The sequence below is a fragment of the Streptomyces sp. NPDC059861 genome (assembly GCF_042731435.1).
GTDB lineage: Bacteria > Actinomycetota > Actinomycetes > Streptomycetales > Streptomycetaceae > Streptomyces.
The window spans coordinates 54,834-110,758 of the sequence record NZ_JBHWJQ010000007.1 but is presented as its reverse complement, the minus strand read 5'-3'; the positions used below and the strand labels follow the sequence as shown (position 1 = coordinate 110,758).

Sequence of the window (55,925 nt, the reverse complement as noted above, 5' to 3'; positions counted from 1 at the left end):
GACCGCCGCCTTCACGGCACTGTTGCGGGCCACCGCGTCCTGCACCCGGTCGTCCGGCGCCTCACCCGACCGTTCCATCTGCACCAGCACGGCGTGCGCGATCCGCTGCGGCAGGGCCTCGCGGGCGGCGCCGTACCGGATGCCCCGGTCCAGCAACTCCCGCACCATCTCCTCGACCTCGGACGCCGACACCCGCCACCGCCGTGACCCGCGCACCACGACGACCGGTTCGGAGGGCATCGTCACGTGCGCGTACAGCGCCCGGCGGACCACCTCCGCCATCCTCGCGTCCCCCTTGACCAGCGCCGCCGCCGCGTCGTCCGTGCCGCGCACCTCCACGTGCGCCACCAGGTCGTCGACCGTCGCCTGCCGGACCGACAACTCACCCAGCGCCGGGAGCACTTGCTCGATGTAGTGGAGGAACGAGCGGTTCGGTCCGATCACGAGGGTGCCGGTGCGGGCCAGCCGGTCGCGGTGGGCGTAGAGGAGGTAGGCCACGCGGTGCAGGCCGACCGCGGTCTTCCCGGTGCCGGGGCCGCCCTGCACGCACACCGTGCCGCCCAGCCCGCTGCGCACGATCTCGTCCTGCTCCGGCTGGATGGTGGCGACGATGTCGCGCATCGGGCCGACACGCGGGCGCTCGATCTCCCGCTGGAGCAGCTTGCTGGCCTGCGCCGCCTCGGCCGGGTCGGACAGGTGCTCGTCCTCGTAGGCCGTCAACTCGCCGCCGGTGTAACCGAATCGGCGGCGCAGTCCGACGTCCATCGGGTCCTTCTTGGAGGCCCGGTAGAACGGCTGCGAGACCGGCGCACGCCAGTCGATCACCATCGGGTCGCCGTCCGCGTCGTGCACGTGACGGCGCCCGATGTGCAGTGTCCGGTAAGCGTCCTCCGGCCGTAGGCGCTCGCCACCCGCGCCCTCGGCCCGCTCCGCGCCCGGAGCGTGCAGATAGTCCAGACGGCCGAAGAACAGCGGGGTGTGGCTGAGGTCGGCGAGGGCCTTGATGCGCTCGCCGATCTGGCGTTCCAGGATCTGGGCGTTGACCCAGTTCGCGGTGACGTCACCGATGTCGAGGGACTCGACGTCCTCCCGCATGGCCCGCAGCGCGGCACGGGACGCGGACAGGTGGGAGCGCTCACGGCTGAGCGGATCGGCGGCGGGCGTGGACACGGCGGTGCCTCCGGAGAGCTAGGGGTGCGATGCGGGATGCCCCCGGTTTCCGGCCGGGTGGCGGCGCTCCCCGAGGGAGGCGGGCAAGAGCGGAGATTCTAGGTGAGCGGGCGAGGGCGGGCCAACGAATTTTCTGCCGCCGGCCGCGCCACCCCGCCCGCGGCCGGCGCATCCCCACGGCCCCTAGGGGACGGGTCCTCCCGAGTCCTCCCCCTCGGGGCCACCGCTCCCTCTCAGGGGCTACCCCGGGGCCGTCCAGGTTCGGTCCCCAGACCGATGCCGCTTTCACGGTGCGAAACCCACCATGGACACATGAGTGCAGCGACTTTCACCCCGGCCCCCGCTCCGCACCGCCCCTCCGGTGCCACGGCCCTCACCGGCAGCCACCGGCATCGCCTCGGCGAAGCCCTGCGGGCCGTGCGGGTGTTCGCGGGCGCCGCGTTCGATGTGGTCATCCTCGGTGAGTACGGCGAGGAGGCGGGCGTCCGCCGCAAGTGAGCGTCTAGTGTCACGACGTGACGAGACGACCACGCTCGGCAGCGCCCGTGACACTCCTGGCCGTCTCCGTGGCGGCCCTCGCCGTCCTGTGCGTCGGGCGCCACCCGGCCATGGCCGACGCCCTGGTGTACCGGGCCGAGGGCGCGGCCGTCCTGCACGGCCATGACCTCTACGGCTTCACCGTCACCCGGTGGCACCTCCCCGCCACCTATCCACCCTTCGCCGCACTCCTGTTCACCCCTGCCGCCTGGATCCCCGTCGCGGCCCTGAAGGCCGGTTTCCTCGCGGCCAATATGCTGCTCACCGCCTGTCTGGTCCACCTCTCCGCACGCCTGGCCGGCCGCCCGCTGCGCCTTCCGGCCCTCTGCGCGGTCACCGCGCTCGCCCTCTGGCTGGAGCCGGTCTTCCAGACCCTGCTCTACGGGCAGATCAACCTCGCCCTCGCCTGCCTGGTCCTGTGGGACCTGACCCGCCCGCCCGCCGCCGCCGGCAAGGGGGTGGCCGTGGGCATCGCGGCCGGCATCAAGCTGACACCGGCCGTCTTCATCGCGTATCTGCTGCTGCGCGGCCGCCACCGCGAGGCCGCCGCCGCGACCGCCGCCCTCGCGGCGACCGTGGCCCTCGGCGCGCTGGTCCTCCCCGGCGCCAGCGCGGACTTCTGGCTGCGCCGTCTCTACCAGACCGACCGGGTGGGCAAGCCCTGGATCATCGACAACCAGTCGCTCCAGGGCCTGCTCGCCCGCGCACTGGGCGACCCGGCGCCGGGCTCCGCCTGGCTGGCGCCCGCGCTGGTCGTCGCGGCCGCCGCCCTGTGGCTGGTCCACCGCACACCGGACGACCGCCACGCCCTGCTCCTGACGGCCGTCACCGCGCTGCTGGTCTCACCCATCAGCTGGTCCCACCACTGGGTCTGGTGCGTCCCCGTCATCGCCGTACTGCTGGCGGACGGCCGCATCCGGCTGGCGCTCGCCGTGGCGTTCCTCTTCACGGCGCGCAGCATGTGGCTCGTGCCGCACCAGGGCGACCTGGACCTCCAGCTCCCCTGGTGGCAGCAGCCGCTGGCCTCGCCCTACCCGCTCCTGGGCCTGGCGGCGCTGACCGCCGCGGCCCTGCGCACGCTGCTCGGGCGTCAGCTCCCGGCAAGCAACTCGTCCGCGTCCATGATCCGGTACGCGTACCCCTGCTCGGCCAGGAACCGCTGGCGATGGGCCGCGAAGTCCTGGTCGATCGTGTCCCGGGCGACGACCGAGTAGAAATGCGCCTGGTGGCCGTCGGCCTTCGGGCGCAGCACACGACCCAGCCGCTGGGCCTCCTCCTGCCGCGAGCCGAAGGTCCCGGACACCTGGACGGCGACGGTCGCCTCGGGCAGGTCGATGGAGAAGTTGGCGACCTTGGAGACGACCAGGACGCTGATCTCGCCCTGCCGGAAGGCGTCGAAAAGCTTCTCGCGCTGGGCGTTGGACGTCTCGCCCTTGATCACCGGCGCGCCGAGATGTTCCCCCAACTCGTCGAGCTGGTCGATGTACTGCCCGATCACGAGGATCTGCTGACCGGCGAACCGGCGCACGATCGCCTCCGTCACCTTGCGCTTGGTCTCGGTCGTCGAGCAGAAGCGGTACTTCTCCTCGGGCTCGGCCGTCGCGTACGCCAGCCGCTCGGAGTCCGTGAGGTTGACCCGGACCTCGACACAGTCGGCGGGCGCGATGTACCCCTGCGCCTCGATCTCCTTCCACGGCGCGTCGAACCGCTTCGGCCCGATCAGGGAGAACACGTCCGACTCCCGGCCGTCCTCCCGCACCAGCGTCGCGGTCAGCCCCAGCCGCCGCCGCGCCTGGAGGTCCGCCGTGAACTTGAAGACCGGGGCGGGCAGCAGATGCACCTCGTCGTAGACGACGAGTCCCCAGTCACGGGAGTCGAACAGTTCCAGGTGCGGATAGACACCCTTCCGCCGGGTCGTCAGCACCTGGTACGTGGCGATGGTGACGGGCCGGATCTCCTTCCTCGTCCCGCTGTACTCGCCGATCTCCTCCTCGGTCAGCGAGGTCCGCTTCACCAGCTCGTGCTTCCACTGCCGAGCCGAGACGGTGTTGGTCACGAGGATGAGCGTCGTCGACTTCGCCTGCGCCATGGCCCCGGCGCCGACCAGCGTCTTGCCGGCACCGCAGGGCAGGACGACGACCCCGGACCCACCGTGCCAGAAGTTCTCCACGGCCTGCTTCTGGTACGGCCGCAGCGCCCAGCCGTCCTCGTCCAGCTCGATCGGGTGAGCCTCGCCGTCGACGTAGCCGGCGAGGTCCTCGGCCGGCCAGCCCAGCTTCAGCAGCACCTGCTTGACCTGCCCGCGCTCGGAGGGGTGCACGGCCACGGTGTCCGGGTCGATACGGCTGCCGACCAGCGGTGCGATCCGCTTCGAGCGCAGCACCTCCTCCAGCACCGGCCGGTCGGTGGTGGTGAGCACCAGCCCGTGCGCGGGGTGCTTGCTCAGCGTCAGCCGCCCGTAGCGGTCCATCGTCTCGGCGATGTCCACGAGCAGCGCGTGCGGCACCGGGTAGCGGCTGTACTCCACCAGCGCGTCCACCACCTGCTCGGCGTCGTGGCCCGCGGCACGCGCGTTCCACAGCCCGAGCGGGGTCACGCGGTAGGTGTGGATGTGCTCCGGCGCGCGCTCCAGCTCCGCGAACGGCGCGATCACGCGACGGCAGTCGTCGGCGCGCTCGTGGTCGACCTCCAGCAGGAGAGTCTTGTCGGACTGGACGATGAGTGGACCGTTCACGTACTTACATTCCTTCCGCGCGGGCCAAACGTCCAGTGTGCCTGATCGTTGTGCACGGCGTGCAGGACATCACCAGTGCCCCGTCCCCGCCGACCACCACGCTCGGCTACGCGCTGTTCGCCACACGCTGGCTGCAGGCTCCGCTGTACTTCGGCCTCGTGGCCGCCCAGGGGGTGTACGTCTACAAATTCTTCAACGAACTCTGGGCCTTAGTGCTCCGGTGCGTGACCGGGCAGGCGACAGAGACCTACGTCATGCTCGCCGTGCTCAAGCTCGTCGACGTCGTCATGATCGCCAATCTGCTGATCATGGTGATCGTCGGCGGCTACGAGACGTTCGTGTCCCGCATCGGTCTCCAGGGCCACCGTGACCAGCCGGAATGGCTCTCACACGTGAACTCCAACGTGCTGAAGGTCAAGCTTGCCACGGCGATCGTGGGCATCTCGTCGGTGCATCTGCTCCAGATGTTCGTGGATGTGCACCACACCTCCCGGCACTCCCTGCTGTGGGGCACGGTGATTCACATGGCGTTCATCGCGTCGGCGGCGATCCTGGCGTACATGTCGGGGCCGATGGCGGCGCAGGCCGAGCGGGCCCATCACTCCTCCCACCAGCCACACCAGCAACGCGCCGCCGAGGCCGGACCGCCCGAGAAGGCCGTCATCCCGGCCCAGCGTGACCAGGCGCCGAGTGCCGAGGACCGGCTGCGTGCCGCCGGGTTCCCCGCCCGCAAGCTGCTGGAGGACTTCGACGCCGAGCATCTGCGGTCCTTCGACCGCGAGGCCGTGGCCCGGCTCGGCAAGCTGGACTTCGTCACCGCCCGCCGCAACGTCGTCTTCACCGGGCCGCCCGGCACCGGCAAGACGCATCTCGCGGTCGGCCTCGGGGTGCGTGCCTGCCAGGCCGGGCACCGGGTGCTGTTCGCGACCGCGGGCGAGTGGGCGGCGCGGCTGGCGGGGGCGCAGGCCGACGGCCGGCTCACCGACGAACTGCGCCGCCTCGACGCCTACGCCCTGCTGATCGTCGACGAGGTCGGCTATCTGCCGTTCGACGCCGACACCTCGCAGCTCTTCTTCCGGCTCGTGGCGCACCGCTACGAGCGGGGTTCGCTGGTCGTGACCGGTGACCGCCCGCCGGCGCGGTGGGACGAGGTGTTCGGCGGTCCCGCCGCCCCGGCGATGGTGGACCGGATTGCCCACCACGCCGAGATCGTCCGCCTCGAAGGGGACAGCTACCGGATGCGCCGGGCTACCTCGGAGTGGGCAGGGTGAGGTTGTTGATCAGCGGCTGGGCGAAGACGTGCCCGTCGACGTTGACGAGGGGCTCGCCGGCCTGCGCGATCGGCAGCGGCAGTGGCGCCGCGGAGGCCTCGGGCACGAGCACGGCGACGAGGGCGGCCGCGGTCACCACGGCGGCGGCAGTGACGGCGAGGGCACTGTGGGCGCGGGCGGGGAGCTTGGAACGCATGGGGACGTCAGGACCTTTCAGGGGGGTCTGTCGGGGCGGGCCGGGCCCGGGACGCAGGGACCGGCCCGATGGACGCGCGGCGCGTCAGATCTGCGGCGTCTCCAGGACCAGTCCGGCGACGTCGATGGCGATGGCAGCGGCCTGGGTGGTGAGGGCGCCGAGCATCACGGCGGTGGTGGTCAGCACGGCGGCGACACGACGGGCAGCTCGCATGGGGGTTTCCTTTCGGGTGTGCTCGCCCGAGTCCCTTGCGCGGGTCGGCTCGGGCATGATCAGGACTCCCGGTGGCTGCCCGGCCCACGGCACGGCGATGCGGGACGTTCCCCAAGCTCCCTCATGGGTGGGAAGTGTCCGGCGTGGCGTGCATGAATCGCGGTGTACGCCCGAAGGGGTGAGGCCGGCTACTCGTCCGCCAGCTCCGCCACGCCCGTGATCCGGTGCAGCGGATAGGTGCGGACCTCGTCCGCAGTGTGGTCGTACGCCGTCACGAAGCCGCCCTCCACCCGCACCGGCGCGATCACCCGCTGACTGGCGGCGCCCTCGGCGTTGACGTACCCGATCCACAGGGCCTGGCCGGTCAGGACGGCGGCCTGCACGGTGGCGAGGGTCTCGGCGGAGCTGGTGCGCGGCAGGGCGCCGCCGGCGGTGGGCTCCGGGGACTTCCGTGGGGTCGTCGAGGCCAGGTCGCCCGCCCTGATCGCGCGGATCGCGGCAGCGAGCAGCGTCGGGTCGGGCGCGGGCGGGCCCTCGGGCACCGGCTCGGGCGGGGTGCGCGGCGGGGTGCGGTGGGCGTGTGCGCGTGTGATCAGCACGTCGCCCTCGGCGGACTCGGCGGCGGGCGCGAAGCCCATCGCCCGCAGCCCCTCCAGCAGGGCCGCCGGGTCGGCCTGCGCGGCCAGCACGGTCGGCGCGAGGCGGCGCAGCCGCAGTCCGGCGGACCGCTTGTCGGCGAGGATCTCGTTGAGCATCGCGTCGTCGTCGCAGCGCACGTACGCGGAGGCGGCGCCCACGCGCAGATGCCCGTGTCTGCGGGCCACGTCGTCGATGAGGTAGGCCAGCGGCTGCGGCACCGGCGTACGGGAGTGCTCGGTGAGGAAGGCGTGCAGGTCGGAGGCGGCGCGGCCGGCGTCCAGGGCGCGGCGTACGGAGGCGGGTGTGAAGCGGTAGACGGTCGCGCCGCCCTTGGACTCCACGTCGGCGAGCACGTCCAGCATGTCGGCGAGGTGCCGCTGCAGCGGGCCGGGCGCCACCGCCGTCAGATCGGCCTGGAGCAGGACGTGGTCCAGCGGCTCGGGCAGCAGCGGGGCGAGCAGCCGGGCGGCCGTCGCGGAGGCGACGGACTGCTCGGCCGGGGTGAGGGGTTCGAGACGCGGGACGGGGCGGTGGTGCACGGGCAGCTTGTCGCCGGGGCCCTCGGGCTCCTCGTCGGGCGCGTGTGCCGGGGCGTGGGCCCCCAGCAGCGCCCGCCCGTGCGCCGACAGCGCCCCTCGCCCGGTCACGCCGAGCAACTCGGCCTCGGAGAGCGCCCACCGGGCGAGCCGCACCCGCAGATCGGCGTCGGGGCCGGTGTCCCGCTGTGGATCACGCTGCGGGTCCCGCCGCAGCGGCCGCTCCCATCGCAGCCGCGCCAGCACCGACTCGCGCGCCGGGGCCGCGCCCTCCGGCAGCTCCGCCAGCAGGCCCAGCACCCGGTGCCGCACCTCCGGGGCGGCCGACCGGTCGAGGCCCGGGCCCAAAGCGGCCAGCGCACGGTCCTTGGCGTCCCGGCCGCCCACGAGCCCGGCCGTCCGGGTCCCCGTCAGCCAGGTCTCCGCCAGCCGGGCCCAGCGCCGGGCGGCGGGCTGCTCGAGCCACTCGTCGTAGGCCGGGGTCGCGGCGTACCGCTCGTCGGCCTCGCCGTCGGAGGCGATCAGGCCCGCCGCGTAGGCCAGCTCGACCCAGAACGCCGCGACCGGTTCGGACACGTCGAGCGCGACGGCGGTCCGCTTCAGGTCACGGACGCTGAGCCCGCCCGCCCGGAGCACCGCCGGGCCGCCCTCGTCCCAGTCCTTCAGCAGTTCCTCGACGGTCGCCAGAGTGGTGTACGCCTGCCCGGCCGCCGTGGCGTCCACAACCTGTGGACGGTGCGTGACCGCCGTCTCCACGGGCGGCGCCACCGGCTCCGGCGCGCGGTGCGCCCGGCCGGCCCGCAGATGCAGGGCGACCTCACGGGGGAGCACGACCGTGCCGGGCGCCGTCGGCAGCAGCAGTCCGCGGTCCAGGAGCCAGCGCAGCCGGGGCGCCGGGTCGGCGGTGACCTGGCCGTACGGCGGGCCCCACACGAGCCGCTCCAGGACCTCCACCGAGGCGGCCGGGGCCTCGTCGAGCAGCGCGGACATGCGGGTGCGGTCGGTGAAAAGACCGGTGAGCGCGGCCGTCGCGGAGACGGAGTCGTGCGTGGAGGGCAGCCCGGCGGCCGTGACGAGATCCTGGATCCGGCCCGGCGACATCCCCGACGTCGCCTCCTGGACGGTCGGGCCCAGCCCGGTCGGGGACGGATGCTGCGGCGTCGGGGCGAGCAGCTCACGTGCCGTGCGCACCAGGCGCAGCCGGTCGTCGGGACCCCAGACCAGCGCCAGCTCGCGCAGGGTGCCGAGGCCGCGCGGCAGGGCGGCGGTCACGAGCGGGTCGCCGTCGTCGCCGGCCATGAGTCCGAGCAGTTCCGCGTAGGTCGCCGGGTCGGCCGCCACGGCCAGGGCCTCGGCGGTCTGGAGGGCGAAGCGGTCCAGCCGCTCCAGGGCGCGGACCACCGAGGCGCGGGTGCCGGCGCGGGTGGCGAGCTGGGTGAGGTCGGTGGGGACGGGCGTGATGAGATCGGGCCGGCCGCGCAGGAGCGCGGACAGCGAGTCGTCGTCCCGCGCGCGAAGCGCCTCCGCGAGGGAACGCGGGGCCGCCGGCTTCTCCTCGGTGCTCATCCGGTCCACGGTAGCGGGTCGGCGGTCCGCCGGGGCCGACTGCCGGTGCCCCGGCCGGTGCGGTCACCATGCCGTTCGCCGGTACGGCCGTGGCGCCCGGGGGCACGAACCCGCGTGCGGGCGGGCCGGTCTGACGTGGCGTCGGGTGTGCCGCCCTGCGCTAACGTCGTGCGCGCGTAAACCGGCACACCCGCCCCGGAGGGGACAGCGTGGGGATCGAGAGCGACAAGGTCGTCTACGAGTACCTGAGCCGCGTCGGTGACGTGGCTCAGCAACGGCAGCTGCCCTCCGCCACCCGGATGCACCTGGTCTCCCAGCTGCGCGACGAGATCGGCCGGCGCCGCGCCAGGTCCGTCGTCGACAGCCCCGCCGCCGTCCGCCGCATCCTGTCCCGCATGGGCAGCCCGGACGAGGTGGTCGACGCCGCCGGGAAGGGCGGGAGCGGCACGGTGGAGACGTCGGCCGCCGCCGTGCCCGAACCGCGCAAGACGCGGGAGCCACGGGGCACGCGGGAGCCACGGGAGCCACGGGAGAAGGACCCGCGGCCGAAGGTCAGGGGGCTGCGCAGGGTCGTGCCGCGGCCCCGGCCCGCCGAACGGGAGGCCCCGCCCCCGCCCGCCGGCGCCCCCGCCCCACCGCACCGCGCGGGCGAGGACGAACTCGGGGACAGCGCCACCCAGCCCGACTGGTGGCGGGTGGACAGCAGCCCCTTCGGCGTCGGCGACAGCGTGCCAGGGTTCGTCGGGGGCGTGGAGATCCCGGAACTGCTCAGGCCGCCGGAGGAGAAGGACTCCGAGCCGGAGCCGGTGGTCGACAAGGCCCCGGAGGCCGAGGTGGAGCCGGACACCGGCCGGGCCGCCGCGCGGCGCCGGCTCCTGCCGTCGCCCGGGAAGTGGAACAACCCCCTCCTGCTGCTCGCCGCCGCTCTCCTGGTCGCCGGTGCCGTGCTCGGCAACCTGCTCCCGCTCGCCCTCGGCTGGCTCATCGCGTACGCCTCCCGCCGGCTGACCAGGTGGGAGATGAAGTGGGCGGTGATGGTCCTGCCCGGCGCCGCGGTCGTCGCCGGATTCGGCTGGCTGTGGGGCAGGCTCGACGGCCGTTGGGGCGCCCCCGTCGCCGACGGCCACATGAACGAGGCCCTCTCCGAGACCTGGCCCTGGGTGCTGCGGGGCGCGGCCGTGGCGTCGGCGCTGTTCCTGGTGTGGCGGTCGCAGCGCAAGGGCTGAACCGGGGGCGGTCGTCGGTTCGGTGCGGCGCCGTCGTGGCCGGTCACGCAGTTCCCCGAGCCCCTCTTGGGGGCGCTCCCTCCTACCCCGTTCACCTGCCCGTGTGGTGACTGGGCACAATGGCCGGCATGACCTCGCGCCCGCTCACCGTCGGCTTCGACCTCGACATGACGCTCATCGACTCCCGCCCCGGCATCCACGCCTGCTACACGGCGCTGGCCGAGCGGACGGGGACGTACATCGACGCCGATCTCGCGATCACCCGGCTGGGGCCGCCGCTGGAGCAGGAGCTGCGGCATTGGTTCCCGGCGGACGAGGTCGCCGCGATCGCCGACGTCTACCGGGCGATGTACCCGGACATCGCCATCGCCGCGACCCCCGCCATGCCCGGCGCGCACGAGGCGATGGCGGCGGTACGGGCGGCCGGTGGGCGCACGGTCGTGGTCACCGCCAAGTACGAGCCCAACGCCAAGCTGCACCTCGCCCACCTCGGCATCGAGCCCGACGCGGTGGTCGGCGACCTGTGGGCGGAGGCGAAGGCGGCGGCGCTGCGCGAGCACGGCGCGGGTGTGTACGTCGGCGACCACACCGGCGACGTCCGCGGCGCCCGCGCCGCCGGCGCGCTGTCGGTGACGGTGGCGACCGGCCCGTGCGACGCCGAGGAACTGCGGCTGGCGGGCGCCGACGCCGTACTCACCGGCCTCGGCGAGTTCCCGGAATGGCTTTCGGCCTATCTCGACGCGCCGCGCGCCTGACGCCGCCCCGCCGCGATCGCCCGGAGCATCCCCGCTCCGGCGATGAGGAAGCCGGCGCCCATGAGCATGCTCAATCCGAACATGTAGGTGGGAAAAGGCGTCGTACCGAGGAACAGCGGAGCCACTGTGACCAGAGTGGCCACGGCTCCGACGATGAAGACGACGGCACCGGCACGGATCAGTCGGTCACCGGGCCCGGCGGAATTCGGTTGGGTTTTGTCACGCACCGGACCAGGGTAGTTCCCAGCGCGAAGGAACAACCGGGCGACGTCTTGTCACCGGCCTGAAGACCATTAGCCTTGGTACCGGCGGGTCACGGACGACCCGCCCAAGTGCTATCAAGAGCCGTTTCAGAAGCAGTTTTCCGACGAGTACGAGGACGAGGACAGACGTGCCTACCGGCAAGGTCAAGTGGTTCAACAGCGAGAAGGGCTTCGGCTTTCTCTCCCGTGACGACGGCGGTGACGTCTTCGTCCATTCCTCGGTTCTCCCCGCCGGAGTCGAGACGCTCAAGCCGGGTCAGCGCGTGGAGTTCGGGGTCGTCGCCGGGCAGCGCGGCGACCAGGCCCTGTCGGTCACCATCCTGGACCCCACCCCGTCTGTCGCGGCCGCCCAGCGCAAGAAGCCCGACGAACTCGCCTCCATCGTCCAGGATCTGACCACGCTCCTGGAGAACATCACGCCGATGCTCGAAAAGGGCCGTTACCCCGACAAAACCTCCGGCAAGCAGATCGCCGGTCTCCTCCGCGCGGTCGCCGACCAGCTCGACGTATAAACCCCTTCTACGGGAAATCCAGCGCATCCGGGCCGAGGGGCGGAACCAGTCCCTCGGCCGCCGCACGTGTGAGCAGACCGCGTACGGCCGCATAGCCGTCCTCACCGAGACCCGCGGTGAATTCGTTGACGTAGAGCCCGATGTGCTGGTCGGCGACGACCGGGTCCATCTCCTGGGCGTGCGCCATGACGTACGGGCGGGACACCTCGGGGTTCTCCCAGGCCAGCTGCACGGACGTGCGGACGGCGTCGGCGAGCCGCGTCAGCTTCTCCGCCCCCAGCGACCGCCTGGCGATGATCGCGCCCAGCGGGATCGGCAGCCCGGTGGTGTCCTCCCAGTGCTCACCCATGTCGGCGAGCTTGTGCAGGCCGTAGTTCTGGTAGGTGAAGCGCGCCTCGTGGATGACCAGGCCCGCGTCGACCTTCCCGTCCCGCACCGCCGGCATGATCTCGCGGAACGGCATGACCACGATCTCGCCGACCCCTCCGGGCAGCGTGTCGGCGGCCCACAGCCGGAACAGCAGATACGCCGTCGACTTCTCGCTCGGCACCGCGACCGTGCGGCCGGTCAGGTCGGTGCCGGGCTCCCGGGTCAGCACCAGCGGGCCGCAGCCCCGGCCCAGCGCGCCGCCGCACGGCAGCAGGGTGTAGGTGCCGAGGACGTACGGCAGCACGGCGTACGACACCTTGAGCACGTCCGACTCGCCGCGCTCGGCCATGCCGTTGGTGATGTCGATGTCCGCGAAGGTCACGTCGAGCCCGGGCGCGCCGGGGACCCGCCCGTGGGCGAGGGCGTCGAAGACGAAGGTGTCGTTGGGGCAGGGCGAGTACGCGATGTGCAGTCGGCTCATGCCGGTTTCCAACTCTCCAGTACGGGGGCGAGCTTCCCGAAGCCGTCCGTGAGTGCGGTGAGCGCCTCGCCGATCTGCCAGGCGGCGCGGTCGCGCGGCCCGACGGGGTTGGAGATCGCCCGCAGCTCCAGGACGGGCGTGCCGTGCGCGGCGGCGGCCTCGGCGACCCCGAAGCCCTCCATGGCCTCGGCCAGGGCACGGGGGTGAAGCTCGCCCAGGGCGGTGGCGCGGGCGGCGGTGCCGGTCACCGTGGAGACGGTGAGGATCGTGCCGGGGCGGGCTCCGGTGGCGGTCGCCGTGTCCCGTACGAGTGCTTGTGGCGGACGGTGGGTGACGGTGCCGAAGCCCAGATCGGTGACGGGGAGGAAGCCCTCCGCGGTCTCGGCCCCCAGGTCGGCGGCGGTGATCTCGTCGGCGACGACCAGCGAGCCGACGGGTGCCCGCGGGACGAAGCCGCCCGCGATGCCGGCCGAGACGACCAGGGCGTAGGGGCTGCCGCGCAGGGCGGCGGTGGTGAGGGCGGTCGCCGTGCGGGCGGCGGCCAGGGCGGGGCCCACACCGGCGGTGAGCAGGTCGGGGCCGGCCGGGAGGCGGCGCAGGCCGGCCGGGGTGACTCCGGCGCCGGGCAGCGGTACCTCGGCGGCGGAGCCGGGGAACGCCCGTGCCACCGCGTCCCGCTCGGCGGGGACCGCGGTGGCCACGAGGATCCGGACGGCGGACGTGGTCAGGCGTCCTTCTTCAGCTTGAAGGACCACAGGCCGGTGACGTCCTGCTCGCCCTCCTTGATGGAGACCAGAGTGGAGTTGCCCTGGGCGCCGTACTGCGCGTTGAAGAACACGCTGCCCGGGATGGTCCGGTAGGTCTTGGTGCTGGCGTCGGTGAGCGGTTGGCCGTTCATCAGGATCGTCCAGCCCTGGTCCGCGATCTTGGGGTCCACACCGAAGCGGACGGTTTCGTCGGGGTCGACCGAGATGGTCTTGATGCCGGTGTCCTTCAGGCACCCCGCCAGCTCCGTGGTCTTCAGGGCGGCACCGTCGTCGTAGCAGGTCGCCTCGGAGCTGACCGAGCTGGAACCGACGGTGATCGTCGACATGGGCGACGGCTTGTCGCATGCCGACAGGACGAGCAGTCCGGCGGAAACGGCGCCGGCGGCGGCGACGGCGCGGCGGCGTCGCACAGCGGATTGCATGGTCATGGGCGAAGGCTATCGGGCACGCCCGGCCGCCTCCCCATGCGGGGTACGGGGCGTGCCGTGGGTTAGGCCACTCGCGGGCGGCCACGTCCGCCGTGGCGCGCGGAGCTGAGCAGGCCGCGGACGGTGGTCAGCCAGCCGGCGGCCAGCACGACGGCGGCCACCGACATGCCCAGGGTGCCGTTCAGCGGCAGGGCGATGCCGATCGCGCCGCCCAGCACCCAGGACATCTGGAGCAGCGTCTCCGAGCGGGCGAACGCCGAGGTGCGCACCAGTTCCGGTACGTCCCGCTGGATCAGCGCGTCCAGCGACAGCTTGGCCAGCGCCTGCGCGAACCCGGCCACCGCCGCCAGGCACGCCACCAGGAACGCGCTGAAGAACAGCGCCGCCGTGACCGCGACCGCCAGCTCGACCGCGACGACGGTCACGATGATCAGCTCCGGTGCCCGCGCCTTCAGCCACGCCCCGACCGCCGTGCCCAGCGCGTTGCCCACCCCGGCGGCGACCGCCACCATGCCCAGCGACACCGCCGCGCTCTGCCCGGCCAGCGGATGCTCACGGAGCAGGAACGCCAGGAAGAAGATCAGGAACCCGGCCAGGCAGCGGATCGCCGCGTTGACGCCCAGGGCGTGCGTGACCGCGATGCCGACCGTGCGCAGACCCGGTCGCTTGACCGGCTTGCGGTGCGGGCCGTGCAGATGGGCCTCGTCCGCCGCGAGCAGCGCCGTGTCCTCGCCCTTCGCCGAGTCGACGGTGTGCGGAAGGGTGAAGGAGAGAACCGTTCCGGCAACGAAGATGACGAAGGCGCCGTAGAGCGGCCAGCGCGGGCCGAGCGCCTGGAGCCCCGCCCCGATCGGCGCGGCCACACCGGTGGCGAGCAGGCCGCCGAGCGTGACCCGGGAGTTGGCTTTCACCAGGGAGAACCGGGGCGGCAGGAGCCGGGGCACGACCGCGCTTCTGACCACGCCGTAGGCCTTCGACGCGACCAGCACGCCGAGCGCCGCCGGGTACAGCTCGATGCCGCCGGTGATCACCGCGCCGGACAGCACCAGCGCGAGCAGCGCCCGCGCCAGCATCGCGCCCGCCATCGCCGCGCGCCGACCGTGCGGGACGCGGTCGAGCAGGGGGCCGATCACGGGGGCGAGGAGGGCGAACGGCGCCATCGTGATCGCGAGATAGAGCGCGACCCGGCCGCGCGCCTCGTCGGTCGGGACCGAGAAGAAGACGGTGGAGGCGAGGGCGATGGTGATCATGACGTCGCCCGCGCCGTTCACGGCGTGCAGCTCGATCAGCTTGCCGAGGCCGGACTCGCCGGCGCCGTGCGCGTGCGTGGCCTTGCGGATACCGCGGGCGGTGCCGGTCACCGGGAAGTGCAGAGCACGGGTGAACGAGCGGAGCCGGCCGCCCCTACGGCCCGCTCCGCCGCTTCGGTTGTGCCCCTCGACTCCGCCGGTCCCGGAGGTGCCTTGGGGCGACCTTGCGGTTGCCACGACGTTCATAGTGCCCTGAGATGGGGGTCAGTAGTGCGGTTCCGGCGCGTATGGACGCGCACTTAGTGGCGATCATGTCCCGTCGGTGTAGGCCCAGCGGCGGTGAAGGGGTAGCGTGCGTAGCGCGCCGTGGCGAACGTTCTCGGCCGCGCGCCTCTCGGCCATCCCGCAGAATGGATGACACAGGTGCGCCCGAGCGCGACAGGGCGCGGACGTCGACGCGGTCCCCAGGTCCGCTCCGTCCGGCCCGTCGCCTTCAGGCAGGCGCACCGAGCGACGGCGTAGGAGAGAAGCGATACCTGTGAGCGCAGCGACAACGCGAAGCCGCACCCCCGACCGCCTGTGCGCCGAGGCCGTGGACCTAGCCCGCGCCGCGGCCGAGGAGGCCGCCGCGCCCGGGGTGGTCGGGGAGCACTCGGGTCTGGCCTCCGAGGGCGACCGCGTTGTCACGCACTTCTTCGAGTGCAAGGAATTCGGGTACCGCGGCTGGCGCTGGGCCGTGACCGTGGCGCGGGCGTCGCGCGCGAAGGTCGTGACGCTGGACGAGGTCGTGCTGCTGCCCGGCCCGGACGCGCTGCTGGCACCCGAGTGGGTGCCGTGGAGCGAGCGGCTGCGGCCCGGTGACATGGGGCCGGGCGATCTGCTGCCCACGGACGCCGAGGACCTGCGGCTGGAGCCGGGCTGGACCGGCGAGGAGGTGCCGCTGCCGAGTTCCGCGGTCTCCGAGGACATGGCCGAGCTGGTCGAGGCCGAGGACGCGGAGGTCACCGCCGGGCCGCCGGCCACCCTGCCGGCCGTGCCGACCCGGGGCTCCATCGCGGCGGTCGCGGAGGAACTGGGCATGCGGCGCGCCCGGGTGCTGTCGCGGTACGGCCTGCATGTGGCGGCCGATCGCTGGGAGGAGTCGTTCGGGCCGAAGACCCCGATGGCGCAGGCGGCTCCCGCGGCGTGCGTGACATGTGGCTTCCTCGCGCCGATCGGGGGATCGCTGGGGCAGGCCTTCGGGGTCTGCGCGAACGAGTTCTCACCGGCCGACGGCCGGGTGGTGTCGCTGGCGTACGGGTGCGGTGGGCACTCCGAGGCCGCGGTGATGCCGAAGCCGCCGCAGCCGGCCGCGCCGGTGATCGACGAGACGCGGGTGGATCCGTTCCCGTTGCGGCCGGCGCGGGATTCCGGGTCCGTGCCGGATGCCTCCGACGAGGTGGCGGCCGAGTTCGGGCATTCGTAAGGGCTGGTCCGTGCCGCCGAGGCGGTGAAGTCCTCGGTGTCCGTCGGGCGCGATACCTTCTCCTCACGGCGATGAGGAGAGTCAACGTGAGCAAGTTCGTGCGGCCGGCGGCCGAGGGTGCCGATCCGTTCGGGACCGCCCGGCTGCGGCGCGGGGTGCTGGACGCGTGGGCCACCAGCCCGGCCCGTTTCCGGGAGGACGCCAACGCCGAGGAGGACCTCGTCCTCGGCGGCTACCGGGACCGGCTCGTCGTGGAGCTGGCGCAGAACGCCGCCGACGCGGCCGCCCGCGCCGGAGTGCCGGGCCGGCTGCGTCTCACGCTGCGCGACGGCGTCCTCGTCGCCGCCAACACCGGTGCCCCGCTGGACGCGGCGGGCGTCGAGTCGCTGGCCACGCTGCGGGCGTCCGCCAAGCGGGACACCCCCTCGATCGGCCGGTTCGGCGTCGGCTTCGCGGCCGTCCTCGCCGTCACCGACGAGCCCGCCGTCGTCGGCCGGCACGGCGGTGTCCGCTGGTCCCTCGCCGAGGCCCGCGACCTCGCCGCCGAGACGGCCCGGCACAGCCCCGGCCTGGGCGACGAGATCCGCCGCCGGGACGGTCACGTACCCCTGCTGCGGCTGCCGTTCGCCGCCGAGGGCACCGCCCCCGACCCCTACGACACGGTCGTCATCCTCCCCCTGCGCGACACGGCGGCCGCCGGTCTCGCCGAGCGCCTCCTGCACGCCGTCGACGATTCCCTGCTGCTCTCCCTGCCGGGGCTCGAGGAGGTCGTCGTCGAGATCGGCGCCGACGCGTCCCGCACCCTGTGCCGCCGGTCCGAGGGTGCCCTGACCGTCGTGGAGGACTCGCGGGACGGCGCCCGCCGGTGGCGTACGGCCGCCGCACACGGCCCGCTCACGCCCGAACTGCTCGCCGACCGGCCGGTCGAGGAGCGGCTGCGCCCGCACTGGTCGGTCACCTGGGCCGTGCCCGTGGACGACGACGGCACCCCCGCACGCCCGCGCACCAGCCCCGTCGTGCACGCCCCCACCCCCAGCGACGAGCCCCTCGGCGTGCCGGCGCTGCTCATCGCGTCGTTCCCCCTGGACACCACCCGCCGGCACGCCGCCCCCGGGCCGCTGACCGCCTTCCTGGTCGAGAAGTCCGCCGACGTGTACGCCGAACTGCTCGCCGACTGGCGGCCGGTGACCGAGGGGATCATCGACCTCGTGCCCGGACCGCTGGGCAAGGGCGAGCTGGACGGGGCGCTGCGGCAGGCCATCCTCAAGCGGCTGCCGCGCACGTCATTCCTGCCCCCGGCGCTGTCCCCGGCCCCTGAGGAGCCCGACGAGGACCTGCCCGAGTCGCTCCGGCCGCGCGACGCCGAGGTCCTCGAGGGCGCCGGCGCCGACACCGTGCGCGTGCTCGCCGAGGTGCTGCCCACCCTGCTGCCCGCCGGTCTGGAACGCCGGGTGGAGCTGCGGACGCTGGGCGTTGCCCGGGTCCGGCTGACCGACGCCGTCGACCGGCTGGCCGGGCTGGAGAAGGAGCCCGGCTGGTGGCGGCGGCTGTACGACAGCCTCGCGGGTGTCGACCCCGACCGGCTCACCGGCCTGCCCGTGCCGCTCGCCGACGGCCGGACCACCATCGGGCCCCGGCAGGTGCTGCTGCCCTCCCCCGACGCCGTGAGCGTCGAACCCGAGACCCTCACCCGGCTCGGACTCAAGGTCGCCCACCCGGACGCCGCGCACCCGCTCCTGGAGAAGCTCGGCGCGCTGCCCGCGACGCCCCGCGCGGTCCTCACCACCCCGCAGGTGCGCGCCGCCGTCGCGGCCTCCCTGGACGACGAGGGCGCGCTCTCCTGGGAGGAGGACGCGCCGGACGCCGAGGAACTGGCGGAGACCGTCCTCTCGCTGGTCCGCGACGCCGGTCTGGAACCGGGGGACGAGCCGTGGCTCGGCGCCCTCGCCCTCCCCGACGAGGAGGGGGAGCCGGCGCCGGCCGGTGAGCTGGTCTTCCCCGGCAGCCCCTTCGCACAGGTCATGCGCGAGGGTGAACTCGCTTTCGTGGAGACGGAGTTCGCCGAGCGCTTCGGTGAGCAGCCGCTGGCCGCGTGCGGGGTGCTGGTCAACTTCACCCTGGTACGGAGCACGGACGTCGTCCTCGACCCGGACGAACTGGAGCCGCGCGAGGGGGAGTACGCCGAGCCGGACGACCCCGGGCTGCTGGACGCGGTGGACGTCTGGTGCGAGGACATCCTCGACCGCTTCCCCGACTCCCCGGTGCCGCCGGTCGCCACCGAGCTGGTCGCGGTGCGGGACCTGGACCTCGTGGACGACGACAAGTGGCCGCAGGCCCTGGCGCTGCTCGCGCAGCCGCCGCTGCGGGACGCGCTGACCCAGCCGGTGCGGATCCTGCTGCCCGACGGCACCCATGAGGTCGTACGGCCGTACACGGCCTGGTGGCTGCGGGGGCACCCGGTGCTCGACGGGCGCCGTCCGGCGGGTCTCCTCGCCTCCGGCGGCGACCCGCTGCTGCGGGGTCTGTACGACGAGGCCGACGCGACCGGCTTCGACGACGAGCAGGTGCTCCGGGCACTGGGTGTGCGCACCTCGGTGGCGGCGCTCCTGGACGAACCGGGCGGCGGCGCCGAGCTGCTGGACCGGCTCGCCGACCCCGAGCGTCCGGTCACCGGGGCCCAACTGCACGCCCTCTACGGGGCGCTGGCCGAGCTGGACCCCGAGCAGGTGACCCTGCCCGACGACCTGCGCGCCGTCGTCGACGGGCGGGTCGAGGTCGTGGACGCGACCGGCGCGGTCGTCGTCGACTCGCCCGACCTGCTGCCCTTCACCGAGGGCGTGCCCCTGCTGCCGGTACCGCCGGCGCGGGCGGCCGAGCTGGCGGAGCTGTTCCAGGTACGGCGGCTGAGCGAGTCCGTCACCGGCGAGGTCGGCTCGCAGGGCACGGAGCACGAGGTGCCCGATCCGGTGCGAGTCCTTCTGGGCCCGCGGACCCCGTCCTCCTACGTCGAGCACGAGGAACTCGTCGTCGACGGCGTGGAGATCGACTGGCGCGTCACCACCGACGGCGTCCTGCACGCGGCGACCCTGGAGGGCGTCGCGGCGGGCCTCGCCTGGGCGGCGGGCCAGTGGCCCCGCCGCTTCGAGGTGGCGGCCCTCCTGGAGGACCCGTCCCGCACGGAGGAACTGGCACGGGACCGCTGGTTCGACTGAGGGACGCCGACTGTGAAGATCGACGCGTATTTCCCTCACCGGTCGTACAACCATTCGCCCCCATGGCGGGTCTGATCGCGTGAGTCAACTGACTCCACCATCACTTGGGCCTCGCCGCGCTCACGAGCCGCCTGGAACGAAGGGCAGCGAGGCCCCTCTCCTCCATGGGGAACACATGCGCATACGAGCCACTGTGGCCGCCGTCACCGGCGCCCTGGCCCTGTCCGCCCTGGCCGCGCCGCTCGCGCAGGCCGATTCGCAGCGCGCCGAGCTGGACCGGCCGAGCGTCGCCGAGCGCTTCGGCGCGCCCTCCGCCAAGTCGACCTCCCGCACCGGCGTGCAGGCGGTGCCGACCGTCACCGCGGTGACGGTGAACTCCGCGACCAACGTGGTCGTCGGCACCGGCGCCAAGACGATCAAGGTGTACGTGAAGGCCAGCCACCCGAGCGGCATCGCGGACGCCTACCTGGACCTGTGGCACGGCTCCGACCCCGAGTACGACATCGACGGCTGGCTCCCGCCGAACGAGACTGCCGCCTCCTGCACGGCCAGCAGTGCCACGACGTCGACCTGCATGCTCACCATCACCGCCACGCCCGGCGCGAGCGGCGACGGCGTCGGGGACCTGTACGCCAACATCCTCGCCGGCACCTGGAACGTCGCCGTCGGTGTCCTCGCCAACGACGATGAGGTTTTCTACACCGACTTCTACAGGACCCACAAGGTCCAGCGCGCCTCCGTGCTCACGGTCAACGCCGGGCCGGAGCCCGTGAAGAAGGGCGCCACCCTCACCGTCACCGGCAAGCTGACCCGTGCCGACTGGGCGACCCGTAAGTACGTCGGCCTCAGCGGCCAGAAGGTGGCGCTCCAGTTCCGCAAGTCCGGCCCCACGTCGTACGCGAACGTGAAGGGCATCACGTCCGCCACCGGCGGCGCGCTGAAGACCACCTACAAGGCGTCCTACGACGGCTACTGGCGCTTCAACTACTCGGGCATCGCGAGCACCTCGGCGGCCAGCGTCGCGGGTGACTACGTCGACGTGAAGTAGCCGACGTTCCAGGCCCGGCCCCCGGAAGCCATCCGGGGCCGGGCTCTCGTTCGTGTGCACCGGTGGTCCACGGAATCTCCCAACTTCCCCCACGGGGGCAACCCTTCCTCCGTCTCGCCTATCTGATCAATAGAGCCAACAGGCTCCGAGATCACTCGCGACCATCTGGGGAACGCATGCGCATACGTGCCACTGTCGCCACCGTCACCGGCGCCCTGGCCCTCTCCGCCCTCGCCGTACCGGCCGTGCACGCCGCCGGGAGCGACGGCTCCGACCACCGCGAGGCGTTCGCGAAGATCAGCCAGGCCGCGCACAAGGGCGACCGGGCACCCGGTCAGCCGTACGACATGGACGTCACCTTCTCGGACTTCAAGATCGCCAAGGCGGTCAAGCTGGGCTCGGGGACGCACTACTCCACCACGGTCACCTACAAGCTGACCCACGCGGCGGGCATCAACGTCAAGGCCGCCGACTTCGTCACCGGCCCGCTCCTCCACCGCGGCTCGCTGACCGCCCCGAGCAGCGCCGTCCTCGCCGGCGTCAAGCCCGCCACCTGCGCGGTCGACACCGCGACGACCGCCACGTGCACCGGCAAGATCGACTTCTACCCGCGCGAGGACCTGCTCAACTCGGACGCGGGCACCTGGAAGGGCGCGGCCGCCGCGATCGCGTACAACGGCCAGGACCCGGAGGGCGAGGAGTTCGACATCACCAAGGTCGGCTACGCCGACCAGGAGGACCTCGGGACCACGCTCGTGCAGCGTGCCTCCACCCTCACGGTCAACGCCACCCCCGAGCCGGTGAAGAAGGGCAAGACCCTCACCATCACGGGCAAGCTCAGCATCGCCAACTGGGAGACCGGCAAGTACGTCGGCTACGTGAACCAGTCGGTGGCCCTGCAGTACCGCAAGAAGGCGGTCACGACGTACTCCAACGTCAAGGGCGTCAAGACCAACAGCAAGGGTGAGCTGAGGACGACGGTCACGGCGTCGGCGGACGGCTACTACCGCTTCACGTTCAAGGGCAAGACGACGGTCCCGGCGGTCAACGCGACCGGCGACTACGTCGACGTCCAGTAGCGCTGAGCGGGGAAGCGGCGGTCGACCCACCTCCAGAGAACCTCCAGGGCGACCGCCGCACCCGCGGCCATCCCCACCGCGATCCACGGCACGGTCATCCCCACCAGCTTCAGCGCGAAGAAGTCCTGCAACCAGGGCACCACGAGCACCACGACGAACAGCGCGCCCATCGTCGCCACCAACGCGACCCGCCACCACGTGTACGGCCGGGCGATGATCGCGAGGACCCACATCGCGATCAGGAACAGCGTCAGCGTCGCCGCGCTCGTCTCCGCGGCCAGCGCCCCCGGCCCGGTGTAGTACCGCTGGGCGATCAGATACGTCGCGAACGTCGCCACCGCGGCCAGCACCCCGCCCGGGATCGCGTAACGCATCACCCGCCGCACGAAGTCCGGCTTCGCCCGTTCCTTGTTGGGTGCCAGGGCGAGGAAGAAGGCCGGGACGCCGATCGTCAGCGTGGAGAGCAGCGTCAGATGGCGCGGCAGGAACGGGTACTCGACCTGCCAGCACACCACCAGGATCGCCAGCAGCACCGAGTACACCGTCTTGACCAGGAACAGGGTCGCCACGCGCGTGATGTTGCCGATGACGCGGCGGCCCTCCGCCACCACCGACGGCAACGTGGCGAAGCTGTTGTTCAGCAGCACGATCTGCGCCACCGCTCGCGTCGCCTCCGAGCCCGAGCCCATCGCGACCCCGATGTCGGCGTCCTTCAGGGCGAGCACGTCGTTCACGCCGTCGCCGGTCATCGCGACCGTGTGCCCGCGGGACTGGAGCGCCCCGACCATGTCCCGCTTCTGCTGCGGGGTGACCCGCCCGAACACCGTGCCCTCGTCCAGGGTCCGGCCCATTTCGTCCCGGTCGGCGGGCAGCCGGCGCGCGTCCACCGTCGCACCGGTCAGCCCCAGCTTGCCGGCGACCGCCCCGACCGACACCGCGTTGTCGCCGGAGATGACCTTGGCGGCGACGTCCTGGTCGGCGAAGTACCGCAGGGTGTCGGCGGCGTCGGGGCGCAGCCGCTGTTCGAGGACGACGAGGGCGGCGGGCTTCGTGGCCCGGGTGATCTCGGGGGAGTCCAGCTCGCCCGAGACGCGGGCCAGCAGCAGCACCCGCAGGCCCTGCTCGTTCAGCCGGTCGGTCTCGGCGAGGACGGCGTCGTCCTCGCCGAGCAGGACGTCGGGGGCGCCGAGGAGCCACGTACTGGACTCGCCGTTGCCCTCGCTGAAGGCGGCACCGCTGTACTTGCGGGCGGAGGAGAAGGGCAGCGCCTCGACGCAGCGCCAGTCCACGCTGTCGGGGTAGGCGTCGATGATCGCCTGGAGGGAGGAGTTGGGGCGCGGGTCGGACTCGCCGAGGGCGCCGAGCACCTGCCGTACGTACGCCTCGTCGTTGCCGTCCAGGGTGCGCAGTTCGGTGACGTCCATGCCGCCCTCGGTGAGGGTGCCGGTCTTGTCGAGGCACACGGTGTCGACGCGGGCGAGACCCTCGATCGCGGGCAGCTCCTGGACCAGGCACTGCTTGCGGCCGAGCCGGATCACGCCGATCGCGAAGGCGACGGAGGTGAGCAGCACCAGGCCCTCGGGGACCATGGGGACGATGCCGCCGACGGTGCGGGCGACGGAGTCCTTGAAGTCGGTCTCCTTCACCACCAGCTGGCTGATGATCAGGCCGATGGCGGTCGGCACCATCATCCATGTCACGTACTTGAGGATCGTGGAGATGCCCGAGCGCAGCTCGGACCGGACGAGGGTGAACCGGGACGCCTCCTCGGCGAGCTGGGCGGCGTACGCCTCGCGCCCCACCTTGGTCGCCTGGAACGCCCCGACCCCGGCGACCACGAAGCTGCCGGACATGACCTCGTCCCCCGGCTGCTTGACGACGGGGTCGGCCTCGCCGGTGAGCAGCGACTCGTCGATCTCCAGCCCGTCGGCCTCGACGCACGCCCCGTCGACCACGACCTTGTCGCCCGGCCCGATCTCGATCAGGTCGTCCAGCACGATCTCCGCCGTGCCGAGCTCGGCGGCCACCCCGTCCCGCCGTACGGTCGGCCGCACCTCGCCGATCAGGGCCAGGGAGTCCAGGGTCTTCTTCGCGCGCCACTCCTGGAGGATGCCGATGCCGGTGTTGGCGAGGATGACGAAGCCGAACAGGCTGTCCTGGATCGGCGCGACGACCAGCATGATCGCCCAGAGCACGCCGATGATGGCGTTGAACCGGGTGAAGACGTTGGCGCGGACGATGTCGGCCATCGAACGGCTGCTGCGCACCGGCACGTCGTTGACCTGTCCCCGCGCGACCCGCTCGGCGACCTCGGCGGCGGTCAGCCCGGTCGTGCAGGAGGGCACGCGCAAGGGGTGCACGGGGTCGAGACCGGCGCCCGCGTCGATGTGCGTCATGCATTCGACGGTACGTGCGGAACTACGGCTTCACCTGCCGAGTGCGCGGAAGATCCGACCTGGGGAGGACCGTGATGATGCCGTGGTCGTACGGCGGTTGTACGGCGCGGCGGCCGGTCCGTGGGCGGTGCTTCAGGGGGCCGGGTCCGCCCGGCGCGCGGTGAACAGCAGGTACTCCCACTCCATGACGGTGGGTCCGCTGCCCGCCGCCCGGTCGTGCCGCCGGGCGAGCTCCACCAGGTCGCGGTCGAGGGAGGCGACGCGTTCCGGGTCGTCGGCGTTGGCGCGGTAGACGGCGATCACGGGGCCGTAGCGCTCCTTGAAGTAGTCCCGGAAGTCCTCGGGCGTCCGGAAGCGGTCGACCACGACCGTCCGGCGCTCGGCGGTCACGTCCGTCACCCGGTCCCCGAGAAGGGCCCGCACATGATCCGGGTCTCCCCACAGCGGGGCCGGCTGCGCGCCGGGCGGAGGCGGCGGGGCGTACGGCTTCAGCGTGGTCAGCATCCGTCCCAGGAAGCCCTCGGGTGTCCAGCTCAGCAGGCCGATGGTGCCGCCCGGCCGGCAGACCCGGACCAGTTCGTCGGCGGCGGCCTGGTGGTGCGGGGCGAACATGACGCCGACGCAGGACAGCACGGTGTCGAAGTCGGCGTCCGCGAACGGCAGGGCCTCGGCGTCGGCCTCCCGCCACCTCAGGTCGACGCCGCTTTCGGCGGCCGTCCGGCGTCCGGTCTCCAGCAGTTCGGGTGTCAGATCGCCGGCCACCACGTCCGCACCGGCCAGGGCCGCCGGGATCGCGGCGTTGCCGGTGCCGGCGCCCACGTCCAGCACCCGGTCCCCGGGCCCCACCCCGCACGCCTCGACGAGCAGCGCTCCCAGCTCCGGAATGAGCTCGGCGGCGACGGAGGGGTAGTCGCCCGAGGCCCAGATCGCCCGGTGCTTGGCCTTCAGAGCCCGGTCGGCCTCGGCGGTGTCGCTCTGCTGCGCCATGGCTGTGCTCCTCACCGGTTTCGGCCACGGCGGTGCGCGTCACCGCGACGTTCGGCCATGCCACTTCAGCCTGGCACGAGGTGGCCGCCGCGACGACCGCTGGCGCCGGGGCCTCAGTCCGCCGGGGAGCGATCGGCCTCTGCCGCCTCGGGGGCCGTCGCCCGCTTGATGGCCGCGTCGCGCCGGCGCACGTACCAGATGCCGATGAAGCCCAGACCGCCGCCGGCCAGGCAGGTCCACAGCCACCAGGTGTGGCCGTGCTCGTCGAACCAGCCGTAGAAGGGCAGCTGGACGAGGAAGAGGGCGAACCAGACGATCGTGCCGCCGATGATGGTGCCGACCACGGGGCCCTCCAGGGGCTCCGGCGCCTCGTGCTTGGGGGTCCACTTCGCCATGGGGACAGCTTACGAGGCCCTCGCGCGGGGCCGGGCGGCGCGGGGGCGGAGGAGCCGGCCGGCGGAGAGCCTGAAGGGCAACGTCTATCCGGCGGGCACGGTCGCGATGGCCAACTCCGGTCCCCACACCAACGGCAGCCAGTTCTTCCTGGTCTACCAGGACAGTCAGCTGCCACCCAGCTACACACCGTTCGGTACCGTCTCCGAGTCCGGAATGGCGGTTCTGAAGAAGATCGCCGAGGCGGGCGAGCGACGCACGGGTCTACGCGCGGAGATGGCACTTCGACCCTCATATGTTCATACTGAAACCGTTTACCTTTGACCGGTTCTGCTCGTAGGAAAGTACAGATGCCCACCTCGGCCTCCCCCAAGGCTCCCGCGCCCGAGCAGCCGGGCGGCGCGCCCGCGTACGGCGCCCTCGACCGCTACTTCAAGATCTCGGAACGCGGCAGCACGCTCTCCCGTGAGGTCCGTGGCGGTTTCGCGACCTTCTTCGCGATGGCCTACATCATCGTGCTGAACCCGATCATCCTCGGCAGCGCAAAGGACATGTACGGCAACCAGCTCGACAACGGTCAGCTGGTCACCGCCACGGCGCTCACCGCGGCGTTCACCACCCTGCTGATGGGCGTCGTCGGCAACGTGCCGATCGCGCTGGCCGCCGGCCTCGGAGTGAACTCGGTCGTCGCCCTCCAGCTCGCCCCGCGGATGTCCTGGCCGGACGCCATGGGCATGGTCGTGCTGGCCGGTTTCGTGGTGATGCTGCTGGTCGCCACCGGTCTGCGCGAGCGCGTGATGAACGCGGTGCCCTACGGCCTGCGCAAGGCCATCGCGATCGGTATCGGCCTGTTCATCATGCTGATCGGTCTCGTGGACGCCGGTTTCGTCGCCCGTATCCCGGACGCCGCCCAGACCACCGTTCCGCTCCAGCTCGGTGCCACCGGTCACCTCAACGGCTGGCCGGTGCTGGTCTTCGTGCTCGGCGTGCTGCTCACGCTGGCGCTGATCGTGCGGAAGGTGTCCGGCGCGATCCTGATCTCGATCGTGGCGATGACCGTGCTCGCCGTGATCATCAACGCGCTCGCCGATGTCCCCTCCTGGGGCCTGACCACGCCCACGTGGCCCGGCAACCCCCTTGCCACCCCCGACTTCGGCCTGCTCGGCCAGGTGAGCCTGTTCGGCGGCTTCGCCAAGGTCGGGGTGCTGACCGGCATCCTGTTCGTCTTCACGGTCCTGCTGTCGTGCTTCTTCGACGCGATGGGCACGATCATGGGCGTCAGCGACGAGGCCAAGCTGACCGACGCCCAGGGGCAGATGCCGGGCATCAACAAGGTCCTGTTCGTCGACGGCATCGCCGTCGCCGCGGGCGGTGCCAGCTCCTCCTCGGCGACCACCTGCTTCGTGGAGTCCACGGCGGGCGTCGGCGAGGGTGCCCGTACCGGTTTCGCGAACGTCGTCACGGGTGCGCTGTTCGCCGTGGCGCTCTTCCTGACGCCGGTCGCCACCATGGTCCCGTCACAGGCGGCCACGCCCGCGCTGCTCGCGGTCGGCTTCCTGATCCTGGCCGGCTCCATCCGGGAGATCGACTGGGCGGACTACACGATCGCCATCCCGGCCTTCGTGACGATGCTGATGATGCCGTTCACCTACTCGATCACCAATGGCATCGGGATGGGCTTCATCACCTTCGTGGTGCTACGCCTGGCGGCGGGCCGGGGCCGGGAGGTCCCGGCGGCGATGTACGCCGTGTCGGCGGTCTTCGCCTTCTACTACCTGATGCCGGCGCTGGGCCTCACGTGACCCCGTAGAACCGCTCCGTCTCCTCGACGGCGGCCTCGAACCGCTCGTCGAAGTCATCGCGCATGAGCGTCCGGACGACATAGTCCTGGACGCTCATTCCGCGTTTCGCCGCCCGGTGCCGCAGGCGTTCGAGCAGGTCACCGTCTATTCGCAGGCTGAGCACACTGGTCCCCATGTGCATGAGGGTCGGGGGCGCCGCCGGCCGGCGTGTCACGTTCCGCGGCGGGATCACTCGTATGGGTGAAGCTGGGGTGCGTGGCGCGTCTCACGGGCACCCAAGCGTGTCCCGAGTGTTCTTTAGGGAGGGTAATGAGTTAGGCTAAGGAACATGCCGGACCTTACGCATGGCGACGACGCTGCCGCCGTGAACTCCCTGCGATCCGCCGTGATGCGGCTGTCCCGTCGGCTCAAGCATCAGCGGGTCGACGAGTCACTGAGCCCGACCGAGATGTCGGTCCTGGGCACCCTCGCGCGCTGCGGCACCGCCACCCCGGGCGAGCTCGCCCGGAAAGAGCACGTGCAGCCGCCGTCGATGACCCGCATCGTGGCGTTGCTGGAGGCCAAAGGGCTGGTCCGGCTGGAGCCGCACCCCGAGGACCGGCGCCAGAAGGTCGTCACGCAGACGGAGCGCGCCGAGGCGATGCTCGAGGAGAGCCGCCGCAAGCGGAACGCGTTCCTGGCCTCGCTGGTCGAGGGCCTCGACGAGGACGAGTGGGCGAAACTGCGCGCCGCCGCCCCCGTGCTGGAGAAGCTCGCGCATCTGTGACCGCACCGCCGGAGGAGGCGAACCCTTTTGAGTACGGGATCCGGAGCAGATTCCGCCCCCGCACCGACCACCCACGACACCCAGCCCGTCCCCGATCCACCGGACCTCACGGCCGAGGACACCCGTAAGTCCTCCATGTTCAGTTCGCTGAAGGTCCGGAACTACCGTCTCTTCTTCCTCGGCCAGGTCGTCTCGAACACCGGCACGTGGATGCAGCGCATCGCGCAGGACTGGCTGGTCCTCAGCCTCACCGGTTCCGCGACGGCCGTCGGCTTCACGACGGCCCTCCAGTTCCTGCCGATGCTGTTCTTCGGTCTCTACGGCGGCGTCCTCGTCGACCGCCTCCCCAAGCGCCCCACGCTGATGGTCACCCAGACGGCGATGGCGTTCACGGGCCTGGCTCTCGCCGCCCTGACGCTGACCGGCCACGTCGAGGTCTGGCACGTGTACGTCGCCGCCTTCGCGGTCGGCCTCGCCACGGTCGTCGACAACCCGGCCCGCCAGTCCTTCGTGAGCGAGATGGTCGGTCCCGACCAGCTCCAGAACGCCGTCAGCCTGAACTCCGCGAACTTCCAGTCCGCCCGCATGATCGGCCCCGCCGTCGCCGGCGTGCTGATCACCGGCGTGGGCACGGGCTGGGCGTTCCTCTTCAACGGTCTGTCCTACGTCGCCCCGCTCGTCGGCCTGCTGCTGATGCGCGGGCGCGAACTGCACACCGTCCAGCGGGCCCCGCGCGGCAAGGGGCAGCTGCGGGAGGGCCTGAGGTACGTCGCGGGGCGCCCGGAGCTGATCTGGCCGATCGTGCTCGTCGGCTTCATCGGGACGTTCGCGTTCAACTTCCCGGTCTATCTCTCGGCCTTCGCGGACGACGTCTTCCACGCGGGCGCGGGCACGTACAGCCTGTTCAACACACTGATGGCGGTCGGTTCGGTGACCGGAGCGCTGCTCGCCGCGCGCCGGGGCACGGCCCGGATGCGGCTGCTGGCGGTGGCGGCGCTGGTCTTCGGCACGGTGGAGATCGTGGCGGCGGCGACGCCGTCGCTGTGGCTCTTCGCGCTGCTGATGATCCCGCTCGGCGTCTGCGGCATGACGGTCAACGTCACCGCCAACACCGGCATCCAGATGGCCACCGACCCGGCGATGCGGGGCCGTGTCATGGCCCTCTACATGATGGTCTTCCTGGGCGGCTCCCCGGTCGGCGCACCGATCGTCGGCTGGATCACGGACACCTACGGCGCCCGCGTCGGCCTCGCGACCGGCGGCGCGATCGCGGCCCTGGCCGCCACGACCATCGGCCTGATCCTGGCCCGTGTCGGCGGCCTGCGGCTGTCGGTGGGCTGGCACCAGGGACATCCGAGGATCCGTTTCGTCCCCAGGGAACGGCAGGAGGAACTGGCTGCGGCGGCGTGACCCGGGGGCGGAGGGCCGCGCCTGGGCAGACTGGGCCCATGAGACTCTTCGCCGCCCTGCTGCCGCCCGAGGACGTCGCCCGGGAACTGGCCCGCGAAGTGACCGGCCTGAAGGGGTTGCCCGGTGCCGACGGACTGCGCTGGACCGGGCCGCCCGGGTGGCACTTCACGCTCGCCTTCTACGGGGAGGTCCACGAGGACCTCGTACCGGAGCTGACGGCGCGGCTCGGGCGGGCCGCGCAGCGCACGGCGGCGTTTCCGCTGGCCGTACGGGGCGGGGGGCAGTTCGGGCAGGGGCGGGCGCTGTGGGCCGGCGCGGAGGGGGACCTCGCGACGCTGAGGCTGCTGGCCGAGCGGGCGGAGGCGGCGGCGCGCAAGGCGGGGGTGGCGATGGGGGAGCACCGGCGGTACAAGGCCCATCTCACGCTGGCGCGCAGCCGGGAGGCCACGGACGTGCGGGCGTGTCTGGAGGCGCTGGCCGGGTTCACGAGCCGTACCTGGACGGTGGACGAGCTGGCGTTGGTGCGCAGCCACCTGCCGCGGTCCGGGGTGCGGGGTGAGCAGCCGCGCTACGAGACGGTCGCCCGCCGGCCGCTCGGCGGGGCCGGTTAGTCTCGGTACGTGGACCCGAAAACCCGGAACCGGATCATGGCCGGTGCGCTTGTACTCATGTTCGTGGTGGTTGCCTTGGCCTCGGCCGTCAGGTAGCCGCCGGCGGGAGGTGCCCAGGGGGCGGGGGCTGCGGGTCGGGTGGCGGCTGGGGGCCCTCCGTGGCTGGTCGCGCAGTTCCCCGCGCCCCCTTATGGGCGTTGGCCGGCCGTCGGGCTTGGGGCGGCCGTCGGCGGGAGGTGCCCAGGGGGCGGGGGTGGAGCTTCCCCGCGCCCCTTCAGGGCGTTCTGGTCACCAGGCGAAGGCCTCCGGTGACGGGCCCGGGCCCGGGAAGATGTCGTCCAGGTCGGTCAGCAGGTCCTCAGGGAGGTCCAGGTCGACGGCCCGCAGCGCGGAGTCGAGCTGGGCGGCGGTGCGGGGGCCGACGATCGGGCCGGTCACGCCGGGGCGGGTGAGCAGCCAGGCCAGGGCGGCCTCGCCGGGTTCCAGCCCGTGCTTGTCGAGCAGGTCCTCGTACGCCTGGATACGCGCGCGTCCGGCCGGGTCGGCGAGGGTGTCGGCGGCCCGCCCGGTGGCGCGGCGGCGGCCCTCGACCTCCTTCTTGAGCACACCGCCGAGCAGCCCGCCGTGCAGCGGCGACCACGGGATGACGCCGAGGCCGTAGTCCTGCGCGGCCGGGATGACCTCCATCTCGGCGCGGCGCTCGAAGAGGTTGTAGAGGCACTGCTCGCTGACCAGCCCGATGGTGCCGTTCCGGCGGGCGGCGATCTCGTTGGCCTGGGCGATCTTGTAGCCGGGGAAGTTGCTCGACCCGACGTACAGGATCTTGCCCTGCCGCACCAGGACGTCGATCGCCTGCCAGATCTCGTCGAACGGGGTGTCCCGGTCGATGTGGTGGAACTGGTAGAGGTCGATGTGGTCGGTCTGGAGCCGCTTGAGGCTGGCGTCCACCGCGCGGCGGATGTTCAGCGCGGAGAGCTTGTCCTGGTTGGGCCAGGCGGGGGAGCCGTCGCCCGTCATGTTGCCGTACACCTTGGTGGCGAGGACGACCTTCTCCCGCCGGTCTCCCCCCTTGGCGAACCAGTTGCCGATGATGCGTTCGGTACGGCCCTTGTTCTCGCCCCACCCATAGACGTTGGCCGTGTCGAAGAAGTTGATGCCCGCGTCCAGCGCCGCGTCCATGATCGCGTGGCTGTCGGCCTCGTCCGTCTGCGGGCCGAAGTTCATCGTGCCGAGGACGAGGCGGCTGACCTTGAGTCCGGTGCGTCCGAGCTGCGTGTACTTCATGGTGTCCAAGCCAACGACTTGAAGTGCGCTTCAGGCAAGTCCCGTTCAGCGCGAGACGAGCACCGCGAGCCCCAGGACGACGGTCGGCGTGAGCACCAGCGTGGCCAGATGGGTGAGCAGGGTGCGCCAGAGCGCGAGGACGGAGAACAGCACCAGGCCGCCCGCCAGCCAGCAGCCGAAGGCCTGGATCGCGAGCCCCTCGGCCGCGCTCTCCTGCGCCCCGGTGGTGACCTCGGCGCCCAGGACGCCGCCGATCGTCATCAGGAAGAGCCCGCAGCAGAGCAGCGGGTTCACCACCCCGACGGCGACCGCGAGCGGCCCGTCCGCCCGGCGGACGCCTCTCCACAGTCGTATCGCGCTCATGAGCAGGGAAGCGTACCGGGGGAGGATCCCCGTGGGACAGGACAATGGAGGGACTCCGCATGCCGGCCGCCCTGACCGACACCCTGGTACGACTTCTGCGCCGCACGCTCGGCGACAGCGTCCTCGGCGTCCACCTGCACGGTTCGGCCGTCCTCGCGGGCCTTCGTCCGCGCAGTGACGTCGATGTTCTCGCCGTCGTGGGCCGGCCGACGACGTATGCCCGACGTGCGGAGCTCGTGCGGGAGTTGCTCGGGGTCTCCGGCGGTCCGGCGGGCCGCCCGTCGAGCTGGTCGTGGTACGCCACGACGAGGCCAGCCCCTGGCGGTACCCGCCGAACTGCGAGTTCCTGTACGACGAACGGCTGCGCACCGAGTACGAGCGGGGCCTGGTCCCCGAGCCGGGGCCGATGCCCGACCTGGCGCCGCTGATCACCATGGTGCGGCGGGGCGCCACGTCCCTTCACGGCCCCCCGCCTGCCGCCCTGCCGGCCCCCGTCCCGCACGCCGATCTGCGGCGGGCGATCACCGAGGGCGTCCCGGAGCTGCCGGCCGACCTCGGCCCTGCCCTGGTCCGGGCGCGGGCCGGGTATCCGGGCCAGGAGACGGCGGCCCCGTCGGGGGCCGCCGCGCGAGCGTGCGCCGACGCACTCGTACGCGGCTTGCGCGCCGTCGCCGGTCAGCCCTCGTAGTCGGCCCCCAGCCCCCACCCCTGGTACATCGTCTCGGCGAACGCCTGGGCGATCTTGTGCTCGCCGCTCTCGTTCGGGTGGGTGCCGTCGTAGGTGTCCGTGTGGATGTCGTACGACACCGGCGGTGTCGCCAGCAGCAGCGGCGAGCGTGGCTCGTCCAGGTCGGCGACCGCCTTCGCGAGGAGCTCGTTGAAGGCGGTCACCTGCTCGGCGAAGGGGGCGTCCGACGTGCAGCGCACGTTCGGGATCACGGGGAGCACGACGACGCGCACCCCCGGGTTGGCCTCGCGCGCGGCGGCGACGAAGGCGCGGACGTTCTGTGCCGTCTGCTCGGCGTTGGTGTAGAAGCCCAGGTCGATCAGGCCCAGCGAGACCAGCAGCACGTCCGCGCCGCACTCGCGCACCGCCTCGCCGATCAGCGGGGCCATGTGCAGCCAGCCCTCGCCCCAGCCGGCCAGGTGGGCGCGCGGGAAGTCGGGTTCCGCGTAGGCGTACGAGTCAGGCGCCTCGGCCGCCTTGTCGTAAAGCGTCTCGCGCGGGCCGACGAGCGCGAACGGGCCGCCGTACGTCTCGCACAGGTGCCGCCACATCCGGTAACGCCATGTGTGTTCGCCCGCGCTGCCGATGGTCATGGAGTCGCCTACGGGCATGAACCTGAGCATCCGCTCATGATGGAGGATCGGCGCCGAAGGTGGGGTGTGAGGCCCACCACCCCGGTGAAAAGCCTGGCGGGATGGCAGTCTTGGGGACATGCGCCGATCTCTCGCCCTCCTCGCCGCTGTCCTCCTCGCGAGCGCGTTCACCGTGCCGACCGCCTCCGCAGCCGACGGGGACGAGGGGTTCACGATCAAGGACCCGCGCATCACCGAGTCCAGTGGCCTCGCCGCGTCCCGCCGGCACCCCGGCATCTACTGGACCCACAACGACAGCGACGACGGCGCCTACCTGTACGCCGTGGACAGCGCGACCGGCGAGACCGTCGCCACCCTCACCCTCACCGGCGTCGGCCGCCCCCGCGACGTCGAGGCCGTCTCCATCGGGCCCGGCGAACAGATCTACGTGGGCGACATCGGCGACAACCTCGGCGGCACCTGGGACCACGTCTGGATCTACCGGCTCCCCGAGCCCAAGGAGCTGAAGGACCAGACCCTGCGGGCCACCCAGTACGTCGTCAAGTACTCCGACGGGCCGCGGGACGCCGAGTCGCTCGTCGTGCACCCCAGGACCGGGCGGGTCTACATCGTCGACAAGAACGAGGCCGGCGGGCACCTCTACGAGGGTCCGGCGGAGATGTCGTCCTCCGGCACGAACGTCTTCGAGCCCATCGCCGCCGTCCCCGACCTGGAGGCCACCGACGCCGCATTCTCCCCGGACGGCGAACGACTCGTGGTGCGCAGCTACTTCGGCTCGCTCGCGTACGACTGGAACGACGGCCGGATCAAGCGCACCGGGCGGCTCGGCGTGCCGTCCCTGGGCCAGGGCGAGTCGGTGACGTACACCGCCGACGGGACGAAGGTCATGTTCGGCAACGAGGGCGCCGACAGCTCGGTGGAGCCCCTGGACGCCCCCGGTGCCTCGGCCGACGGGTCCGGCAAGTCGCCGTCGGCGGACGGCGGTTCGGCCGCCGCGAAGAGCGAGGACGGCGGCATCTCGGTCGGTACCGGGGCCATCGCCGTGGTCGTGGCCTGCGCCCTGATCCTCGGCCTGGGCCGGCTGCGGCGCCGGGGTTAGCCGCTAGGCCGACGTCCGCCGTTCGGCCACGATCGCCTCCAGGCCGTCCAGGATCCGCTGCAGCCCGAACTCGAAGTGGTCGAAGTCGGGGCCCCAGGTGTTCTCGTCCAGGGACGCCATCACCGGGTAGCGGCCGCTGGCCATGACCTTCTCCAGCACGGGCACCTGCGCCTCCCAGAACTCGGTGTCCGTCAGGCCCGTCCGGTGCTCCGCCTCCTCCTGGTGCACCTGCGTGCGGGCGGCGCCGACCACGTAGGAGTCGACCAGGATGATCGCCGAGACCAGTTCGCGGTCCGGCAGACCCATCGGGCGGATGCGGGTGAGGACCTTCTCCATGCCGTCGATGGCGGCGGGGCCGAGGATCGGGCGGGACTGGTTGACGTGCAGCAGCCAGGGGTGGCGGCGGTAGAGCTCGAGGGTGGCGCGGCCCAGCGCCTCCAGGGCGCCGCGCCAGCCGCCGTCGCCGAGGCCGTCCGGGTCGTCCGACGGGCGCTGCACCCGGTCCAGCATCAGATCGAGCAGCTCGGCCTTGCCGGGGACGTAGCGGTACAGCGACATCGCGCCGGTGCCGAGCTCGGCGGCGACGCGCCGCATCGACACCGCGTCCAGGCCCTCCGCGTCCGCCACCCGGACCGCGGCTTCCACGATCCGGTCGAGCGTCAGGCCCGGCTTGGGTCCGCGACTGGGCCGCCGGCCGGTGTCCCACAGCAGTTCCAGGGTCCGCTGGATGTCGCCGCTTCCGCTGGTCTCGGTGCCGCCCTTGCCGCTCGTCATACGGCTCAGTCTAGGTGCCCGGAGAAAAACTGAGTACGCCGTACGCGCAATCGGGTGCGCTGTACCCGGTTAAGAGGAGAAGGGGGATCCCATGAGCGAGGGATACGCCGTGCGGGCCGAGGGTCTGGAGAAGCGCTACGGCGAGAAACGCGCCTTGGACGGCTTCGACCTGACGGTGCGTGAGGGCACCGTGCACGGACTGCTCGGCCCGAACGGCGCGGGCAAGACCACCGCCGTCCGCATCCTTTCCACGCTGCTGCGGCTGGACGGCGGACGGGCCACGGTGGCCGGACTGGACGTGGCGCGCCAGGCGCGCGAGGTGCGGGCCCGGATCGGGCTCACCGGGCAGTACGCGGCGGTGGACGAGGTGCTCACCGGCCGGCAGAACCTGGAGATGTTCGGCCGGCTGTTCCACCTGGGCGGGAAGCGGGCGAAGCTGCGCGCCGCCGAGCTGCTGGAGCAGTTCGACCTGACCGCCGCCGCCGACAAGGGCGTCGGCGACTACAGCGGCGGCATGCGGCGCCGCCTCGACCTCGCCGCGTCGATGATCCTGGCCCCGGCGGTCCTCTTCCTCGACGAGCCGACGACGGGACTGGACCCGCGCAGCCGAGGCGAGGTCTGGGACTCGGTGCGGGAGCTGGTGGCGGGCGGCACGACGGTGCTGCTGACCACCCAGTATCTGGAGGAGGCCGACAAGCTGGCCTCCCGCGTCACCGTCATCGACCAGGGGCGTGCCATCGCCGACGACACCCCGGACGGACTGAAGAACCGGATCGGCGGCGACCGGATCGAGGTCGTGGTCGCCGAGCGGTCGGACATCGCGCGGGCGGTGAAGGTGGTCGCCAGGGTCTCCGACGGCGAACCGGAGACGGACGAGAGCGAGTTGCGGGTGCACGCGGCCGTCACGGACCGGGTGACCGCGCTGACGGATGTCGCCCGCACCCTCCAGGACGAGGGCGTCCGCGTCGAGGACATCGGGCTGCGCAGGCCGAGCCTCGACGACGTGTTCCTGCGCCTGACCGGACACCGCACGGAAGCGAAGGAGCCCGCCGCATGAGCGCCGCCGACCTGGCGGGCCCTGCCACCCGCGGACGGACGTACTGGCTGCTCGCCGACTGCTGGAACATCGTCCGCCGCGGCCTGACCCACTACCGGCGCCAGCCCGTCAACATCGCCTGGCAGCTGGGCTTCCCCATTCTCTCCGTCCTCCTGTACGGCTATGTCTTCGGCAGCGCCATGAGGGTGCCCGGCGGCGGGGACTACAAGGACTTCCTGATGCCGGGCATGTTCGTGATGACGATGGCCTTCGGCTTCATCAACACCGCCACGGTCGTGGTGTACGACTCGACCAAGGGCGTCATCGACCGGTTCCGCTCGATGCCGATGGCCTCCTCGGCGGTGGTCGCCGGGCGCGGGGTGACCGATCTGCTCGTGGCCTGCGCGGAGTTGGCCATCATGATGCTGACCGCGTTCGCCATGGGCTGGCGGCCGGACGGCGGCCTGGGCTTCCTCGCCGCGTTCGGGCTGCTGCTGTGGCTGAGGTTCGCGCTGATCTGGATCGGTGTGTGGCTCGGCCTGCTCGTGCCCAACCCCGAGGCGGCCGGTGGGCTGTTCGCGGTGGCCTTCCCGCTGACGATGATCTCCAGCATCTTCGTCGCCCCGCAGCTGATGCCCGACTGGCTGGGCTGGGTGGCGGCGTGGAACCCCATCTCCTCGACGGCCGCGGCGACCCGTGAGCTGTTCGGGACGCCGGTCGGCGGGGGCGACTCCTGGATCGAGCAGCACGCGCTGCTGATGGCGGGGGTGTGGCCGATGGTGCTGACCCTGGTCTTCCTGCCGATCGCGGTACGCCGCTTCCAGAAGCTGAGCCGGTAGGCCGCCTGCGGCGAAGGGCCCGGAGCGTCGCTCCGGGCCCTTCCTGGTGCCGCGTTCGGCTACAGCTGCTCGATCACATAGTCGACGCACTTCGTCAGCGCCTCGACGTCCGCCGGGTCGATCGCCGGGAACATCGCGACCCGGAGCTGGTTGCGGCCGAGCTTGCGGTAGGGCTCGGTGTCGACGATGCCGTTGGCGCGCAGCACCTTGGCGACGGCCGCCGCGTCCACCTCGTCGGTGAAGTCGATCGTGCCGATGACGTGCGAGCGCTTGGCCGGGTCGGCGACGAACGGGTTGGCGTACTTGATGTCCTCGGCCCAGCCGTACAGCGTGCGCGCGGAGGTCGCCGTACGCCGCACCGCCCAGTCCAGACCGCCCTGGCCGCCCAGCCAGTCCAACTGCTCCTTCAGCAGGAAGAGGGTGGCGAGCGCGGGGGTGTTGTACGTCTGGTTCTTACGGGAGTTGTCGATCGCCGTCGGCAGGCTGAAGAACTCCGGCACGTGCCGCCCCGACGCGTGGACGCGCTCGGCGCGCTCGATCGCGGCGGGGGAGAAGACGCCGATCCACAGTCCGCCGTCGGAGGCGAAGGACTTCTGCGGGGCGAAGTAGTAGACGTCCGTCTCGGACACGTCGACCGGCAGGCCGCCGGCGCCGCTCGTCGCGTCCACGAGGACCAGCGCGCCGTCGTCGGCGCCGGCCACCCGCTTGATGGGCATGGCGACGCCGGTCGAGGTCTCGTTGTGGGTGAACGCGTAGACGTCCACGCCTGCCGTGGCCTGCGGCTCGGGGTGCGTGCCCGGGTCGGAGGCGATGATGTCGGGCTCGGCCAGCCAGGGGGCGAGCTTGGCCGCCTTGGCGAACTTGGAGCTGAACTCGCCGAAGGACAGGTGCTGCGACCTGTTCTCGATCAGGCCGTGCGTCGCGATGTCCCAGAACGCGGTCGAGCCGCCGTTGCCGAGGATCACCTCGTAGCCGTCGGGGAGCTGGAACAGCTCGCGGATGCCCTCGCGCACCGCGCCGACCAGGTTCTTGACCGGTGCCTGCCGGTGGGAGGTGCCCAAGAGAGACGTGCCGGTCGCGGCCAGGGCGTCCAGCGCCTCCGTCCGCACCTTGGAGGGACCCGCGCCGAAACGACCGTCCGCGGGCTTGATGTCAGAGGGAATCCGGATCTCAGCCACGAGGGGAGACTAGCCGCTGGGGGAAACCTGGTCGAAGCGTCGTCCGTCGGATGAGACGGCGTTTCGCGCGGGCGGTGGGGGAGGGCACAGTGGTCAGTGGCAAAACGAGTTCACACGCCTGACCGAGTCCATTACCCTGGACTGGTAAGTACAGCAAGGTGAACGTTCCCCGGATCCGTCCCCGTCCCTTGGAAGGCCCCGTGAGCACCCCCAGCGCCTCCCCCTCGTCCCCGGCGGCGTCGCCGTCGTCCACGCCGACCGCGGCGAGCGCGCCCTCGCCCGTCCAGGGGCGGCAGGACGGCCGCCTCGGGGGCTCCCTCGGTCCGGTCGGCCTGGTGCTGGCGGGCGGGCTGTCGGTGCAGTTCGGCGGTGCCCTCGCGGTCAGCCTGATGCCGCGGGCAGGCGCGCTCGGCATCGTGACGCTACGGCTGGCGGTGGCGGCGATCGTGCTGATGCTGGTGTGCCGGCCCCGGCTGCGCGGGCACTCGCGCACCGACTGGGGCACGGTCGTCGTCTTCGGCATCACCATGGGCGCGATGAACGGCCTCTTCTACCAGGCCGTGGACCGGATTCCGCTCGGTCCTGCGGTCACCCTGGAGGTGCTCGGCCCGCTAGCCCTGTCCGTCCTCGCCTCCCGGCGCGCGATCAACTTCGTCTGGGCGGGCCTGGCCCTGGCCGGTGTCTTCCTGCTCGGCGGCGGGAACTTCGACAGCCTCGACCCGGTCGGCGCGGCCTTCGCGCTGGGGGCGGGCGCGATGTGGGCGGCGTACATCCTCTTCAGCGCGCGTACGGGCCGCCGCTTCCCGCAGGCCGACGGGCTGGCGCTGGCCATGGTGGTCGCGGCGGTGCTGTTCCTGCCGCTGGGCGTCGCGGAGTCGGGCACGAAGCTGCTGGACCCGGAGATCCTCGCCCTCGGCGCCGCCGTCGCGGTGATGTCGTCCGTCCTGCCCTACACCCTCGAACTCCTCGCCCTGCGCCGCCTGCCCGCCCCCACGTTCGCCATCCTCATGAGCCTGGAGCCCGCCATCGCCGCGACGGCCGGTTTCCTGGTCCTGAACCAGTCCCTGACCGCCATGGAGGCCGCGGCCATCGCCCTGGTCATCGCGGCAAGCATGGGCGCGGTGCGGACGCAGGTGGGGCGCCGCAAGCTGGTCGCGCCGGAGGCCTGATCGGCGGGTCAGGCCCCGGTCCGCTCCCACACCGAGACATGGCTTCGGCTCTCGCCCGAGAACGGCGTCCCCGTCCAGTCCTCCCACCGGGCGCGCAGGCGCATTTCGGCCAGCCGGGCCATCAGGTCCAGCTCGGAGGGCCAGACGTACCGGAACGGGATGGAGCGGAACGAGCCCCGTCCGCCCTCGACCTTGACGTGGTGCGAACTCATCGCCTGGGTGGCGAGGTCGTAGGTGTCGAAGCCCACCCGGTTGTCGCCCACGTGGAACGGCACGGTGTTCTGCCCGGGCGGCAGCCGGCGGAGGTCGGGCACCATCACCTCGACGACGAAGCAACCGCCCGGGGCCAGGTGCCCGGCGGCGTTGCGGAAGCAGTCCACCTGGGCGTCCTGCGAGGTCAGGTTCATGATCGTGTTGAAGACGAGGTAGGCCACGGAGAAGGTGCCGGCCACCTTCGTCGTCGCGAAGTCCCCGATGGTCAGCCCCATCGCCGCGCCGCCGGGCTTCTCGCGCAGCCGCGCCACCATCGCCCGGGACATGTCGATCCCGTGCACCTCGACGCCCCGCTGCGAGAGCGGCAGTGCGATCCGTCCGGTGCCGACGCCCAGTTCGAGCGCCCGCCCGTCGCCGGCCAGCTCCGCCAGCACCTCCACGGCCGGCCCCACCACGTCCGGCGCGAACATCTCCACCGAGGAGTCGTCGTAGCTCGCCGCCACGGGCTCCCCGAAGTAACCGTCGTCATCGACCATCGGGGGACCGTACTGCGCGCCGGGCGGGCCATGCGCGCGAATTCGCGGCCGACGGCTCACGCCGGACGCGACGCAAGCTCTCCCTGAGCCGCCGCAGCGACGAACGCGGTGAACGCGTTCACGGTGAGGGTGAGGCTGCCGTGGCTCGGGTTCTTGGAGTCACGGATCGCTATGTGAGCGGCGAGGTCGGCGACTTCGACGCAGTCACCCCCAGTGTCGCCGCTGTAGGTCGACTTACGCCAAATTGCGCCCGTCAGGTTCAGGTTGCTCCCCATACCGTTCCTCCATCACGCGGGCGATCAAAGCCGCCGAGTCGTCCACGGACAGAGCGGCGGCCTGCAGGTGATCGTAACGGACCGAACCCTCCTTGACTGCTCCTGGATTGGCCGTCATGTGGCCCTGGACGAAGTCCTCGGTGTAGACGATGTCCGGGTCGTTCTCGAAGCGCAGCAGGTTGAACGAGCCCATCAGTCCGGCGTGCGCCCCTGCTTCGAAAGGCAGCACCTGGATCTCCAGCCACTGGCGCCTCTGCAAGGACAGCAGGTGCCCCAACTGCTCGCGCATGACCTCCCGGCCGCCGACCTGCTGATGCAGCACCGCCTCGCTCAGCACCACCCAGGTCACGGGGGGCTGCTCCCGCTCAAGCACGCGCTGGCGGTCCAGCCGGGCGGCGACCCTGCCGTCAAGGTCGCTGGCGTCCCGAGTTCCGAGGACCGCGCGGGCGTACCCCTCCGTCTGCAAGAGCCCATAGACCAACTGCGCCTGGAACGTGGAAAGGTACGCGGCCTTCCCTTCCATCTCCGCATACGGCTGAAACCACCCCGGCAGCTGACTCCGCAGCACCAACCCCACGAGCCGTGAGAACAACCCGTCCGTCCCCAGCGCCGCGTCCACCCGTTCCGAGAAGTCCCGTTGGGGAACCTTCGCCGCTGTCTCGATCTGCCCGATCAGTGACCCCGTGCAGAAGACGACCGAGCCGAGCTGCGCCAGCGTCAGTCCCGCCGCCTCCCGGCAGCGCCGCAGCTCGTAGCCGTAGTAGTCCAACGGCGACGCACTCGGGTCCAGTTCACGACTCCGCACCTCGAACCACCTCCCGTGACCGAGAGTAGCCGCACGGACGCGTACGGGCGCTGCAGTTACGGGAAACAAAATCATGCAAGCGTGCTTGATTTGTTTCCGGGTCGCTGCCACGCTCCTGCCCATGGCCGACCCAACGCCCGTCTTCGACGACCTGCGTGCGGAGAGCGACGAACTCGACGCAGTCGTCGCCGACTTGGAAGCGGAGCGCTGGACGCTCCCGACCCCCGCGCCCCGCTGGAGCATCGCCCACCAGATCGCCCACCTCGCCTGGACCGACCGCTCCGCCCTGCTCGCCGTCACCGACGAGGACGCGTTCCGGACGCTCGTGGAGAAGGCCCTCACCGCGCCGGACTCGTTCGTCGACGACGGCGCCGACGAGGGGGCGCAGCTCCCGCCCGCCGAGCTGCTCGCCAGCTGGCGGCAGGGACGCGCCGCCCTGGACGCCGCGTTGCGCGCCGCCCCGCCCGGCGCGCGTTTCCCCTGGTACGGCCCGCCCATGTCCGCCGCCTCCATGGCCACCGGACGGATCATGGAGACCTGGGCCCACGGCCAGGACATCGCCGACGCCCTCGGTGTGGTGCGCGCCCCCACGGACCGGCTCAGGCACGTCGTCCGTATCGGCGTCCGCGCCCGCGACTTCGCCTTCGCCGCGCACGGCCTGCCCGCGCCCGGCGAGGAGTTCCGCGTCGAACTGACCGCCCCGTCGGGCGAACTGCTGACCTACGGCCCCGAGGGCGCCGCCCAGCGCGTGAGCGGCCCCGCCCTCGACTTCGCGCTCCTGGTCACCCAGCGCGTCCACCGCGACGACGTGGACGTGCGCGCCGAAGGCTCCGACGCCGACCGCTGGCTCGGCATCGCCCAGGCCTTCGCGGGCCCGCCCGGCGACGGCCGCCCGCCGAGGGAGGACGCCCGGTGACGCTGCGCATCGGCAACGCCTCCGGCTTCTACGGAGACCGCTTCGACGCCCTGCGCGAGATGCTCACCGGCGGCGAACTCGACGTCCTCACCGGCGACTACCTGGCCGAGCTGACCATGCTCATCCTGGCCCGCGACCGCCTGAAGGACCCCGGCGCCGGGTACGCCCGCACCTTCCTGCGCCAGCTGGAGGAGTGCCTCGGCCTCGCCCACGACCGGGGCGTCCGCGTCGTCACCAACGCCGGCGGCCTCAACCCGGCCGGTCTCGCCGACGCCGTACGGCAACTGGCCGACCGCCTCGGCATCCCCGTGCGGGTCGCGCACGTCGAGGGCGACGACCTCACGGCCGCTCACCCCGGCACCCTCGCCGCCCACGCCTACCTCGGCGGCTTCGGCATAGCCGCCTGCCTGAAGGAGGGCGCCGACATCGTGGTCACCGGCCGGGTGACCGACGCGGCGCTCGTCACCGGGCCCGCCGCCGCGCACTTCGGCTGGCGGCCGGGGGATCACGACCGTCTCGCGGGCGCCGTCGTCGCCGGTCACGTCCTGGAGTGCGGCGCCCAGGCCACCGGCGGCAACTACGCCTTCTTCCCCGAACGGCAGGCCGGTCTCCGCCGCCCCGGGTTCCCGCTCGCCGAGATCCACGCCGACGGCACCTCCGTCATCACCAAGCACCCCGGCACCGGCGGCTTCGTCGACGCCGGCACGGTCACCGCCCAGCTCCTCTACGAGACCGGCGCCACCCGCTACCTCGGCCCCGACGTCACCGCCCGCCTCGACACCGTCCGCCTCACCCAGGAGGCCCCGGACCGCGTCCGTGTCGAGGGCGTCCGAGGCGAGGCCCCACCGCCCACGCTCAAGGTCGGCCTCAACCGTCTCGGCGGCTTCCGCAACGAGGTCACCTTCGTCCTGACCGGCCTCGACATCGAGGCCAAGGCCGGCCTCGTCCGACGGCAGATGGCGGACGCCCTCGCCAAGTCACCGCCCGAAAAGATCCGTTGGGACCTCGTCCGCACCGACAGGCCCGACGCCGACACCGAGGAGACGGCCAGCGCCCTGCTCCGGCTCGTCGTGCGGGACGACGACCAGGAGACCGTCGGCCGGGCCCTCGGCGCCGCCGCCGTGGAACTGGCCCTCGCCAGCTACCCCGGCTTCCATGTGCTCGCACCCCCCGGAAAGGGCACCCCCTACGGGGTCTTCGAGGACGTGTACGTCTCCCAGGGCGACGTCCCGCACACGGCGGTCCTGCACGACGGGCGCCGTGTTCCCGTGGACCCGCCGCAGGACACCCTCGTACCGGAACCGGTCGAGGAACCACCGCTTCCCCAACCCCTGCCGGCCACCACCCCCACCCGCCGCGCCCCCCTCGGTCTCGTCGCCGGTGCCCGCAGCGGGGACAAGGGCGGGCACGCCAACGTCGGCGTGTGGGCCCGTACCGACGAGGCCTGGCGGTGGCTCGCGCACGAGCTGACCGCCGAGCGCTTCCAGGAACTGCTCCCCGAGAGCCGCCCCCTGCCCGTCACCCGCCACGTCCTGCCGAACCTGCGGGCCCTCAACTTCGTCGTCGAGAACATCCTCGGCGAGGGCGTCGCCGCGCAGGCCCGCTTCGACCCGCAGGCCAAGGCACTCGGCGAATGGCTGCGCTCCCGCCACCTGGACATCCCGGAGGCCCTCCTGTGACCGTCCTGTCCTCCGCCCTGGACACCACGGGCCCCGACTACCGGGCCCACCGCGACGCGATGCTCGCCAAGCTCGCCGACCTGGACGCCGAACACGCCAAGGCCCTCGCGGGCGGCGGCGAGAAGTACGTGGCGCGGCACCGAAAGCGCGGCAAGCTCCTCGCCCGCGAGCGCATCGAGCTGCTCCTCGACCCGGACACGCCCTTCCTGGAGCTGTCCCCCCTGGCCGCCTGGGGCAGCGACCACACAGTCGGGGCCTCCCTCGTCACCGGCATCGGCGTCGTCGAGGGCGTCGAGTGCCTGATCACCGCCAACGACCCGACCGTGCGGGGCGGCGCGAGCAACCCGTGGAGCCTGAAGAAGGCCCTGCGCGCCAACGACATCGCCCTCGCCAACCGCCTGCCCTGCGTCAGCCTCGTCGAGTCGGGCGGCGCCGACCTGCCCTCCCAGAAGGAGATCTTCATCCCCGGGGGCGCGATCTTCCGGGACCTGACGCGGCTGTCGGCGGCCGGCATCCCGACCGTCGCCGTCGTCTTCGGCAACTCGACGGCCGGCGGCGCGTACATCCCCGGCATGTCCGACCACGTGATCATGGTCAAGGAGCGCGCCAAGGTGTTCCTCGGCGGCCCGCCCCTGGTGAAGATGGCCACGGGTGAGGAGAGCGACGACGAGTCGCTGGGCGGCGCCGACATGCACGCGCGCGTGTCGGGGCTCGCGGACTACTTCGCCGTGGACGAACCGGACGCGCTCCGCCAGGCGCGGCGCGTCCTCGCCCGCCTCAACCACCGCAAGGCGTACGAGGATCCCGGCCCCGCCGAGCCCCCCAAGTACGACCCGGACGAGCTGCTCGGCATCGTCCCCGGCGATCTCAAGGTCCCCTTCGACCCGCGCGAGGTCGTCGCCCGGATCGTCGACGCCTCCGACTTCGACGAGTTCAAGCCGCTGTACGGGAGCAGCCTGGCCACCGGCTGGGCGACCCTGCACGGTTACCCCGTCGGCATCCTCGCCAACGCCCAAGGGGTCCTCTTCAGCGAGGAGTCGCAGAAGGCGGCCCAGTTCATCCAGCTCGCCAACCAGCGCGACATCCCGCTGCTCTTCCTGCACAACACCACCGGCTACATGGTCGGCAAGGAGTACGAGCAGGGCGGCATCATCAAGCACGGCGCCATGATGATCAACGCGGTCAGCAATTCCAAGGTGCCCCACCTGTCCGTACTGATGGGCGCCTCCTACGGCGCCGGGCACTACGGCATGTGCGGCCGCGCCTACGACCCGCGCTTTCTCTTCGCCTGGCCCAGCGCCAAGTCCGCCGTCATGGGACCGCAGCAGCTCGCGGGCGTGCTGTCCATCGTCGCCCGCCAGTCCGCCACCGCGAAGGGGCAGCCCTACGACGACGAGGCCGACGCCGCCCTGCGCGCGATGGTCGAGCAGCAGATCGAGTCCGAGTCCCTGCCGAAGTTCCTGTCCGGGCGCCTGTACGACGACGGCGTCATCGACCCGCGCGACACCCGAACCGTCCTCGGCCTGTGCCTGTCCGCGATCCACACCGCCCCCTACGAGGGCGTGCGCGGCGGCTTCGGCGTCTTCCGGATGTGAGGCCCTGTGATCACCACCGTTCTTGTCGCCAACCGGGGCGAGATCGCCTGCCGGATCTTCCGCACCTGCCGTGAGCTGGGCATCCGCACCGTCGCGGTGCACTCGGACGCCGACGCGAACGCCCTGCACCCACGGGTGGCCGACGCCGCCGTACGGCTGCCCGGAGCGGCGCCCGCCGAGACGTATCTGCGCGCCGACCTGATCGTCAGGGCCGCGCTCGCCTCCGGCGCCGACGCGGTGCACCCCGGCTACGGCTTCCTCTCCGAGAACGCCGACTTCGCGCGCGCGGTCCTCGACGCGGGACTCCTGTGGATCGGCCCGCCCCCGGGAGCCATCGAGGCGATGGCGTCCAAGACCCGCGCCAAGGAACTGCTGGGGATCGCGCCCCTGCGGGAAGTCACCGAGGCCGACCTGCCCGTCCTGGTCAAGGCGGCCGCGGGCGGCGGCGGACGCGGAATGCGCGTCGTCAGGCGCCTGGCGGACCTGGACGCGGAGCTCACCGCCGCCCGCGCGGAGGCGCTCGCGGCCTTCGGCGACGACGAGGTGTTCGTCGAGCCGTACGTCGAGGACGGGCGGCACGTCGAGGTGCAGATCCTCGCCGACACCCACGGCACCGTGTGGGCCCTCGGCACCCGCGACTGCTCCCTCCAGCGCCGCCACCAGAAGGTCGTCGAGGAGGCCCCGGCCCCCGGCCTGACACGCGAACTGACCGAGTCCCTCCACGAGACGGCCGTACGCGCCGCGCGGTCCGTCGGCTACGCCGGCGCCGGCACGGTCGAGTTCCTGGTCGCCGACGACACGGCGCACTTCCTGGAGATGAACACCCGCCTCCAGGTGGAACACCCGGTCACGGAGGCCGTCTTCGGCATCGATTTGGTGGCCCTGCAGCTCCAGATCGCCGAGGGCCACGCCCTGGACACCGACCCCCCGCCGGCACGCGGCCACGCCGTCGAGGCCCGCCTGTACGCCGAGGACCCGTCCCGGGACTGGGCCCCGCAGACCGGCACCCTCCACCGCCTCGACGCCCCCGACGGCATCCGCCTGGACACCGGCTACACCGGCGGCGACGAGATCGGCGTCCACTACGACCCCATGCTCGCCAAGGCCGTCGCCCACGCCCCCACGCGCGCGGAAGCCATCCGCAAACTCGCCGGCGCCCTCGAACGCACCACGATCCACGGACCGGCCACCAACCGCGACCTCCTGATCCGCTCCCTGCGCCACAAGGAGTTCACGACGGCCCGCATGGACACGGGCTTCTACACCCGCCACCTCCAGGAACTCACCGAACCCGCCCCCGACCCGCACGCCCCCCTGGCCGCGGCCCTCGCCGACGCCGCCGGCCGCAGCCGCTTCGGCGCTTGGCGCAACGTCCCCTCCCAGCCCCAGACCAAGCGCTACACCATGGCCGGCGAGGAACACGAGGCCCACTACCGGCACACCCGCGAGGGCCTCACGGCGGAAGGCGTCCGCGTCGTCCACGCCCGCGCCGACGAAGTCGTACTCGAAGTGGACGGAGTGCGACGGAGGTTCGCGGTCGCACGCTACGGCGACCAGGTACACGTCAACGCCACCCGCCTCACCGCCCTGCCCCGCTTCCCCGACCCCACCCCCCAGCACGCCCCGGGCTCCCTCCTCGCCCCCATGCCGGGCACGGTCGTACGTGTCGCCGAGGGCCTCACCGAGGGCGCCGTCGTGACGGCCGGGCAGCCCCTGATCTGGCTGGAGGCGATGAAGATGCAGCACCAGATCTCGGCACCCGCCGCCGGCACGCTCACCGCTCTGCACGCCAAGCCGGGACAGCAGGTGGAGCCGGGCCTGCTGCTGGCGGTGGTGCAGCCGACGTGAGGGGCGCGGGGCTGTAGGGAACATGCGGCTCCGCCGCGTGAGCGCGATCAACCACACTCGACCCGTACACGGAGGTCCGCATGACCACCCTCATCGAACCCGCGGAGCACAAGGCACTGCGCGCCGCCGTGGCCGCCCTCGGCAAGCGCTACGGCCGCGACTACCTCGTCCGCACCGTCGCCGAAGGCAAGCCCCTCACCGAACTCTGGGCCGACGCCGGGAAGCTCGGCTACCTCGGCGTCAGCCTCCCGGAGGAGTACGGCGGCGGAGGCGGCGGCATAGCCGAACTCTCCATCGTCCTCGAAGAGCTGGGCGCCGCCGGATCCCCCCTCCTCATGCTGGTCGTCTCACCCGCCATCTGCGGCACCGTCATCGCCCGCTTCGGCACCGACGCCCAGAAACGGCACTGGCTGCCCGGAATCGCCGACGGAACCCGGCTCATGGCCTTCGGCATCACCGAACCCGACGCCGGCTCCAACAGCCACCGCATCACCACCACGGCCCGGCGGGACGGCGCCGACTGGCTCCTCACCGGCCGGAAGGTTTTCATCTCCGGCGTCGACATGGCCGACGCCGTCCTCATCGTCGGCCGCACCGAGGACGCCCGCACCGGCAACCTGAAGCCCTGCCTGTTCATCGTCCCGACCGACGCCGAAGGCTTCCAGAAGCGGCCCATCGACATGGAACTCAACGCCGCGGAGAAGCAGTTCGAGCTCACCCTGGACGACGTACGCCTGCCCGCCGACGCACTGGTCGGCGACGAGGACGCCGGCCTGCTGCAACTCTTCGCCGGCCTCAACCCCGAACGCATCATGACCGCCGCCTTCGCGATCGGCATGGGCCGCCACGCCCTCGCCAAGGCCATCGACTACGCACGCGAACGCACTGTCTGGAAGTCGCCCATCGGCGCCCACCAGGCCATCGCCCACCCCCTCGCCCAGGCCCACATCGACCTCGAACTCGCCCGCCTGATGATGCAGAAGGCGGCCCACCTCTACGACGCGGGCGACGACATCGGCGCGGGCGAGGCCGCCAACATGGCCAAGTACGCGGCGGGTGAGGCCTGCGTGAAAGCCGTCGACCAGGCCGTGCACACCCTCGGCGGCAACGGCCTCACCCGCGAGTTCGGCCTCGCCTCACTGATAACGGCCTCGCGCGTGGCTCGTATCGCACCGGTGAGCCGGGAGATGATTCTCAACTACGTGTCCCACCAGACCCTCGGCCTGCCCAAGTCGTACTGAGCCGCACCGCTTGGAGGAACCGTGTTCCGCAGCGCGTACGCCGACGTTTCGCCCGTAGAACTTCCCATCCACGACGCCGTCCTGGGCCACGCCGCCGACTTCGGCGACCTGCCGGCCCTTGTCGACGGCACCGACGGCACCACCCTCTCGTACGAGCAGGTGGACCGGTTCCACCGGCGGATCGCCGCCGCGCTCGCCGACGCCGGCGTCCGCAAGGGCGACGTCCTCGCCCTGCACAGCCCGAACACCATCGCCTTCCCCACGGCGTTCTACGCCGCCACGCGCGCGGGCGCCGCCGTCACCACCGTGCACCCGCTCGCCACCGCCGACGAGTTCGCCAAACAGCTGCGCGACTCGGCCGCCCGCTGGATCGTCACCGTCTCGCCGCTGCTGGAGACCGCCCGCAGAGCCGCCGAACTCGCGGGCGGCGTCCACGAGATCTTCGTCTGCGACAGCGCGCCCGGCCACCGTTCACTGATCGACATGCTCGCCTCCACGGCCCCCGAACCGCGGATCGCCATCGACCCCACCGAGGACGTGGCCGCCCTCCCCTACTCCTCCGGCACCACCGGCATCCCCAAAGGCGTGATGCTCACCCACCGCCAGATCGCCACCAACCTCGCCCAACTCCACCCGGCGGTCTCCGCGGGACCCGGCGACCGCATCCTCGCCGTACTGCCCTTCTTCCACATATACGGCCTCACCGCCCTCATGAACGCCCCCCTCAGAGTCGGCGCCACCGTCGTCGTACTGCCCCGCTTCGACCTGGAGCAGTTCCTCGCCGCCATCCAGAACCACCGCATCACCGGCCTCTACGTCGCCCCACCCATCGTCCTCGCCCTCGCCAAACACCCCGCGGTCGCGCAGTACGACCTGTCGTCCCTGAAGTACGTCATCAGCGCCGCCGCCCCCCTCGACGCGAACCTCGCCGCCGCCTGCTCCCAGCGGCTCGACCTGCCGCCCGTCGGCCAGGCCTACGGCATGACCGAACTCTCCCCGGGCACCCACGTCGTCCCCCTGGACGCCATGGCCGACGCCCCGCCCGGCACCGTCGGCAAGCTCATCGCCGGCACCGAGATGCGCATCGTCTCCCTCGACGACCCCGGCAAGGACCTCGGCACCGGCGAACCCGGCGAGATCCTCATCCGCGGCCCCCAGGTCATGAAGGGCTACCTCGGCCGCCCCGACGACACCGCCGCGATGATCGACGCCGACGGCTGGCTGCACACCGGGGACGTCGGACACGTCGACGCCGACGGCTGGCTCTTCGTCGTGGACCGCGTCAAGGAACTGATCAAGTACAAGGGCTTCCAGGTGGCCCCCGCCGAACTGGAGGCCCTGCTCCTCACCCACCCGGGCATCGCCGACGCCGCCGTCATCGGCGTCCACGACGACGACGGGAACGAGATCCCGCGCGCCTACGTCGTCCGCCAGCCCACCGCGCCCGACCTCACCGAGAACGAGGTCATGATGCACGTCGCCGAACGCGTCGCCCCCTACAAACGCGTCCGCCAGGTCACCTTCATCGCCGGCGTCCCCCGCGCCGCCTCCGGCAAGATACTGCGCCGCCAACTCCGGGAGAACGCGTGACCCTGATCGGCCGCACCCGCGCCCGGGGAGTCGAGACCCTCACCCTCGACTCCCCGGCCGACCGCAACGCCCTCTCGGCCGCCCTCGTCGGCGAACTCGCCGACGCGCTCACCGACTGCGGCAAGGACGGCGACGTCCGCGCCGTCCTCCTCACCCACACCGGCAACACCTTCTGCGCCGGCGCCGACCTGCGCGATCCACCCGACCCGGACGCCCTCGTGAACCTGCTCCGGCAGATCACCGAACTGCCCCGCCCCGTCGTCGCCCGCGTCACCGGACACGTGCGCGCCGGCGGCCTCGGCCTGCTCGGCGCCTGCGACATCGCCGCCGCCTCAACCACCGCCACCTTCGCCTTCACCGAGGTGCGCATCGGCGTCGCGCCCGCCGTCATCTCCCTGCCGCTGCTGCCCCGCACCGACCCGCGCGCCCTCGCCCGCTACTACCTCACCGGCGAACGCTTCGACGCCGCCGAGGCGGCCCGCATCGGCCTGCTCACCGCCACCGGCGACGACGCCGACGCCGTACTCGAACCGATCCTCGACGGCCTGCGGCGCTCCTCGCCGCACGCCCTGTCCGAGACGAAACGGCTGCTCACGGCTAAGGTGCTGCAGACGTTCGACCGGGACGCGGCCCCGCTGACCGCCCTCTCGGCCCGGATGTTCGCCTCCGCCGACGCCCGCGAGGGCATGACAGCCTTCCTCGAACGACGGGATCCCCCATGGGTGCTGTGAACCCGGCCGGCGCGGCCGGCACGGTCACGACGGTGACCGCCGGGGACCGCGCCGACCGCGTACCCAAGCAGGACCGCAGCCGCGCCACCCGGCAACGGCTCCTCGAAGCCGCCGTGGCCTGCCTCGCCGAACACGGCTGGGCAGGCTCCACCGTCACCGTCGTCGCCGAACGCGCCGGCGTCTCCCGCGGCGCCGCCCAGCACCACTTCCCCACCCGCGAGGACCTCTTCACCGCCGCCGTCGAGTACGTCGCCGAGGAACGCTCCGGCGCCCTGCGCGCTCTCTTCCCGCAGGGCGCGGCAGGCGACCGCCAAGCGATGGTCCGCGCCCTCGTCGACCTCTTCACCGGCCCGCTCTTCCGCGCCGCCCTCCACCTCTGGGTCGCCGCCTCCGACGAGGACCAGCTCCGCCCCCGCGTCACCGAACTGGAGGCCCGCGTCGGCCGCGAGACCCACCGCATCGCCGTCGAGCTCCTCGCCGCCGACGAAACCCGCCCCGGCGTCCGCGAGACCGTCCAGGGACTCCTCGACATGGCCCGCGGTCTCGGCCTCGCCAATCTCCTCACCGACGACGCCGGGCGCCGTGAACGGATCGTGGCACAGTGGGCCGCGTTGCTGGACGAGGCCCTCGGCTGAACCGGAGGCCGCACCCCCGGGCCCCGGCCACCTCACGGACTGAGCCGCTCCACCCGCCAGCCGCCGTCCGGCCTCGACGTGTACCGGAGACGGTCGTGCAGGCGGTTCTCCCGGCCCTGCCAGAACTCCACCGTCCGCGGCGCCACCCGGAAGCCGCCCCAGTGCACCGGCACCGGAACCTGCTCACCCTCCGGATAGCGGGCCGCGAGGTCGGCGTACGAGGCCTCGAGCTCGGCCCGCGAGCCGATCACCGACGACTGGGCGCTCGCCCACGCACCGAGCTGCGAACCGTGCGGACGGGTGCGGAAGTACGCGGCGGTCTCGTCCCGGCCGGTGCGCCGCGCCACGCCCGTCACGATCACCTGGCGGGCCATCGTGTACCAGGGGAACAGCAGCGAGACGTGCGGGTTCCCGGCGAGATCGCCCGCCTTGCGGGAGTCGTAGTTCGTGTAGAAGACGAAGCCCGCGTCGTCGAAATGCTTCAACAGCACCGTCCGGGAACTCGGCCGGCCCTCCGCGTCCGCCGTCGAGACCACCATCGCGTTCGGCTCGAACAGCCGGCCCTCCGTCGCGGCCTGCTTGAACCACCGCGCGAACTGCTCCACCGGCGTGGCGGCCAGCTCGGACTCGGACAACCCCTCCGCCCGGTAGTGCTTGCGCATCGCGGCGGGATCGGGCGCAGCGGGGACGGCGTGTTCGTCGGTCACCCGGTCATCTTGCCGTATACACGCCGGGCCGTCGGTATGGTGGCGTTCGTCACGCAGTGGCACTGAGTGCCGTCACCTCTCCCCAAGGGTGGCACCCGGGGATATCGTGCAGATGCCGTTCCGTTGGGTGACCGCCCGTCCCACGGGGCATCACCCCCATGACCGCCCAGGACCGCGAGTCCGCGACCGACCGTGGATCCTCCGGGCGATCACTCGTTTCCACACCTGAAACACGGTCACCACAACCCGCACCATCGGTCACCCGTCACCACTGGCTACACGCTCGTACCCGATCACCCGATCACAGTCGGCAAGCCGGCCACCACCGGCACCACCGGCAGCCCGGCCACACCCGCACACACACGGGGTGCCGCACCACTCCCGTGGCCCACAACCGCCTGTCGTACACATCCGAGGAGCCGCCTGATGTCCTTCGTACCCGGACTCGAGGGAGTCGTCGCGTTCGAGACGGAGATCGCCGAACCGGACAAGGAGGGCGGCGCCCTCCGGTACCGGGGCGTCGACATCGAGGACCTGGTCGGTCAGGTCTCGTTCGGCAACGTCTGGGGCCTGCTCGTCGACGGGGCCTTCAACCCCGGCCTGCCGCCCGCCGAGCCCTTCCCCATCCCGGTGCACTCCGGCGACATCCGCGTCGACGTCCAGTCCGCCCTCGCCATGCTCGCACCCGTCTGGGGCCTCAAACCCCTCCTTGACATCGACGCCGAACAGGCCCGCGAGGACCTCGCCCGCGCCGCCGTCATGGCCCTCTCCTACGTCGCCCAGTCCGCCCGCGGCCAGGGCCGCCCCATGGTCCCGCAGAGCGAGATCGACAAGGCCGGAACCGTCGTCGAACGCTTTATGATCCGCTGGCGCGGCGAGCCCGACCCCAAGCACGTCGCCGCCGTCGACGCCTACTGGACCAGCGCCGCCGAACACGGCATGAACGCCTCCACCTTCACCGCCAGGGTCATCGCCTCCACCGGCGCCGACGTCGCGGCGGCCCTCTCCGGCGCCGTGGGAGCCATGAGCGGCCCCCTCCACGGCGGCGCCCCCTCCCGCGTCCTCGGCATGATCGAGGAGATCGAACGCACCGGCGACGCCGAGGCATACGTCAAGCAGGCCCTCGACAAGGGCGAACGCCTCATGGGCTTCGGCCACCGCGTCTACCGCGCCGAGGATCCCCGCGCCCGTGTCCTGCGCCGCACCGCCCGCGAACTCGGCGCCCCCCGCTTCGAGATCGCCGAGGCCCTGGAGAAGGCGGCCCTGGAGGAACTCCACAACCGCCGCCCGGACCGGATCCTGGCCACGAACGTCGAGTTCTGGGCGGCCATCATGCTCGACTTCGCCGAGGTCCCCGCCCACATGTTCACGTCCATGTTCACCTGCGCCCGCACGGCGGGCTGGTCCGCCCACATCCTCGAACAGAAGCGCACGGGCCGTCTGGTCCGCCCCTCCGCCCGCTACATGGGTCCCGGCCCCCGCGACCCCCGCTCCATCGAGGGCTTCGACGACATCGCCCGCTGACCCCCGAAGGCCCCTGACGCAGACGACCCGCGAGTCTGGTTCCTCCAAGGAGGGGCCGGCCGGACGTACCGGCGACTCGCGGGTCGGGTGACTGCTGGAGATTGGGCCGGCTGCGTGTATGTCGCACACGCTGGTCCGGCACCGCACTTCGTGTGGTGACGGGCCGCTAGCCCGCAGCCACCTCTTCCGTCCGGTATGCGTACATCTGCCGAACCACCTCCCTTCTGAAGTACCTGCAACCCTAAGAACCGCTCGGCCACCGATCAACCGGTTTTCCGGGAATTCGGCACCAGCGATTCGCGCCGGTACCGCCCACCTGCCCGCGCCTACGGTGCCTGTGGAGCTGGAGAACGCGCACGTCGGTGAGGTGCTCTCGCCCGGGTGCTGCCGGAGTGGGGGCGGGGTCGGGCGCGTGCTGGTGCCGGGGTGGTGGAGACCTGTGTTCTGGCGACCCACGCGGACGGTCTGCGCTCCGCCGAGTCGCGTGGGTTCGCCGAGGTTGACCGGTATGTGCTCCCGGGGGCCGGGGTGAGTGGGTTGACCTGCGGCTTTCGGTCATCGAGAGTGAGTGGGCGGTTGTCCCTCGGTTGTCGTGCGGTTTTCCGCCGCACAACGATTCCCGCAATCTTGCGGGAACCATATGTGGGCTGCGTCACGTTCGAGTTGAATGATGGCAAGTGAACGAACCGACGCGCCGCTCGTGCTGACGCAGCCTGCAGGGGGTCCAGGTGAGTGCTTCCCGGCGTAGTGGGACCACGGACGAACTCGGACCGGACGAGCCCGGTCCGGAGGGACCCGACGGCCCGGAGGGGCCCGAGGGTCCGGACGGACCTGAGGGGTCGGGTGGTTCGGATCTGCTTGCCGCCCTGCTGGACGGCATGGACGCGGCGCTGTGCGCTTTCGACGCCGACGGCGTCGTGACGCACTGGAACCGCGAGGCCGAGCGCATTCTCGGCTGGACGGCGGAGGAGGCTGTGGGCCGGCCCGGCTTCGCCGGGTGGGCGGTGCGCAGCGCCGACGCCGAGGAGGTCGAGGGGCGACTGCTGTCCGTCATGAACGCGCCGGGCCGCCAGGTGCACGAGTTCGCGTTGCTGACGAAGGACGGCGGGCGGGTGCTCGTGCGGACGCAGTCGGCGGCGGTGCGGGGGCCGGACGGCAAGCCCGCGGGCGTGTACTGCGCGTTCAGCGAGGTGCACGCGCAGATCGATCTCGAGCGGTCCATCGCGCTGAGCGAGGCGTTGTTCGAGGACGCGAGCTGGGGAGTCGTCCTGGTCGACGCGGATCTGCGTCCCGCGGTGGTGAACGCGCACGCGGCCCGCGCGCTGGGTATCGGGCGTACGGCCGTGCTGGGGCGGCCGCTGGGTGAGCTGCTGGCGCAGGGTGTGGAGGAGCTGGAGAGCGCGCTCACGCATGTGCTGGGTGAGGGTGCGCCACCTGCTCCGGCCGAGATCTGGGTGAGTGTGCGCACGCCGGAGGGCGAGAAGCGGCGCTGCTGGCGCAGCGGTTTTCTGCGGCTGGCCTCGCCGCTGGCGGAGGAGCCGGTTCCGCTTGGCGTGGGCTGGCTGTTCCAGGACGTGACGGAGGCCAAGCAGGGCGAGCAGGAGGCGGCGCTGCTGCGGTTCCGCAGCAATCAGCTGCACCGTGCGGCCCGTACGGCCGCCGACTGCGAGGATCCGGCGGAGGCGGCGACGGTCCATCTCGACTTCGCCCTGGCCGGCTTCGCGGACCACGCGCTGATCGACCGGGTGGCGGGCGGTGCGCTGTCCGACGGGGAGTCGGTGGGGCCGGTCCGGCTGGTACGGGTGGCGGGCACGCCCTCGGGCGCGCCGGGGCCGAGCCTGCTCTCGGGGCACTCGGGGCTGCCGACGCGGTACGGCGAGGGGCATCCGGCGTTGCAGTGCGTGGAGCGGATCGGCACCGTGCGTGCCAGCGTCGGCAGTGTGTCGGCCGAGCAGGCGCGCGCGTGGGCGAAGTCCCGGCAGTGGCCGGCGGACTCGGTGCACGCGCTGTGCGCGGTGCTGCGCAGCCGGGGCCGGACGCTGGGTGTCGTGACGTTCCTGCGGGGGAGCGGGCGGAGCGCCTTCGAGCGCTCGGACACGGTGTACGCCGAGGACGTGGCCGTGCGTATCGCGACGGCGCTGGACCTGGCGGGGCTTGTGGGGGAGCGCCGCGACTGAGTGGGGCCCGGGTCGAGCAGGCCCGGGTTCAGTGTCGGTAGAAGATGCGGTCCCCGTACTCCTCCAGCACCCGCCCGTTCCAGTCGTGGCCGCCGTCCACGTTGCCGGAGCGCAGCAGCGGGGGCTCGATGCCTCGTTCGGCGAGGTCCACGGCTGCCGTGGCCGTGACGGCCTGGAGGAGGGCCGCGGTCACCACCGTGGAGGCGGGGGCGAAGGGGGCGGGGACGGCGTCGTGGGTGAGTTCCGCGTCGCCGACGGCGATCTTCGAGTCGAGGACGATGTCGCAGTGGTCCTTGAGGTACGTCCCGG

52 protein-coding genes and 2 pseudogenes (2 of these 54 cut by a window edge) are annotated in these 55,925 nt (G+C 72.2%); 30 read left to right on the top strand and 24 right to left on the bottom strand.

All coding sequences use genetic code 11. From position 1 onward, the window contains the following. Nucleotides 1–1,170 carry the 5' portion of a HelD family protein gene (locus tag ACFV6X_RS08625; protein WP_385379575.1) on the bottom strand. It extends 897 nt beyond the left edge of the window, so only the first 1,170 of its 2,067 coding nucleotides appear in the window; it begins with the start codon at nucleotides 1,168–1,170; its stop codon lies beyond the left edge, outside the window. A gap of 312 nt (nucleotides 1,171–1,482) precedes the next feature. Here ACFV6X_RS08625 and ACFV6X_RS08620 point away from each other — a divergent pair, with 312 nt between their 5' ends. Together ACFV6X_RS08620 and ACFV6X_RS08615 are read left to right on the top strand one after the other, a co-directional pair. Next, on the top strand, nucleotides 1,483–1,668 hold the full coding sequence (locus tag ACFV6X_RS08620) for a hypothetical protein (protein ID WP_365451729.1): 186 nt from the start codon (nucleotides 1,483–1,485) through the stop codon (nucleotides 1,666–1,668). A gap of 17 nt (nucleotides 1,669–1,685) precedes the next feature. Then, nucleotides 1,686–2,777, top strand: a pseudogene (locus tag ACFV6X_RS08615) (glycosyltransferase 87 family protein); the annotation flags it as partial. A gap of 20 nt (nucleotides 2,778–2,797) precedes the next feature. Here the strand turns inward: ACFV6X_RS08615 and ACFV6X_RS08610 are convergent. Next, nucleotides 2,798–4,441, bottom strand: coding sequence for a DNA repair helicase XPB (locus ACFV6X_RS08610; RefSeq protein WP_385379572.1), 1,644 nt, complete (start codon nucleotides 4,439–4,441; stop codon nucleotides 2,798–2,800). Nucleotides 4,442–4,500: 59 nt separating this feature from the next. Between ACFV6X_RS08610 and istB the strand changes: the two genes are divergently transcribed. After that, complete coding sequence (istB, locus tag ACFV6X_RS08605) at nucleotides 4,501–5,712, top strand: IS21-like element helper ATPase IstB (protein ID WP_385379569.1); 1,212 nt, start codon at nucleotides 4,501–4,503, stop codon at nucleotides 5,710–5,712. Here istB and ACFV6X_RS08600 read toward each other — a convergent pair. From ACFV6X_RS08600 to ACFV6X_RS08590, 3 genes are all read right to left on the bottom strand, one after another. Continuing rightward, complete coding sequence (locus ACFV6X_RS08600) at nucleotides 5,690–5,908, bottom strand: hypothetical protein (protein ID WP_385379566.1); 219 nt, start codon at nucleotides 5,906–5,908, stop codon at nucleotides 5,690–5,692. The genes istB and ACFV6X_RS08600 overlap by 23 nt on opposite strands. Before the next feature lie 84 nt (nucleotides 5,909–5,992). Next, the gene (locus ACFV6X_RS08595; protein ID WP_365451735.1) at nucleotides 5,993–6,121 is read right to left on the bottom strand and encodes a hypothetical protein; all 129 of its coding nucleotides are present in this window, start codon (nucleotides 6,119–6,121) and stop codon (nucleotides 5,993–5,995) included. Between the two features lie 188 nt (nucleotides 6,122–6,309). Further along, a complete protein-coding gene (locus ACFV6X_RS08590) occupies nucleotides 6,310–8,862 on the bottom strand; it encodes a helicase-associated domain-containing protein (RefSeq protein ID WP_385379562.1) in 2,553 nt (850 codons plus the stop codon). Between the two features lie 209 nt (nucleotides 8,863–9,071). Here ACFV6X_RS08590 and ACFV6X_RS08585 point away from each other — a divergent pair, with 209 nt between their 5' ends. Together ACFV6X_RS08585 and ACFV6X_RS08580 are read left to right on the top strand one after the other, a co-directional pair. Continuing rightward, complete coding sequence (locus ACFV6X_RS08585) at nucleotides 9,072–10,088, top strand: hypothetical protein (protein WP_385379560.1); 1,017 nt, start codon at nucleotides 9,072–9,074, stop codon at nucleotides 10,086–10,088. A gap of 119 nt (nucleotides 10,089–10,207) precedes the next feature. Continuing rightward, nucleotides 10,208–10,843, top strand: coding sequence for an HAD family hydrolase (locus ACFV6X_RS08580; protein ID WP_385379557.1), 636 nt, complete (start codon nucleotides 10,208–10,210; stop codon nucleotides 10,841–10,843). Here the strand turns inward: ACFV6X_RS08580 and ACFV6X_RS08575 are convergent. Further along, nucleotides 10,819–11,070: a hypothetical protein gene (locus ACFV6X_RS08575; RefSeq protein ID WP_365451743.1), complete on the bottom strand. Its 252-nt coding sequence runs from the start codon at nucleotides 11,068–11,070 to the stop codon at nucleotides 10,819–10,821. The two genes, ACFV6X_RS08580 and ACFV6X_RS08575, sit on opposite strands and share 25 nt — an antisense overlap. A gap of 164 nt (nucleotides 11,071–11,234) precedes the next feature. On the opposite strand from ACFV6X_RS08575, the gene ACFV6X_RS08570 reads away from it, so the two are divergent. After that, a complete protein-coding gene (locus ACFV6X_RS08570) occupies nucleotides 11,235–11,618 on the top strand; it encodes a cold-shock protein (protein WP_015659627.1) in 384 nt (127 codons plus the stop codon). A gap of 7 nt (nucleotides 11,619–11,625) precedes the next feature. Here ACFV6X_RS08570 and ACFV6X_RS08565 read toward each other — a convergent pair whose 3' ends face one another. From ACFV6X_RS08565 to ACFV6X_RS08550, 4 genes are all read right to left on the bottom strand, one after another. Next, nucleotides 11,626–12,468, bottom strand: a complete 843-nt coding sequence (locus ACFV6X_RS08565; RefSeq protein ID WP_385379554.1) for a 1,4-dihydroxy-6-naphthoate synthase — start codon at nucleotides 12,466–12,468, stop codon at nucleotides 11,626–11,628. Beyond that, nucleotides 12,465–13,223 (bottom strand): futalosine hydrolase, encoded by a 759-nt coding sequence (locus ACFV6X_RS08560; RefSeq protein ID WP_385379552.1) that lies wholly within the window; start codon nucleotides 13,221–13,223, stop codon nucleotides 12,465–12,467. Before ACFV6X_RS08560 ends, ACFV6X_RS08565 begins: the two co-directional genes overlap by 4 nt. Next, complete coding sequence (locus tag ACFV6X_RS08555; RefSeq protein ID WP_385379549.1) at nucleotides 13,193–13,663, bottom strand: DUF2771 domain-containing protein; 471 nt, start codon at nucleotides 13,661–13,663, stop codon at nucleotides 13,193–13,195. The genes ACFV6X_RS08560 and ACFV6X_RS08555 overlap by 31 nt, the downstream gene beginning before the upstream one ends. 62 nt (nucleotides 13,664–13,725) lie before the next feature. Further along, nucleotides 13,726–15,150 carry an MFS transporter gene (locus ACFV6X_RS08550; RefSeq protein ID WP_385379547.1) on the bottom strand — a complete coding sequence of 475 codons (1,425 nt, stop codon included), beginning with the start codon at nucleotides 15,148–15,150 and terminating at the stop codon, nucleotides 13,726–13,728. A gap of 301 nt (nucleotides 15,151–15,451) precedes the next feature. Here ACFV6X_RS08550 and ACFV6X_RS08545 point away from each other — a divergent pair, with 301 nt between their 5' ends. The 4 genes from ACFV6X_RS08545 (at nucleotide 15,452) to ACFV6X_RS08530 (ending at nucleotide 21,717) form a co-directional block, all read left to right on the top strand. Next, nucleotides 15,452–16,378: a DUF3027 domain-containing protein gene (locus ACFV6X_RS08545; protein ID WP_385379544.1), complete on the top strand. Its 927-nt coding sequence runs from the start codon at nucleotides 15,452–15,454 to the stop codon at nucleotides 16,376–16,378. A gap of 86 nt (nucleotides 16,379–16,464) precedes the next feature. Continuing rightward, a complete protein-coding gene (locus ACFV6X_RS08540; RefSeq protein WP_385379541.1) occupies nucleotides 16,465–19,590 on the top strand; it encodes a sacsin N-terminal ATP-binding-like domain-containing protein in 3,126 nt (1,041 codons plus the stop codon). A gap of 175 nt (nucleotides 19,591–19,765) precedes the next feature. Further along, entirely contained in the window at nucleotides 19,766–20,638 is an 873-nt protein-coding gene (locus ACFV6X_RS08535; protein ID WP_385379539.1) for a calcium-binding protein, read from the top strand. Between the two features lie 176 nt (nucleotides 20,639–20,814). Then, on the top strand, nucleotides 20,815–21,717 hold the full coding sequence (locus tag ACFV6X_RS08530) for a hypothetical protein (protein ID WP_385379536.1): 903 nt from the start codon (nucleotides 20,815–20,817) through the stop codon (nucleotides 21,715–21,717). Here ACFV6X_RS08530 and ACFV6X_RS08525 read toward each other — a convergent pair. The 3 genes from ACFV6X_RS08525 to ACFV6X_RS08515 form a co-directional block, all read right to left on the bottom strand. After that, entirely contained in the window at nucleotides 21,699–24,113 is a 2,415-nt protein-coding gene (locus ACFV6X_RS08525; RefSeq protein ID WP_385379533.1) for an HAD-IC family P-type ATPase, read from the bottom strand. The two genes, ACFV6X_RS08530 and ACFV6X_RS08525, sit on opposite strands and share 19 nt — an antisense overlap. A 132-nt stretch (nucleotides 24,114–24,245) precedes the next feature. After that, the gene (locus ACFV6X_RS08520) at nucleotides 24,246–25,100 is read right to left on the bottom strand and encodes a class I SAM-dependent methyltransferase (protein ID WP_385379531.1); all 855 of its coding nucleotides are present in this window, start codon (nucleotides 25,098–25,100) and stop codon (nucleotides 24,246–24,248) included. Nucleotides 25,101–25,213: 113 nt separating this feature from the next. Beyond that, on the bottom strand, nucleotides 25,214–25,495 hold the full coding sequence (locus tag ACFV6X_RS08515; protein ID WP_385379528.1) for a DUF2530 domain-containing protein: 282 nt from the start codon (nucleotides 25,493–25,495) through the stop codon (nucleotides 25,214–25,216). A 64-nt stretch (nucleotides 25,496–25,559) separates the two neighbouring features. Between ACFV6X_RS08515 and ACFV6X_RS08510 the strand changes: the two are divergent. Both ACFV6X_RS08510 and ACFV6X_RS08505 read left to right on the top strand, forming a co-directional pair. Further along, nucleotides 25,560–25,817 (top strand): annotated as a pseudogene (locus tag ACFV6X_RS08510) (peptidylprolyl isomerase); the annotation flags it as partial. Between the two features lie 26 nt (nucleotides 25,818–25,843). Continuing rightward, nucleotides 25,844–27,295, top strand: coding sequence for an NCS2 family permease (locus ACFV6X_RS08505; protein WP_385379525.1), 1,452 nt, complete (start codon nucleotides 25,844–25,846; stop codon nucleotides 27,293–27,295). On the opposite strand, the gene ACFV6X_RS08500 is transcribed toward ACFV6X_RS08505, so the two are convergent. After that, nucleotides 27,288–27,476, bottom strand: coding sequence for a ribbon-helix-helix protein, CopG family (locus ACFV6X_RS08500; protein ID WP_385379522.1), 189 nt, complete (start codon nucleotides 27,474–27,476; stop codon nucleotides 27,288–27,290). The genes ACFV6X_RS08505 and ACFV6X_RS08500 overlap by 8 nt on opposite strands. A 147-nt stretch (nucleotides 27,477–27,623) precedes the next feature. Between ACFV6X_RS08500 and ACFV6X_RS08495 the strand changes: the two genes are divergently transcribed. From ACFV6X_RS08495 to thpR, 3 genes are read left to right on the top strand one after another with little or no spacing between them, the layout of a single operon-like run. After that, on the top strand, nucleotides 27,624–28,061 hold the full coding sequence (locus ACFV6X_RS08495) for a MarR family transcriptional regulator (protein ID WP_365456818.1): 438 nt from the start codon (nucleotides 27,624–27,626) through the stop codon (nucleotides 28,059–28,061). 27 nt (nucleotides 28,062–28,088) lie between these two features. Continuing rightward, nucleotides 28,089–29,471: an MFS transporter gene (locus ACFV6X_RS08490; RefSeq protein ID WP_385379518.1), complete on the top strand. Its 1,383-nt coding sequence runs from the start codon at nucleotides 28,089–28,091 to the stop codon at nucleotides 29,469–29,471. A 38-nt stretch (nucleotides 29,472–29,509) separates the two neighbouring features. Further along, on the top strand, nucleotides 29,510–30,082 hold the full coding sequence (gene thpR, locus ACFV6X_RS08485) for an RNA 2',3'-cyclic phosphodiesterase (protein ID WP_385379515.1): 573 nt from the start codon (nucleotides 29,510–29,512) through the stop codon (nucleotides 30,080–30,082). Between the two features lie 288 nt (nucleotides 30,083–30,370). Here thpR and ACFV6X_RS08480 read toward each other — a convergent pair whose 3' ends face one another. Further along, nucleotides 30,371–31,366: an aldo/keto reductase gene (locus ACFV6X_RS08480; protein WP_385379512.1), complete on the bottom strand. Its 996-nt coding sequence runs from the start codon at nucleotides 31,364–31,366 to the stop codon at nucleotides 30,371–30,373. 45 nt (nucleotides 31,367–31,411) lie between these two features. Further along, on the bottom strand, nucleotides 31,412–31,729 hold the full coding sequence (locus ACFV6X_RS08475) for a hypothetical protein (protein WP_385379509.1): 318 nt from the start codon (nucleotides 31,727–31,729) through the stop codon (nucleotides 31,412–31,414). 292 nt (nucleotides 31,730–32,021) lie between these two features. On the opposite strand from ACFV6X_RS08475, the gene ACFV6X_RS08470 reads away from it, so the two are divergent. Continuing rightward, complete coding sequence (locus ACFV6X_RS08470) at nucleotides 32,022–32,417, top strand: hypothetical protein (protein ID WP_385379506.1); 396 nt, start codon at nucleotides 32,022–32,024, stop codon at nucleotides 32,415–32,417. On the opposite strand, the gene ACFV6X_RS08465 is transcribed toward ACFV6X_RS08470, so the two are convergent. After that, a complete protein-coding gene (locus ACFV6X_RS08465) occupies nucleotides 32,405–33,079 on the bottom strand; it encodes a GDSL-type esterase/lipase family protein (RefSeq protein WP_385379503.1) in 675 nt (224 codons plus the stop codon). The two genes, ACFV6X_RS08470 and ACFV6X_RS08465, sit on opposite strands and share 13 nt — an antisense overlap. An 88-nt stretch (nucleotides 33,080–33,167) precedes the next feature. On the opposite strand from ACFV6X_RS08465, the gene ACFV6X_RS08460 reads away from it, so the two are divergent. Continuing rightward, nucleotides 33,168–34,148, top strand: coding sequence for a WD40 repeat domain-containing protein (locus tag ACFV6X_RS08460; protein ID WP_385379500.1), 981 nt, complete (start codon nucleotides 33,168–33,170; stop codon nucleotides 34,146–34,148). Nucleotides 34,149–34,151: 3 nt separating this feature from the next. Here ACFV6X_RS08460 and ACFV6X_RS08455 read toward each other — a convergent pair whose 3' ends face one another. Beyond that, the gene (locus ACFV6X_RS08455; RefSeq protein WP_385379497.1) at nucleotides 34,152–34,922 is read right to left on the bottom strand and encodes a TetR/AcrR family transcriptional regulator; all 771 of its coding nucleotides are present in this window, start codon (nucleotides 34,920–34,922) and stop codon (nucleotides 34,152–34,154) included. Between the two features lie 91 nt (nucleotides 34,923–35,013). Here ACFV6X_RS08455 and ACFV6X_RS08450 point away from each other — a divergent pair, with 91 nt between their 5' ends. Then, nucleotides 35,014–35,979, top strand: coding sequence for an ATP-binding cassette domain-containing protein (locus tag ACFV6X_RS08450; protein WP_385379494.1), 966 nt, complete (start codon nucleotides 35,014–35,016; stop codon nucleotides 35,977–35,979). Next, nucleotides 35,976–36,797, top strand: a complete 822-nt coding sequence (locus ACFV6X_RS08445; protein ID WP_385379491.1) for an ABC transporter permease — start codon at nucleotides 35,976–35,978, stop codon at nucleotides 36,795–36,797. The genes ACFV6X_RS08450 and ACFV6X_RS08445 overlap by 4 nt, the downstream gene beginning before the upstream one ends. 59 nt (nucleotides 36,798–36,856) lie before the next feature. On the opposite strand, the gene serC is transcribed toward ACFV6X_RS08445, so the two are convergent. Then, entirely contained in the window at nucleotides 36,857–37,975 is a 1,119-nt protein-coding gene (gene serC / locus ACFV6X_RS08440) for a phosphoserine transaminase (protein ID WP_385379488.1), read from the bottom strand. A 200-nt stretch (nucleotides 37,976–38,175) separates the two neighbouring features. Here serC and ACFV6X_RS08435 point away from each other — a divergent pair, with 200 nt between their 5' ends. Next, nucleotides 38,176–39,144, top strand: a complete 969-nt coding sequence (locus ACFV6X_RS08435) for a DMT family transporter (protein ID WP_385379486.1) — start codon at nucleotides 38,176–38,178, stop codon at nucleotides 39,142–39,144. A gap of 8 nt (nucleotides 39,145–39,152) precedes the next feature. On the opposite strand, the gene ACFV6X_RS08430 is transcribed toward ACFV6X_RS08435, so the two are convergent. The 3 genes from ACFV6X_RS08430 to ACFV6X_RS08420 are packed head-to-tail and all read right to left on the bottom strand — an operon-like array spanning nucleotide 39,153 to nucleotide 40,937. Next, nucleotides 39,153–39,893 carry a class I SAM-dependent DNA methyltransferase gene (locus ACFV6X_RS08430; protein ID WP_385379483.1) on the bottom strand — a complete coding sequence of 247 codons (741 nt, stop codon included), beginning with the start codon at nucleotides 39,891–39,893 and terminating at the stop codon, nucleotides 39,153–39,155. A gap of 56 nt (nucleotides 39,894–39,949) precedes the next feature. Then, nucleotides 39,950–40,168: a DUF397 domain-containing protein gene (locus ACFV6X_RS08425; RefSeq protein WP_385379480.1), complete on the bottom strand. Its 219-nt coding sequence runs from the start codon at nucleotides 40,166–40,168 to the stop codon at nucleotides 39,950–39,952. Next, nucleotides 40,128–40,937, bottom strand: a complete 810-nt coding sequence (locus tag ACFV6X_RS08420) for a helix-turn-helix domain-containing protein (protein ID WP_385379477.1) — start codon at nucleotides 40,935–40,937, stop codon at nucleotides 40,128–40,130. The genes ACFV6X_RS08425 and ACFV6X_RS08420 overlap by 41 nt, the downstream gene beginning before the upstream one ends. Nucleotides 40,938–41,094: 157 nt before the next feature. On the opposite strand from ACFV6X_RS08420, the gene ACFV6X_RS08415 reads away from it, so the two are divergent. The 8 genes from ACFV6X_RS08415 (at nucleotide 41,095) to ACFV6X_RS08380 (ending at nucleotide 51,208) form a co-directional block, all read left to right on the top strand. Then, entirely contained in the window at nucleotides 41,095–41,889 is a 795-nt protein-coding gene (locus ACFV6X_RS08415) for a TIGR03084 family metal-binding protein (protein ID WP_385379475.1), read from the top strand. Beyond that, on the top strand, nucleotides 41,886–43,568 hold the full coding sequence (locus tag ACFV6X_RS08410; protein WP_385379472.1) for an acyclic terpene utilization AtuA family protein: 1,683 nt from the start codon (nucleotides 41,886–41,888) through the stop codon (nucleotides 43,566–43,568). The genes ACFV6X_RS08415 and ACFV6X_RS08410 overlap by 4 nt, the downstream gene beginning before the upstream one ends. Further along, on the top strand, nucleotides 43,565–45,163 hold the full coding sequence (locus tag ACFV6X_RS08405; protein WP_385379469.1) for an acyl-CoA carboxylase subunit beta: 1,599 nt from the start codon (nucleotides 43,565–43,567) through the stop codon (nucleotides 45,161–45,163). Before ACFV6X_RS08410 ends, ACFV6X_RS08405 begins: the two co-directional genes overlap by 4 nt. Nucleotides 45,164–45,169: 6 nt before the next feature. Continuing rightward, the gene (locus ACFV6X_RS08400) at nucleotides 45,170–47,011 is read left to right on the top strand and encodes an acetyl/propionyl/methylcrotonyl-CoA carboxylase subunit alpha (RefSeq protein ID WP_385379466.1); all 1,842 of its coding nucleotides are present in this window, start codon (nucleotides 45,170–45,172) and stop codon (nucleotides 47,009–47,011) included. Nucleotides 47,012–47,091: 80 nt separating this feature from the next. Next, entirely contained in the window at nucleotides 47,092–48,252 is a 1,161-nt protein-coding gene (locus ACFV6X_RS08395) for an acyl-CoA dehydrogenase family protein (protein WP_385379463.1), read from the top strand. Nucleotides 48,253–48,273: 21 nt separating this feature from the next. Next, nucleotides 48,274–49,842, top strand: coding sequence for a 4-coumarate--CoA ligase family protein (locus ACFV6X_RS08390; RefSeq protein ID WP_385379460.1), 1,569 nt, complete (start codon nucleotides 48,274–48,276; stop codon nucleotides 49,840–49,842). Continuing rightward, nucleotides 49,839–50,573, top strand: a complete 735-nt coding sequence (locus ACFV6X_RS08385; protein ID WP_385379457.1) for an enoyl-CoA hydratase family protein — start codon at nucleotides 49,839–49,841, stop codon at nucleotides 50,571–50,573. The genes ACFV6X_RS08390 and ACFV6X_RS08385 overlap by 4 nt, the downstream gene beginning before the upstream one ends. Beyond that, nucleotides 50,561–51,208, top strand: coding sequence for a TetR/AcrR family transcriptional regulator (locus tag ACFV6X_RS08380; protein WP_385379454.1), 648 nt, complete (start codon nucleotides 50,561–50,563; stop codon nucleotides 51,206–51,208). Before ACFV6X_RS08385 ends, ACFV6X_RS08380 begins: the two co-directional genes overlap by 13 nt. A 32-nt stretch (nucleotides 51,209–51,240) precedes the next feature. Here the strand turns inward: ACFV6X_RS08380 and pdxH are convergent, their stop codons facing one another. Then, on the bottom strand, nucleotides 51,241–51,915 hold the full coding sequence (gene pdxH, locus ACFV6X_RS08375; RefSeq protein ID WP_365457179.1) for a pyridoxamine 5'-phosphate oxidase: 675 nt from the start codon (nucleotides 51,913–51,915) through the stop codon (nucleotides 51,241–51,243). Between the two features lie 423 nt (nucleotides 51,916–52,338). On the opposite strand from pdxH, the gene ACFV6X_RS08370 reads away from it, so the two are divergent. Together ACFV6X_RS08370 and ACFV6X_RS08365 are read left to right on the top strand one after the other, a co-directional pair. Then, nucleotides 52,339–53,439: a citrate synthase 2 gene (locus tag ACFV6X_RS08370; RefSeq protein ID WP_385379935.1), complete on the top strand. Its 1,101-nt coding sequence runs from the start codon at nucleotides 52,339–52,341 to the stop codon at nucleotides 53,437–53,439. Nucleotides 53,440–54,167: 728 nt separating this feature from the next. Then, on the top strand, nucleotides 54,168–55,616 hold the full coding sequence (locus tag ACFV6X_RS08365; protein WP_385379451.1) for a PAS domain-containing protein: 1,449 nt from the start codon (nucleotides 54,168–54,170) through the stop codon (nucleotides 55,614–55,616). Nucleotides 55,617–55,644: 28 nt separating this feature from the next. On the opposite strand, the gene ACFV6X_RS08360 is transcribed toward ACFV6X_RS08365, so the two are convergent. Next, a protein-coding gene (locus tag ACFV6X_RS08360) for an SIS domain-containing protein (RefSeq protein WP_385379448.1) crosses the window boundary here: on the bottom strand, nucleotides 55,645–55,925 show its end. Its footprint extends 475 nt past the window's final position; only the last 281 of its 756 coding nucleotides appear in the window; the start codon falls outside the window, past its right edge; the stop codon is at nucleotides 55,645–55,647.

What these genes read in the sequence shown, in the direction of transcription:
- ACFV6X_RS08500 (WP_385379522.1), bottom strand. Translation starts at nt 27,476, where the DNA reads ATGCACATGGGGACCAGTGTGCTCAGCCTGCGAATAGACGGTGACCTG.
- ACFV6X_RS08595 (WP_365451735.1), bottom strand. Translation starts at nt 6,121, where the DNA reads ATGCGAGCTGCCCGTCGTGTCGCCGCCGTGCTGACCACCACCGCCGTG.
- ACFV6X_RS08620 (WP_365451729.1), top strand. Translation starts at nt 1,483, where the DNA reads ATGAGTGCAGCGACTTTCACCCCGGCCCCCGCTCCGCACCGCCCCTCC.
- ACFV6X_RS08445 (WP_385379491.1), top strand. Translation starts at nt 35,976, where the DNA reads ATGAGCGCCGCCGACCTGGCGGGCCCTGCCACCCGCGGACGGACGTAC.
- ACFV6X_RS08590 (WP_385379562.1), bottom strand. Translation starts at nt 8,862, where the DNA reads ATGAGCACCGAGGAGAAGCCGGCGGCCCCGCGTTCCCTCGCGGAGGCG.
- ACFV6X_RS08520 (WP_385379531.1), bottom strand. Translation starts at nt 25,100, where the DNA reads ATGGCGCAGCAGAGCGACACCGCCGAGGCCGACCGGGCTCTGAAGGCC.
- ACFV6X_RS08600 (WP_385379566.1), bottom strand. Translation starts at nt 5,908, where the DNA reads ATGCGTTCCAAGCTCCCCGCCCGCGCCCACAGTGCCCTCGCCGTCACT.
- ACFV6X_RS08465 (WP_385379503.1), bottom strand. Translation starts at nt 33,079, where the DNA reads ATGCTCAGGTTCATGCCCGTAGGCGACTCCATGACCATCGGCAGCGCG.
- ACFV6X_RS08505 (WP_385379525.1), top strand. Translation starts at nt 25,844, where the DNA reads ATGCCCACCTCGGCCTCCCCCAAGGCTCCCGCGCCCGAGCAGCCGGGC.
- ACFV6X_RS08415 (WP_385379475.1), top strand. Translation starts at nt 41,095, where the DNA reads ATGGCCGACCCAACGCCCGTCTTCGACGACCTGCGTGCGGAGAGCGAC.
- ACFV6X_RS08395 (WP_385379463.1), top strand. Translation starts at nt 47,092, where the DNA reads ATGACCACCCTCATCGAACCCGCGGAGCACAAGGCACTGCGCGCCGCC.
- ACFV6X_RS08425 (WP_385379480.1), bottom strand. Translation starts at nt 40,168, where the DNA reads ATGGGGAGCAACCTGAACCTGACGGGCGCAATTTGGCGTAAGTCGACC.
- ACFV6X_RS08565 (WP_385379554.1), bottom strand. Translation starts at nt 12,468, where the DNA reads ATGAGCCGACTGCACATCGCGTACTCGCCCTGCCCCAACGACACCTTC.
- ACFV6X_RS08460 (WP_385379500.1), top strand. Translation starts at nt 33,168, where the DNA reads ATGCGCCGATCTCTCGCCCTCCTCGCCGCTGTCCTCCTCGCGAGCGCG.
- ACFV6X_RS08580 (WP_385379557.1), top strand. Translation starts at nt 10,208, where the DNA reads ATGGCCGGCATGACCTCGCGCCCGCTCACCGTCGGCTTCGACCTCGAC.
- ACFV6X_RS08495 (WP_365456818.1), top strand. Translation starts at nt 27,624, where the DNA reads ATGCCGGACCTTACGCATGGCGACGACGCTGCCGCCGTGAACTCCCTG.
- ACFV6X_RS08535 (WP_385379539.1), top strand. Translation starts at nt 19,766, where the DNA reads ATGCGCATACGAGCCACTGTGGCCGCCGTCACCGGCGCCCTGGCCCTG.
- ACFV6X_RS08455 (WP_385379497.1), bottom strand. Translation starts at nt 34,922, where the DNA reads ATGACGAGCGGCAAGGGCGGCACCGAGACCAGCGGAAGCGGCGACATC.
- ACFV6X_RS08475 (WP_385379509.1), bottom strand. Translation starts at nt 31,729, where the DNA reads ATGAGCGCGATACGACTGTGGAGAGGCGTCCGCCGGGCGGACGGGCCG.
- ACFV6X_RS08525 (WP_385379533.1), bottom strand. Translation starts at nt 24,113, where the DNA reads ATGACGCACATCGACGCGGGCGCCGGTCTCGACCCCGTGCACCCCTTG.
- ACFV6X_RS08380 (WP_385379454.1), top strand. Translation starts at nt 50,561, where the DNA reads ATGGGTGCTGTGAACCCGGCCGGCGCGGCCGGCACGGTCACGACGGTG.
- ACFV6X_RS08450 (WP_385379494.1), top strand. Translation starts at nt 35,014, where the DNA reads ATGAGCGAGGGATACGCCGTGCGGGCCGAGGGTCTGGAGAAGCGCTAC.
- ACFV6X_RS08480 (WP_385379512.1), bottom strand. Translation starts at nt 31,366, where the DNA reads ATGAAGTACACGCAGCTCGGACGCACCGGACTCAAGGTCAGCCGCCTC.
- ACFV6X_RS08430 (WP_385379483.1), bottom strand. Translation starts at nt 39,893, where the DNA reads ATGGTCGATGACGACGGTTACTTCGGGGAGCCCGTGGCGGCGAGCTAC.
- ACFV6X_RS08555 (WP_385379549.1), bottom strand. Translation starts at nt 13,663, where the DNA reads ATGACCATGCAATCCGCTGTGCGACGCCGCCGCGCCGTCGCCGCCGCC.
- ACFV6X_RS08515 (WP_385379528.1), bottom strand. Translation starts at nt 25,495, where the DNA reads ATGGCGAAGTGGACCCCCAAGCACGAGGCGCCGGAGCCCCTGGAGGGC.
- thpR (WP_385379515.1), top strand. Translation starts at nt 29,510, where the DNA reads ATGAGACTCTTCGCCGCCCTGCTGCCGCCCGAGGACGTCGCCCGGGAA.
- ACFV6X_RS08530 (WP_385379536.1), top strand. Translation starts at nt 20,815, where the DNA reads ATGCGCATACGTGCCACTGTCGCCACCGTCACCGGCGCCCTGGCCCTC.